Genomic DNA, 57,671 nt, shown 5'->3' on the forward strand with positions numbered 1-57,671 from the left:
CCGCTAGCCTCCGAAGAGACTCGCTCGACTTGCATGTATTAGGCACGCCGCCAGCGTTCGTCCTGAGCCAGGATCAAACTCTCCAATAAAGTTTGAAGATGAATCTGACTTCAAGTAAAACACAAGCTTATTTCACAGATTAATTCTATTCCGGTTTTCAAGGAGCATTTTATTCCATCTGTGCCTCAAGCAGAGGCGACGTTTTTTAATATAGCATAGACTAAAACCTAATGCAATAGGGAAAACTAAATAAGTTAAAAAATGACGTCAAAACAAAGGAAGTGAACGAGGGTGCGTGTAGTCAGCTACAACATTCATAGCGGCCGTGACCTCTGGTGGCGAAAACGTCTGAACGAAATGACTCTGACTTTAAAGGACTTGCAGCCAGACATCATCGGACTTCAGGAAGTCCATCAAAACGGAAAGTATGGGTATCAAGCGAGATACATCGCTGATCAATTACAGTATCACTTGGCCTTCTCCCCTTCGATCGCAATAGGAGATGGATATTATGGCAATGCACTACTATCGAAGTACGCTCTTGAAAATGTCGACGCCATCGTTTTGCCAGCCAGAAAAGAGCAACGAACCCTCCTGTATGCATCCTTCCAAGGATTCGGTCGTACGATTACGCTTTGCGTTACACACTGCAGCTTAAATCAAGTAAGCAGACTGGCCCAACTGCAGCTCATGTCCACATTGATACAGCAACACGTAAAAGCCCCATTACTCCTAATGGGGGATTTCAACGCAAGTAATGTGTCCTTTTCACCACACCTGATGGACTGTGCTCTTGTCTCAGGTCAGGAAAAAAGACCAACGCTTCCACCCTTCCGCCGTCGTCTGGACTATATTTTTGCTTCCCATCACTGGAATATTGAGCACTATGAGCTGCTACCTGTCAATTGGTCCGATCATGTCCCGGTCATTGTGGATTTGAGGCTGACGGAATCCCCAGCTCTCGAAGAATAAAACCTTTGACATCTACCAGTCTTGCTGGGAGTGGAAACATCTCCGAAGCACCTGCAATCACTAACGGAATCAGCGAATCTTGCTTATGCAGTGATCCGTGACTTCCTCCACCTAAATGCGTGGGTGCACATTCCGATAAAAATTCATAGCTCTTGGCAGCAGTAACGACTACCACGTCAACGGTCTGCGAGAACAGCGACCCGTATAGCCGAGAAAAAGCATCCGGGTATGTATCAAAAGAAAGACACTCTCCATCATATTGCACATCCAGCACGGAAACGTCCCCTTCAACGGACCAAGAAGAACCGTACGCATCTTGATACTCCCCATTGCGCCAAAAACACATTTCCTGTTGTGTTCCACCCCGACGCACCTTTACCTTCTCGCCCTCTTTCCAAGCAATCAAATCAATTCTTTCTTCCACACTAACCGCTTCTACAATAGAAAGTGAATCCGTTCCATTCACTGGGTACAAAAAAGTCATACGCTCATTATTGCAAATGACCACTTCCACTTCTGATGTCACATCCGTACCAAGCGCATGGATCGAAAAATTCGCCAGAAGATGATCCAACGGAATATTGTGGTCTTCACTTTCTCCGATGACGGTCTGTCCATGATCACTAATCAAAATACATACGTTTCTCTCCAGCATTTGCTCCCATGAAGCGAAGCTATCCAGCAAACGTGCCAATTGCTTGTCCACATCTGCCAGGTGCTGTACGGCATCCTCCGGGGAATTGTGGAGTTTATGATCATTCTCTGGCAGATAGACTAGCGTAAAATGTGGCTGCTGACCGCTACGTATCACCTCAATCATAACATCGATTGCATATGCATCATTAATTCCGTAGCCTTCCAAAGCGGATTGGGAGAAATCCCACGGGACGGTACGAAATAACGCCGGGCGCACCAGCGTCCCCATACTCATGATCGTTGGACCACTCACCTTTTCTCGCAGGGAGAAAGATGTAATTGTATCAAGCAAGGTCGGCATTTTCACCTTATGCTGCTTATGTCCGCGATGGGCGATCACATTGATGGAACCAGATACGAGATTGTTTTCTTCCAGTACCTCATGAATGGTTTTGACATCCTTGCTAAGATGACGTTCATTCAAATCAAAAAGGACATTTCCGCCACAGCTAGAAATACCTATTTTTCGGATAGAAGCGGCCCCATTAATATAATTCACCATCTTTTTCTGCTCTGCATCATACCAAACTAACCCCGGTACTTTGTGCTGATCGGGGTAAACTCCCGTAATGAGGGAGCAATCTATCGAAGCCGTCATCGTAGGGAAAACGGTCACACAATCTGGTATGTACTGGCTATGCTCCATGAAAAATCGAAGTGCCGGTGCTTTATTGGCAGCAATGCATCGCTCCAGAACATCAGGCATCATGGAGTCGATCAGGAAAAGTATGACCTTTTTCATCCGGCTGCCACCCTTCATGTCGTAGTAGTCGTAATAGTCATAGTCGCACTTGATAGTGTTCGATTTTCCATTACCGAGTATACGCCTGAAAAAGAAAAATCCCCTGCTCGCCAAAAGCGACAGGGGAACTTGCTTACGAAGTAAATGCGAGGGTGTTGACACCATTTTTCGTTTGCAGTTTTAGTGCAGGGTACTTCTTCAAATACGGAGCAAGTACCACATAATCTTTTTCGCCAATGGACGGATCACCCAGTAGATGCGAAAGTACAGCAGCTCGGATTTGCAGCCCTTGAGGCGTTTGTTTAAAGAGAGGATCCACTGTTGGGAAAGGAATTCCATTGATGACTGTATCGCCTTCTGCGTCACTCAGTTCCCATGTATTGACGTTCAAGGAATGGAGAGCTTCTACTACTTGTGCTCCATAATCCTCCACAACCATATCCGGTTGAAGTCCTACGTGATTCACCACTGTATGCTTAGGAGTAAAATATTCATTCAGTGTAAGCTTGAGTGCGTCACCTTCCGACAACGGAATAACTTGTTGGGCACTCCCTTTTCCAAATGTTTTGGTACCCACAAGTTTGGCGATGCCATGATCACGCAGCGCACCTGACAACAGCTCAGATGCAGAAGCTGTTCCGCCGTTTACCAAAATTCGCACAGGAATGCCGATATCCTGTCCATTTCGTACCCACGTCTCTACCTCTACCCCATTGCGATTCGTGGTGTACATGAGCAAGCCTTCTTCCATGAAGAGGCTCGCAATGTCCCGCGCTGTGGACAAGTACCCCCCGCCATTATCCCGCAGGTCTAACACCAATCCGGACAACGGTTTTTGCACACGAGAAAGTTCTGCGAGCTTATCCCTTACCTGGATAGCTCCTTCTGATCCGAATGTTTCAAGACTGATATAGCCAACCGCGCCTTTCGTAAACATCTGTCCTTCCGCTTCCGGCAAGGTCATGAAAGCACGCTTCAGCTTTACCTGATGCTCCCGTTTGTCGGATTGACGATAAACAGTAAGAACGGCTTCGGTCCCTTCGTTGCCCTTCAAATAAGCATACGCTTCTTCAAAAGTCTTTCCGACCAACGAGGTCTCATTGACTTTGATCAATTGATCGCCTCGTTGCAAAGAAGATGCTGCTGCTGGAGAATTCGGAACGATTTCACGGATGATAATATGATCTTTTTGAAGCCGCAGACGAAAGCCAAATCCGACGAATTGATTTTCAACGTCAGATTGGAACAGTCGCAATTCGTCTTGGGTGAAAAATACGCTGTGCGGGTCATTGAGTGTGGAGAGCATTCCATCAATCGCCCACGTGTTCATCGTCAGCGTATCAAACCCGCCTTTCTTCTGCCATTCTGCAAGCCTCAATTCCAACTCGTCCCAAGTATCATCTTCTTCAGAAACGTTGAACTGAAGCTGTTTTTTCTGTTCAGCCTGCTCACTGACCTCCTCTAGAGCCCCTTTTACCAATTGTTTGGCTGCCGGCTTGCTCAAGTGGCTCTCCATGACGTGCAAGAACACTTCTTCTGTTTCTTCGTAAGGATACTCTGCCGCTTGCACAGGAAGAACAGTTGTGAGTAGCAGGACAGTCGCTACTGCCCATTGACTAATTCGCTTCATGGTGCCACCCCTTTTCGAACATCATCAGGTATCGAGAATGCAACATTGCTTGTAAAGTCGTAATTGTCAGTACCCGAATAGGCTACATATTCGTCGCCCTCATAAATTTCTTCATAACGCCACGTATGTTTAACAATTTGGTCGCTGGCCCGATCAATATAATACTTGTTCATGAACAAGGGAACGTCTTTTACTTTTCCTTGTCCGAGCGTAACCTTCTTGGATTTCTCTACCAGCATAGAGCCAGGAATCCACTCCGTAATGACATCGTACTTCCCGTACGATTGCTTGTAGTAACGAGCATGAAGCTCCTTGGCACGATCGACTACCTTGACAGCACCAACCCACTCGTGCAAAAAGTCAACTTTGTCCGTTCTATTCTTGTCCCATGTCTGCCGATCCGTATCATACGAGTATTGCGTGTTTGTTTTCCCGTCTGTATAGGAGAGCAGCTTGTCTGATATTAGTTTTTGCGGAGATTGATAAAAGCCGGATATTCTGCTTATTTGTTTTTCCTTGTTAATATCCTGTGTGTATGAGAACGTCAATCCACTCAACACCGCTTCACCCTTCACTTGGTAGGTGTCGGCATTGTCCAACTGGCGCAAAGAGTATCCCAAATCAGAAATAATAGCTGGCTGATCTTTTAAAGACGCAAACTCTTGACGCAACATTTTGTGCAGCTGATTCATTCTGCTGTCTGACGCTTTCGGCTTCATCGCAGCAAGAATTTCTTCTGCCTCCTGCATACGTCCTTCCTGCAAATAATAATAGGAAGTATTCAACAATGCCTCCGGGCTCCTGTCGGCAAATCGCTGGTAACGTGCCAACGCTAGGTCTACCTGACCACTCCTGATTTCCAATGCCCCCACATACATGGCGAGCGATTCCCATTCTTTGGAATCTTGCTTCACTTTTTGTTCATAAGCACTGAGTCGGTCGAGCACTTTTTTGTATTGGCTTTGATCCTTGTTCCCTAGCTGTAAAGCAATATCATACACATTCGCACTCAATAGCCCAAGTGTGTCCGGGAGAATGATTTTGTCTTCGAAGTAAGCGTCGATAGCAAGAAAAGCTTCCTCCAAATTGGTTTCAATCGGTGTCTCAGGATTCCAGCTCAATAAATAGTGAACACCGACTTGATTCGGGAAAGAGGAATCCGCCAACTTGCGTAACTGTTCAAAAGTCTCCTCACTATCATTTCTACTGCGAATAGCGGCAGCCGCATCTACATAAATCTGTTCTTCTGTTGTTTTGGGATCTGTATAGGTTGCGAATAACGGCAATACCTCTTCGACGTCTGGGACCATTGGGAACTTTTTCCCATCGTAATCCAACAGAGGCATGATTCCATCCTGAAGGAAATAATTCACCATGCGATCAGCTGCGACTGCAGCATCTCCCCGCTTCACCCGATCCGTTTTTTCTCCCTCTAGCCATCCCCAGGAACGCACTTCTTCCCAAGCATTTTTACTATCTGGAGACATCGTGAACATTTGCAATATCTTCGCAGCTTCTTCGTTGCTAATCGGCTGATTCGGCTTCATCATCTCACCAGGAAAAATGTACTGAATCGCATTTGGACCGTACAGTCTATCCAAGATCGTGGAAATGCGCAGCGTTGGTTTGTACATCCACGTTAGGCGATCGACATCTTTATACGGCAAATACGGTTCCTGAAAACCTTCAGCTCTCGCCCACTCCGAATGCTCGGATAAGAAAGTAAGCGGATAGATCTGATACTGCCCACCGTAATAAAGACGATCGATCATGACGAGAAATTCCGCACGTGTCATGTCACGATTTGGGTAAAACTTCGGAACATTTGGACCAGCTTCAAACAAACCGAGCTGCACACCTTGAATGATTGCGTTTCTCGCCCAGTGCTTGTTGATGTCATTGTATGGCAATAAGCCCCCAGCCGCTGATGCGACGCCGGGGGTGAGTAAGCTTAACGTTAATAATCCACAAGAAATCGTCCGGATTAGTTTTTGCACATAAAATCCTCCTACACTTCATCTGGCAGGTAACATAAGGTTGATCCTGCTACGTCTTATACAAACTGGAACGGATCTGTGTGCATGCGCGAAGGAATAACCTCTGTTTCGTAACCATTTGCCTGTAATTGTTCAAGCAAAATGGTCGCCAGCTTTTCCTTCATGATTTTTTCGATATTGTGACCAGCATCTACGATCGACAAGCCTTCTGCTTGTGCATCGTGTGCGGTGTGATAACCAATGTCTCCGGTTAAATAAACATCCGCGCCTTTAAAAATGGCTTTGGAAACAAAAGAGCTACCGTCTCCACCTACTACGGCTACTTTTTTGACTGTCGAGTCCAAGTCACCAACTACGCGAAGGCCATGGAGGGAAAACCGTTCTTTGACGAGCAAAGCAAACTCACGCAGCGTCAGTGGTGCTGGCAAAGTACCGATTCGTCCAATTCCGTATGTAGTTCCGGACTGCTCCAAAGGAATGATGTCATAGGCGACTTCTTCGTAGGGATGGGCAGCAAGCATTGCTTTGACCACAGCCGATTGCCTAGAGGCGGGAACAATCATCTCGATGCGAACTTCCTCTGCTTTTTCCAGTTGGCCTGTCGAACCGATATGGGGATTCGTTCCTTCCCCTGGTAAAAAGGTTCCAGTGCCTTCTGTTTGAAAAGAACAGTGGCTATAGTTGCCTACATGCCCTGCACCCGCTCCAGCAAGTGCGGAAAATACTGCTTCCTTATGGGTAGCGGGTACGAATACGACGAGCTTTTTCCATGCCTCTCGTGAAAGAACATCCAGTACATCTACGTCAGTGAGTCCAACCGCTTCAGCGAGCCAATCGTTCATTCCCCCATACGCAACATCCAAATTGGTATGGGCAGTGTATACCGCAATGTCGTGCTTAATCAGCTTTTCGAACACGCGTCCTGCGGCGAGATCCGTCCGGAGGTTCTTGAGTGGTCGATAAATGACGGCATGGTGAGCCACAATCAGGTCTACTCCCTCTGCAATTGCTTCATCCACCACAGATTCCAGCACGTCTAGTGCGATCATTACTTTTTTCACTTTTTTTTGCAAGGTGCCTACATGAAGGCCAATCTTGTCGCCTTCCATCGCCAGCGATTTTGGCGCCAGACGTTCTACATACTGGATTACTGTTTGTCCGTGCGCAAGCATGCGATCACCTCATCGATCCATTTTACTTCTACTTCGATTTCTTTAATTCGTTCTGCTGCTTCCGGCTTGTCCGAACGCTTTAATTGAACGATGACCTTTTGCCATTTTTCTTGCTCATGCAGCCACTTCTCTTGTAAAACTTCTGATTTTACCTCCCAAAGAAATGGACCAATGCGCAGGAGCTCTTGCTGTGTACGATCTTTGCCCTCATAAGGCAAGGTAGGAGTGCCTCGTTCTGCGACGAGAATCTCATAAATCACGCCGTCCTCCTGCAAAATGGACTCCGCGATTAACTGCCAACCATTCTCTATCATCCACAGGCGAACCGCTTCTTCCCCTACGTTTGGTTGCAGAATCAGGCGTTGCACACCTTCCAGTTTGTCTTTTCCTGCTTCCAGAATGGAAACGATTAATTGTCCGCCCATCCCAGCAATGCAGATCACATCTGCTTCGCCAGGCTGTAATACCGCGAGCCCGTTTCCTTTACGCACCGAAGCGCGATCTTTTACCTGCAATGTATGTATTTGTTTTTGTGCCGCTTGAAAAGGCCCTTCATTCAATTCGCCTGCGATCACGAAAGAAGCAATTCCTTTTACAAGCAAATAAGAAGCCAACAACGCATGATCCGACCCGATGTCGGCGACGCGGGCTCCTTCTGGACAATAGCGGGCAATCGTTTGTAGCCGCTTGGATATTGATACTGATGTCATCTGTATATTCACCTTCCGTTGCCTCTATTCTACCCTATTTGGCAGCAATTGCGAAATGCAAATTCCCTAACAGATGATCAGCAAAGAACGACAAAATCCTCGCTGTTGTACCCAGTAGGGACAAGGCAACTAAGGGGACCCTTGGGTAGTAGTCGGGAAGCTTACAGGTGGCCATTATGTTGTATGTAATGTTCGGAAAAAGAAGCAAAGTTTTTAAATATAACGCTATTTTTTGGTATATTATGTAATTTAACTTAATTTTTACCAAATTGTGAACTTTATTTTAATAAATAAATATTTACAAATTTTTTACATATATGTATATTAACGCCATGAACATCATGAACTACACAAACTAAATATCTTTAAGGAGGAGAATAGTTTGAAAAAAAGAACCAGCAAGTGGTGGGCAATGGGATTACTCTCTTCGGCGCTAGTGATGAGTGTCTTCACAGGTGTGGGGGCAGCCAGTAATGAGTCAACCAATGAATTCAGTGGATTAGGTACAGCACGGGTATTAATTCAATCAGATTCGGATGTGAGAAACGGTTATTTTGCTGGACCTTTGGAAGTGCGCCATGATTTTGGAGAAGATGGCTTTTCCCTCGATGTAAATAGCGATCAACTTAACCAACTGAAAAGCGATCCCAACGTAAAAATTACAGTGTTGAAAAAATTAAAGATCGCTGAGTATATAGAAGAAGATCAGGCAAGTGAGCCAGAGTTCTCTCCATTGGCAGTCGTTCCGTGGGGAATTAAAGCAATCTATAAGAACCAGTCCCTCTCCGCTACGACTGGCGGTTCAGATGTTCGTGTTGCAGTCCTGGATACTGGCGTGTATACGCAGCACCCGGACCTAACCGCTAACTCAGAGCAGTGCAACGATTTCACGCAAGCTTCTTCTCCTGTCGTTACCGGTGCTTGCAATGATGCGCATGGTCATGGAACACACGTCGCTGGAACTGTTCTCGCTGATGGCGGCGGTGGCGCAGGTATTTATGGTGTAGCACCAGATGCAAAGCTATGGGCATATAAAGTATTGGATGACTCAGGCTCCGGCTATGAGGATGACATTGCCTATGCAATTCGTTACGCCGCTGACCAGTCCGCTCAATTAGGCGTGAAAACGATCATCTCTATGTCCCTTGGCTCTAGCAGTAAGAGCACCCTTATGGCAAATGCCATCACTTATGCAAACCAGAAAGGTGTATTAGTCGTCGCTGCGGCTGGTAACTCTGGACCGACGGTGAATAGCATTGGCTACCCTGGAGCATTAGTGAATACAGTAGCCGTAGCAGCGTTAGAGAATGTTCAACAAAACGGAACCTACCGTGTGGCTGACTTCTCTTCTCGTGGCAAGAGCGGGCAAGCGGGAGACTACGTGATTCAAGAACGTGATGTGGAAGTATCAGCACCAGGACGCGCTATTCAGTCTACATGGAATAACGGAGGCTATAATTCCATCAGCGGAACCTCCATGGCAACACCACACATTTCTGGTTTGGCTGCAAAAATCTGGGCATCCAATCCATCTTGGAGCTATCAAGATGTTCGCGTAGAATTGCAAAAACGCGCGACAGGAAATGACATCAAAGGTGGCTCAAACGCTGCTGTAGGGGACGATATCGCTAGTGGATTTGGATTCCCAACTGTACAATCTGGCGATCAATAAAAAGTAAAAAACAAAAAAAGAGCCATGGCTGTCAGTTTACGCTGGCAGTCATGCTCTTTCGTTGTCAAACACGGAAAGGCTAGCACCCGATTTCTCTTGCGATAACATTACGTAAAATCTCTGAAGTACCCTCACCGATCTCTAACAGCCGGGCATCGCGGAAAAATCGTTCCACCTGATACTCCCGCATATAACCATAGCCACCGTGAATCTGAATGGCCTGATGAGTAGCAGACATGGCAATCTCCGAAGCATACAATTTTGCCATTGCTGCTTCTTTCGTAAATTTGCGACCATGATCCTTCAACCAAGCTGCTTTATAGACCATTGTTCTCGCCAGCTCAATTTGCATCGCCATATCCGCCAGCTTGTGCTGAATCGCTTGAAAATGACTCAAGGAATTTCCAAAAGCCGTTCTTTGTTTGGAGTATTGCAGTGCCTTGTCGTAGGCAGCTTGTGCTATTCCTACAGCCATAGCGCCGATCCCGATTCGTCCACCATCAAGTGTAATGAGGAACTGCTTGAAGCCTTCGCCCCTCTTCCCAAGGATGTTTTCCTCTGGCACCCGGACATTTTCAAGAACGAGCTCGGTCGTATTGGAGCTGTGCAAGCCGAGCTTTTCATAGTTCGCCAGCACTTGAAAACCAGGTGCATCAGTCGGAACGATAAAAGCAGTAATACCGCGTGAGCCCTGGTCTTTGTCAGTTACAGCTGTCAGGGCGAGAAACGAAGCATAGGAGGCATTGGTAATGAAGCATTTGGAGCCATTAATCGTCCACTCTCCGTCAGCCAAGACCGCATTCGTCCTCGTACCACCTGCGTCAGACCCTGCATTCGGTTCCGTCAAGCCAAACGCACCAAAGCTTTCGCCGGAACAGATTTTGCTTAAATAGTTCAGCTTCTGCTCTTCCGTTCCAAACAAAGCCAACGGTGCGCCACCTAACGAAATATGAGCCGAATACGTGATTCCTGTAGAGCCGCATGCACGACTAAGCTCTTCTACAACGATCGCAAAACTCGTGGAATCGGCTCCCGCACCCCCATATTTCTCAGAGAAAGGAAGACCCATCAAGTTCAGTTCGCTCATCTGCTTGAATATTTCGACAGGAAATTGTTTGGATTGATCGCGTTCATCTGCTCCTGGTGCCACTACCTCATCAGCAAATTCGCGCATCATTTTTTTCAACATTTGTTGTTCTGAAGTCAAATCGAAGTTCATGATCGCTGCCCCCTTGAAAACGCTTTAGTAAAGATCCATCAAGAAACACACAATTTTGACTGAGCGTTTGTTCAGAATACTCTTACCATTATACACCACGATTTGAAATTCATGTGGTAATTTCACGAAAAAAAACACGCCTATGATCGGCGTGCTCCTAATAAAATTGCTCCCAAAAAAGATACAGAGGCTGCTATGAATCCGAGACTGTATGTATTTACACCCATAAACTTGGCTACTGTTTCTCCACCCAAAAAAATAGCCGCCAGCAAAATACCGATTAATACTTTCCACTTGTTGTTCATCTATTCACCCCGTTTGCTCTCTTCTGAAATTGTAACAGATAAGAAGGGAGAGGAAAACGAGAAGTCACGCAGAGTCCTACAGTCGCAACCACGCATACCAATATCCACGCGTGAAGAAGAACAATGTTGACGCGATGAACACCTTAATGAACAGCAGCAATTGAATCATATCCCGCTTCGCTTCTTGAATATACAGAGCCTGTATCTCAGCACCAAAGAAAAAGGCAAGTCCACATACAGCAAATACTCCCGCCCATTTCGCATTGGCCTTATTCATCAAGAAGCCCATACCTGTGAGCAAGCACGCAAGCGGTACCCAGTACAACTCCGATTTCCACCATGTATAGTCCATCCCTACCCGCTGAACGGTTGTAATGCCATATAAGATGGCCAAACCCAGTAACCCTGCATAGAGCAAATAAGCATAGCCGAAAACAATTGCGCTGATGCACAGTAACATGCAAACGAAGCCTAAATAGAACAGGACAAACGGCATACTACCATCCAGTTTTTGGATACAATAAACGCCCCCTGCGATCAAGATCAGAAAAGACAAAGCCAGGAATAAATGCGTCAATGGCGGGGCTGACCTTCGATAAACGAGTCCCAGAATATAGAAAACAAGAGCGAAACAGGCAAAGATGGTAATTTGCATTGGGGTTTGAAAACGGTTAAAATGAAAAGCAAGTAAGATCAAACCAGCAATGACAAAGGCACCAAGGAGCCATGCCACTACCATTTTCCCCGTCACTGGAGAGATAGTTCTAGGTGAATATGTATTTGTGACAGATGATGTTGAATTGACTTTTCCTGACAGCACACCCGGTGCCGTTCCCATTCGCTCATTCCCGCCTGCGGACGCCGGTGTATTTGGCCGATCCCCTTCTGTATACAGATTTAACAAGAAGATGCAGTAATGTTCAGGCAGTAAATGGTTGCGCCGCCAGTTTTCAATTTCGGCGATAATCGTGCGCTTGCGCTGGTCGTCCAACGCGGCCCCTCCTAACTACGACAAAAAGTGTTTACCTTCATGAATAAGAAAAGCCTACGTCGGCTAACGTAGGCCACATACTTCTTATATCGGTTATTCCAAGAAATCTTTTAAGCGTTTACTTCTACTCGGATGACGCAATTTGCGAAGAGCTTTTGCTTCGATCTGACGAATCCGTTCACGGGTTACGCCAAACACTTTCCCTACCTCTTCTAACGTCCGTGTACGACCGTCATCTAATCCAAAACGCAGACGCAGTACGTTTTCTTCCCGGTCTGTTAATGTATCCAATACATCTTCCAACTGTTCCTTCAAAAGTTCATAGGCAGCTGCATCAGATGGTTCCAATGCATCCTGATCCTCAATGAAATCACCTAAGTGGGAATCGTCTTCTTCCCCAATTGGGGTCTCCAGGGATACTGGCTCTTGAGCAATCTTCATGATTTCCCGAACTTTTTCCGGAGTGAGATCCATTTTTTCAGCGATTTCCTCTGGCATAGGTTCACGACCTAGCTCTTGCAGAAGCTGACGGGAAACGCGGATTAACTTATTGATCGTTTCCACCATATGAACCGGAATCCGGATCGTTCTGGCCTGATCTGCAATGGCACGGGTAATCGCTTGACGAATCCACCAGGTCGCATACGTACTGAACTTGTAGCCTTTGCGATAGTCAAACTTTTCCACCGCTTTAATCAGACCCATGTTTCCTTCTTGAATCAAGTCGAGGAATAGCATGCCGCGTCCTACATAACGCTTCGCAATCGATACAACCAATCGCAAGTTCGCCTCAGCCAGACGTCTTTTGGCTTCCTCATCACCTTGTTCAATTCGCTGTGCCAGTTTAATCTCCTCTTCTGCGGAGAGCAGAGGAACTCGACCAATTTCCTTCAGATACATCCGTACAGGGTCATTGATCTTAATTCCAGGTGGAACGGAGAGATCGTCATAGTCGAATTCTTCGTTGTCCTCGTCCTTGATGATCATTTGATCGACTTCATCGTCGTCATCTTCATTCTCATTGTTGTTAATCTCAATGCCTTGATCACCAAGATATTCAAAAAACTCATCCATTTGATCAGAATCCTGCTCGAAACCTGCCAGGCGAGCAGTAATCTCCTTATACGACAGTGCGCCGCGTTTCTTGCCTAATTCGACCAACTGTTCCTTCACTTGTTCGATGGACGTTGCTTCCATGTCGGAAGTAATATTTTGCTTGTTCATCTACTTTCCCTCCTTCCCCGGGAATGATCTGAAGCTACCCTTCTTTTAAAGCATTTTCCAATTCAAGAATCTTCATCCCTGTAACGGCTGCTTGAAGTTCAAGTTGTTTGCGCGCATCCTCGCTGTCCGCTGCGGCCGCTTGGAGGTGTAAGCTCCGCTGCTCATCGCGCAATCGTTCCAACTCGGCACGCTTCGGGTAGTTATTCACTTGTTTGATGTAGTCACCGATCTCTAATTCAGATACGTCGTTGTTGCACTCCATCATGGCCAATCCCGAGGCTAATTGCTTTAACAAATCGTCTTGCACATAATGTATAAACTTTCCAGGGTCTTCCGGGTTTCCCTCTGCATAGTAGGCGTACAGGTAGGCAGCCAGCGCATCGTGTTCATCCACTTGAAAGTGGGCGCTGCATTCTTGTTGGACGCGGGCGGCTATTTCTTCGTTCCGCATCATGTAGTAAAGCAGCATGCGCTCAGCCGTGTGATAAGCGGGTGGCAGTGTTTTCGCGAGCGTAACTTTGCCATTATTTATACTATTATTCCATGCTGGCGTCACTTTATCCCTTTGGCGCTCACTTTTTTGCTGATTATAAGCGCGTTTGGACTCCCATTTGAGATCACCGAGAGTAAGGGAGTATTCTTCTGCCAATTGCCGTTGATACATGTCCCGTTCCACCGGGCTGTTGAGCTCGTTGATGATCTCGACCGCCTTCGCGATTAAGCGAGCTTTGTCCGTCTCATCTTTTATTACGAACTGACTGCGTAAATGTTTCAGACGGAAAGCCGTAATTGGCATCGCCTGTAACAATACCTGCTGGGAAAATGCTTCAGCCCCATGCTGGCGGATGTAATCATCCGGGTCTACTCCTTGTGGAAGTGGAGCAACTCGAACGATCAAACCGGCTTGCTGCAAAACGTGAATCGCTTTGCTCGTTGCTTCTTGTCCTGCAGCATCTCCGTCATAACAAAGTACGACTGATTCTGTATTGCGACGAAGAATTCTGGCCTGCTGCTCCGTCAAGGCTGTTCCCAAAGTGGCAATGCCTTGCATAAAACCCGCCTGCCATGCCGATATGACATCGACATATCCTTCAAACAACAGCGCCTCTTTTCTCTTTCTAATAATGGGGCGCGCACGATGAAGATTAAACAGCGTAGCGCTTTTGTTGAACAAAAGGCTTTCCGGGCTATTCAGATACTTGGGTTGAGACTTTTGGTTGGAATTGGGGTTCGATCCTTGCAGTAAGCGCCCACCAAATCCGATGACGTTACCTTGGGAATCCTGGATCGGAAACATGATACGACCTCGAAAGCGATCAAAGATTTTTCCTGCTTCGCTCCTGGCCAAAAGCCCTGCTTCCACCATCAATTCCTGCGAAAATCCCCGCTTTGTCAACTGCTGCGTCACGAAATCCCAGGAATCCGGGGCGAATCCGATTTGGTATTCGGCGATTGTCGCCTCAGACATTCCGCGCTTCGCGAGATACTTCATCGCTTCTGCGCCATAAGGGGTTTTCGTAAGCACGTAGTGGTAGAGGCGTGAAACGAACGTATGCGCTTCCTGCATCGCATGTTTCATCCGTTTTTCAGGTGATTCCTCTACTTGCTGCGGCTGGGGCACAGCTATCCCGGCACGCTCCGCCAATTTGTGCAGTGCCTCTGGAAAAGTCAATTGCTCCAGTTTCATTAAAAAGGAAAAGATATCCCCACCTGCTCCACAGCCAAAGCAATGAAAAAACTGTCGCTCTGCATTTACGTTGAAGGAAGGGCTCTTTTCAGAGTGAAACGGACATAGACCGAGAAAGGCACGACCGCTTTTTCTCAGTTGAACGTACTCTCCTACAACGTCTACGATGTCGACAGCGGCACGCACTTGATTTACAAATTCATCTGAAGTGGGACCAGTCATGTCTTTCCACCTTTATAAGGAGAATCGCACGTGAGAATATTTAGTTCGTCAAAATTCGTCAATTTCCTTCTTTGCATCAAACTTCTTTTCTTCTTTTCTACTTTTCCACATTTCTAAGTGCAATAAACGCTGAGAAACTCACGTATGATAAGTACCTCGGCTAATTGATTTTCTACAAAAAACGTCAAAATCCTTCTTTCGGCCTATTTCCTTTCATTACGGAGATTGTTTTTTCTAATCATCTCCAAAATGATGTTTGCCGTTTCTTCCACTGCCTTGTTGGATACATCGATCACGGTACATCCGAGGCGCTCAATAATGCGCTTGGAATAAGCCAGTTCTTCGGCAATCCGTTCGAGATTGGCGTAATTTGCTTGTGCAGTCAATCCCAGTGCCTTCAGACGCTCTGTCCGAATGCCGTTCAGCTGCTCCGGGTTGATGGTAAGTCCAATACACCGTTCTATTGGCAGTTGGAACAATTCTTCTGGCGGCTCTACTTCCGGGACAAGCGGAACATTGGCAACCTTAAGTCGCTTGTTAGCCAAATACATGGAAAGAGGCGTCTTGGAAGTACGCGAAACGCCGATCAAAACAACATCTGCGCGCAACAGGCCGCGTGGGTCCCGACCATCGTCGTATTTGACAGCAAACTCGATGGCGTCTACTTTGCGGAAATACTCTTCATCCAGTCGGCGTACCAAGCCCGGTTTTCCTGTTGGTGGCTCTTCCAACATGCCCTGCAATGTATTCATCAGAGGTCCCATTACATCAAGTGCTGGAATTCCGTGAATAGCAGCTTGTTGTGTAATATACGCATTCAGCTCCGGAATGACCAGAGTGAACACGATCATTGCCCGCGATTCTTTTGCCGAAGCAATAATTTCGTCAATGGATTCCTTGTCTTCTATATACGGATACTTTTGTACATCAAACAAAAAACGATCAAACTGACTAGCTCCTGCGCGAACGACAAGTTCGGCCGTTTCGCCGATGGAGTCTGAGACTACATAGATGAGCTGTCCTTGCTGTTTACCTTGCATCGCTTCTCCTCCTACACTTTCGGTTCGCTACCCAATTCTACAAATGCTTTCGCGATCGTCGTCTTGGTGACGCGCCCCAACAGCTCCATTTGCTTCGGATCTTCCTCGCTCGGCCTGACAACAGGCAGAGAATCGATCTGAAAATCAATCAGCTTTTTGGCGGCTGCGTACAAGGTCTCATCAGGTGCGCATGTAATGATATTCGGCATCCTAGACATGATAATACTGACCGGCACATCCTCCAGCGTCTTATTGCCTAAAGAAGCCCGCAGGAGGTCTTTTCGTGAGATCACGCCAGCCAAATATCCTTTTTGATTGACGACGAATAACGTGCCAACATCCTCCAAAAAGAGGGTAACGATGGCGTCGTAAGCCGAGGCGGATTCGGAAACCACGATCGGTACCGCCTTGTAGTCATTGACGAGAAGCTTGTGAAGCCGTTCACTTATGACTGAGCTTGCGGGTCTGCCGGCATAAAAATACCCGACCCGAGGTCTGGCTTCTAGATATCCTGACATTGTGAGGATGGATAAATCAGGGCGTAGCGTCGCGCGAGTCAAATTCAGTCGCTCCGCGATATGCTCTCCTGTTATCGGTCCGTCATCCTTCACTATCTGTAAGATGTGCTCTTGTCGTTTGGTAAGCTCGATGACCAATCACCCCGGTTCTGTCTTTACCTCTTCCTAGTATTACTCTATTCGACGGGATATTCCTTCTTTCACGCGGAAAAAAGGTGCCCCCGCCTGATTTTCAGACGAAGGGCACCGGTTTTATTTTGTTTACGCGAATACAACTTTGGAAAAATCTGCGTAGCGATAAAGCACACGAGAAAGCTGCAAGAGAAGTCCCAGACGATTCGCACGAACAGCCTGATCTTCGGCCATAACCATTACCTTATCAAAGAATGCGTTGATCGGCTGGCGCAAGGTTGACAAGGTAGCGAGCACCTTCTCTTGATCCTTCAGACCCTCTACATCCTTTTGAACAGCTTGGAATGCCTGATACAAGGCACGTTCTACATCTTCTGCGAACAGAGCTTCGCTGACTTGGTCTGCTTCCGCTTTTTGTGCCAGATTGTTCACCCGGTTAAACTGCTCCACAATCAGCTTGAATTCCTCTGTTTGTACCGCTCTCATCAATGCTTTAGCTTTTGCCAGCACCTCTGGAACCAGTGTCAGGTCGGCAGCAAGAACGGCATCGATGACATCGTAGCGAACGCCATGATCCTGCAAGACGTTTTTCAAACGGAGTGCGAAGAAGTCTACGAGGTCTTTTTTCACGTCTTCTGCCGCTCTCTTGTTTACGCCTTGCGTTACATAGCCTTCCATCGCAGCATTCCACAGATCGGCAAGGGAAATTTGCCAGTCGCGCTCTACCAAAATCGTAACGATCCCCGCTGCCATTCGGCGCAGGCCATACGGGTCCTGTGAGCCAGTAGGCACAATACCGATCGAGAAGCAGCCTACGATCGTGTCCATCTTGTCAGCCAGACTGACGATAGCGCCTTGGGCGGAAGCAGGCATTTTGTCCCCTGCAAAACGCGGGAGGTAATGCTCGAATACGCCACTTGCGACAACGTCGGACTCTCCCGCTTTGCGCGCGTAATCTTCACCCATAATCCCTTGCAGTTCAGGGAATTCACCTACCATGTTGGTAACGAGGTCAAATTTTGCGATTTCTGCAATACGGTCTACCTGTTTGGTTTCTTCCGCGCTCACACCCAGCTTGCTTGCAATTTGCGCAGCTGTTTTGCGTACACGGCGAACTTTATCACCGATTGTTCCCAGCTCTTCATGGTAAACGATTGTCTCCAAACGTTTCAGGCAGCTCTCAATGGACAACTTTTGGTCTTCCACGTAGAAGAAACGAGCATCGGACAGGCGTGCGCGAAGGACTTTTTCATTCCCTTTCGCTACGTTTTCCAGAGCGCGGCTGTCTCCGTTACGCACTGTCACAAAATGATTCAGCAATTGGCCCTGAGCGTTTTCAACAGGGAAATAACGCTGGTGCTCACGCATGGAGGTAACCAAAACCTCACGTGGAATGGAAAGGAATTCTTGCTCAAACGTACCATAAAGAGCGGTAGGATATTCTACAAGATGGACTACCTCATCCAGAAGTCCTTCGTCCATTGGAATCGTCCAGCCATTTTCCTTCTCCAAGCGATGAATTTGTTCTACAATCGCTGCTCTGCGCTCGTCGGGATTCACCATGACATACTGCTCAGCCAGCTTGCTCACGTATTCGCTTGGGTGATTCAACGTAACCTCTGTTCCCAAGAAGCGGTGTCCACGAGTAACGCGCCCACTTTTTACGCCTGCAATCTCCAGATCGATCAATTCATCGCCGAACAAAGCAACCAGCCAACGAATCGGACGAAGGTATTTCAAATCGCGTGCGCCCCAGCGCATGTTTTTCGGGAAGCTCATACCGGTGATTACTTCAGCCAGTTGCGGCAAAAGCTCGGTAGTCGGTTTTCCCGCTTCGGATTTGCGTGCATGAACATACTCGATTCCGTTTACTTCTTTATAATACAGTTGGTCAGGCTCAACATTGTTGCTTCTTGCAAAGCCGAGTGCTGCCTTGGACCAGTTGCCCGCTTCATCTTGTGCGATTTTGCGTGCAGGGCCTTTCGCTTCATCATTGCGGTCAGGCTGCTTTTCTGCCAATCCATTGATCAACAGGGCAAAACGACGAGGTGTCTCCAATGCCGTAATTTGATCAAACGGCACACGCTCAGCAGTCAGCCACTTTTCTACTTTTTCCTTGAATTGTGCCGCTGCTTGTGCAACAAAACGAGCAGGCATTTCTTCCAAACCAACCTCTACGAGTAGATCGCGCTTACTCATTTGTATCCTCTCCCTTCACCTGATTCACTAGATCCGCAGCGTCTGCATTGCCTTTTTGCAAAAGCGGGAAACCGAGGCGCTCACGCTCTTTATAGTAGGTTTGTGCTACTTCACGAGACAGATTGCGTACACGAGCGATATAGCCCGTACGCTCCGTCACACTGATCGCTCCACGCGCATCAAGCAAGTTGAAGGTGTGAGAGCATTTCAATACGTAGTCATAAGCCGGGTAAACCAGTCGCTCCGCCATCAGTCTTTTTGCTTCTGCCTCATACGTATTGTAGAGAGAGAACAGCATGTCGACATCAGACAGCTCGAATGTGTATTTGGAATGCTCGTATTCTGGTTGCAAGAATACATCTCCGTACGTATACCCGTTGCACCATTCCAGATCGAACACATTTTCTTTCTCCTGAATATAGGAAGCCAAACGCTCCAGTCCGTAAGTCAGCTCGACTGCCACTGGTTTACATTCCAGACCGCCCACTTGCTGGAAGTACGTGAACTGAGTGATCTCCATTCCGTCTAGCCAAACTTCCCAGCCTAAGCCCCATGCTCCGAGACCAGGGTGCTCCCAGTTGTCCTCTACAAATCGGATATCATGCTCTAGTGGATCGATTCCGAGTTCGCGCAAGCTCTCCAGGTACAGCTCCTGAATATTGTCCGGCGATGGCTTCATGATTACTTGGAACTGGTGATGCTGGTACAAACGGTTCGGGTTTTCCCCATAGCGTCCGTCAGCCGGGCGACGGGAAGGCTCTACATATGCCACATTCCACGGCTCAGGCCCAATGGAACGAAGGAAGGTCATTGGGTTTAGCGTACCTGCCCCTTTTTCAACGTCATATGGCTGGACAATGAGACAGTTTTGCTTTGCCCAAAAGTTTTGCAGCGTCAAAATGATGTCTTGAAATGTCATTTTCATGCTTTATCCTCCTCTAAACTTATTAGAACTTGACTTTAAGTCGAAACTAAAAAAACCTCCCGCCTCTACACTGCCTGAAGCGACAGTGTAGGGACGAGAGGATTCTCGCGGTTCCACCCTACTTGGCGAATGACTTCTTCGCCCACCTTACAATTAAATTGCTCCAGAACGCCCTTCATCAGCATGGTGACCGGGCTCCCACTATCCCCGATTCGCTATTCACAGCCAGTGGCCGACTACTCTTTTCCTTCATGGCAACATTCGGTATACAAGTTTGGTTCTTATCATAACGAAAACAAATTCGTATGTCAATTAGTCCTGATCTGATTGCGTCATTCTTTCCATACGCTCCAGTTGTTCCAGAAATGCTCGACTTTTCAGCCTGATATCCAGATACTCGTCCATGAAACTCCGTAGCACATGCTTGAGCTGGTTACGAGTAGCTGGTTTTACTTCAATGTCACCAAGCCGCTCCAAATCAAATACCTGGAACAGCCGTAACAGCTTCCAGGTAGAGGGTGTAACCGCCATGGCATACGGATCGGAAGGCTGGCAAACTGGGCACAACAGGCCACCCTGTCCCACACTGATTGCATAGGGCTCGCGCTGTTCGCCACAGTTTACACACGCCGTGAGCTGCGGGGAGATCCCCGCTACAATTAGCATTTTGGTCTCAAAAATACGACACAGGATCTCAGCATCTCGTCCTTCATCCAAATAGCGGAACGTATGAAGGAGTAGCTGAAACAAGTAGGGATTCGGCTCCTTTTCCTGCGTCAGTCGATCCAACAGTTCTGCTATGTATGCGGCATAAGCCGTAGCAGTCAGGCTTTGCCGCATATCCCGGAACGAATCCAGCATATCTCCCTGAGAAAGATCGGGCATTCCTGTACCGGGTCCTGCCTTGCATAGATAATAACTATGCGAAAACAACTGGGAGACGGCGGCAAGACGACTTTTGGTCTTTTTGGCACCACGGGCCATCACGCCTAATTTGCCGTTCTCCCGGGTAAACAATGTCACCACTTTACTGGACTCACCATAGTCCACACTGCGAATGACAATCCCTTCCCACTTTACAAGCATGCCTGCGTGTCACCCAATTCTTCCTGGGCGAGATCAAACGAGGCTTCCTCGCTGGAAACATCCGTTTGATGGTGATCACGGTAGAGAAGGTAAGCATGGATGTCACCGGTTGAAGCGAAAACTCTCCAAGAAAAGTCACGAAGCATGGAGCATCATCCTTTCCTATATCGGGTCTATCCACTTCCTTCTTAGAATCACCTTTGCCCGTTATTCTATGCCTTGGAAAAATTAACACATCGTGATGGGAATATTATTGCTCGTCGTAGAAACCGAAGTTACGCAGCATCCGCTCTTGGTTGCGCCAATCCTTTTTCACTTTGATCCAGAGCTCCAAAAATACTTGGTCCCCCATCAAGCGCTCGATATCCTTGCGCGCACGTTGACCGATTTCTTTGAGCATCTGACCTTTTTGCCCGATCAAAATACCGCGCTGGGAATCCCGCTCTACGTAAATGGCTGCGTAAATGTAAAGCGTTTTACCATTTTCGCCTCGCTTCATTTCTTCAATTACGACAGCGATGGAGTGAGGTACCTCTTCTCTCGTCAAATGCAGAACTTTTTCCCGAATCAATTCGGCTGCTACAAAGCGTTCCGGATGGTCTGTCACCTGATCTGCAGGGTAATACATCGGGCCTTCTTCCATTTCACCCAAAATAGCCTGCTGCAATGAACCTGTATTGTTACCTTCCAATGCAGAGATTGGAACAATTTGCTTGAAATCATACAATTTGCGGTAATCGTCAATAATTGGCAACAATGCTTCCGGGTGCACCTTGTCAATTTTGTTGATGACCAAAAATACTGGCGTTTTGACCTGCTTCAACCGTTCGATGATGTAGTCGTCCCCGGCTCCGCGTTTTTCTGTTGCATCGACAACAAACAAAACGAGGTCAACTTCGTTCAATGTATTTTCGGCAACCGAAACCATGTAGTTTCCGAGCTTGGATTGAGGCTTGTGAATCCCCGGTGTATCCAAGAAAATAATTTGACCCTCTTCTGTCGTATGCACCGCCGTAATTTTGTTGCGTGTCGTTTGCGGCTTATTCGACATGATGGCGATTTTATGTCCCACAATATGATTCAACAGTGTTGATTTTCCAACATTTGGCCGTCCCACAATGGAGACAAAGCCAGATTTAAACGATTGCTTGGTCTTGCGATTATCCACGTAAATCCTCCTTGGTGAATGCGCCTGGAAGCAGGGCAGATACTGTCGTTTCCCAAATGTCGCCTTTGAGATTCGTCAAAAATACAGGCATGTCCGGCGGGCACAGCTCCGCTATGACTTGTCGGCAAGCCCCACATGGTGATACAGCTTGCGGTGTATCGGCAGCGACGGCTAACGCTTTGTAAGTCCGATCGCCTTCTGAGTACGCTTTAAAAAGAGCCGTACGCTCAGCACAGTTGCACAGCGAGTACGCTGCATTTTCAATATTGCCTCCCAAATAAACCTTGCCACTCTCAGCTAAAAGAGCTGCTCCTACCTGAAACTTGGAGTACGGTACATAAGCGAGCTCTCTGGCTTCGATTGCTTGTGCTAATAATGATTGTTTATCCATTCTCATCATTCCTCATATGATTGATCTTTAACATCATTCCACAACAGAATGTGTCCAATGAGACACGAAGAAACCAGACTGAAAGGTCAACTACAATGACCCGTCCGGTACCTCATTTTGGCTTATGAAAAAATTTCTTCTTCTCTACTAGTAAAAACTATCCCCATACTTTTTGCAACAGTGGCTGTCCAAATACGAGAACTCCGATGATAAGGGACAGGATCGCGGCCACAAGCACAGCTCCTGCTCCCACATCTTTGGCAATCTTCGCCTTGGCGTGCCATTCCGGGGAAGCTAAATCAACGACTGCTTCAATCGCGGTATTTACCAGCTCAAGGGAGAAGACCAGACCGATAGAAAAAAGGACCAGCAAAACATCGCTGCGGGGTATCTGCAGCCACCACGCTGCCGCTAACACCACAATGGCAGCGGCTACGTGGATTTGCATGTTTCGCTGTGTCCGTACGGTATAGGAAATCCCTTGCAGAGCGTAGGTGAAGCTGCGAGTCAATCGTCGCCATTCCTTCAACGTAATCTCCTACCTCGTCAAGCCGATTTCTTCCAGCACCTTTTCTTGACGTGAAAACATTTCCTTCTCTTCTTCTGGCGTCCCATGATCATAGCCCAGAAGGTGAAGAAAACCATGAACCGTGAGAAATCCGAGTTCGCGTTCGAATGAATGGCCATAGTCTTCAGCCTGCTCATGTGCTTTTGGCACCGAGATGATAATATCTCCAAGCATATTTGGAAACTCGTTTGCTTCATCCTCATCAATGAAGATTTCCATTTCCCCTTCACCCGGCTCGTTCATCGCAAAGGACAGAACATCCGTAGGCCGATCAACGCCACGATAGTCGCGATTCAGCTCGTGGATGCGCTCGTTGTTCACCAGCGTGACAACTACTTCTCCTTGTACGTCTTCCAGCTTTGCCGCTGCTTCCAGGCAACGGACAAGCAGGTTTTGCAAATTCTCATCGATCGGTTCGATTTCTTCATGAAGGATTTCTACAGATAACACAGGTAAACGATCTCCTTTTTGTGACGCCATTTATTAATAGCCGTGATCTACTTCTTCCTTGGCATAGGCAGCGATGATTTTTTGTACCAGACTGTGACGAACGACGTCTCCTTCTTGGAAATGGATAAAGGCTACATCGGAAATCGGATTTAAGATGCGCTGTGCTTCGCGCAGTCCGGATTTCTTGCCTTTTGGCAAATCCACCTGGGTTACATCACCCGTAATGACCATTTTGGAACCAAAGCCAAGCCTGGTCAAAAACATTTTCATTTGCTCGGGAGTTGTGTTCTGGGCTTCATCCAAAATGACAAAGGAATCTTCGAGCGTACGACCACGCATGTACGCCAAAGGTGCAACCTCAATGAGTCCACGTTCCATCATTTTGGCGACTTGTTCATTGCCCAGCATGTCGTACAAGGCATCATAGAGCGGACGCAGGTAAGGGTCTACTTTTTCCTGCAAATCTCCTGGCAAAAATCCAAGGCTCTCCCCCGCTTCTACGGCCGGTCTGGTAAGAACGATCCGTTTGACACGCCCATTTTTCAACGCATTTACTGCTGTGACAACAGCCAAATACGTTTTTCCGGTACCAGCTGGTCCAATTCCAAACACAATGTCATGCTTCTTGATCGCAGACAAGTAATGACGCTGTCCCAAAGTCTTTGCCCTGATTACTTTGCCACGTTGGGTACGAGCGACTTCTTCATCATACACATCGAGCAGTTGGGCACCTTCTCCCCGTTCAATCAACGACATCGCATAAGAGATGTCTCGTTCGGACAGGGCAATCCCTCTGCGAATCAACTGTAGCAGAATTTCAATCAACTCTGTCAGTTTGTCCACTTCCGGCTTATCCCCGCTAATAACCAGTTCGCCTTCTCGGGTCATGATTTTGGCGGAACTTCTTTGCTCGATCAGTGTTAGGTACGCGTCATGTGGTCCGAACAACAGCAAGGCCTCAGATGCGTCTGAAAACGGGATTCTTACCTCATCTTGTACGTGCAACAGGCTTCCATCTCCTTGCAACGGTAATCAGCAATGCGTCATTTGCTTGCCATCCCTCACTGCCCAACGAAAGGCTGTTCAATGGCAATATCTTCAATGACGGAAAAATGAATGCTTACGTAAACTTTACCATTCTCTGTTGTGACGTGCAAAACTTTTTCGTCCTGAATGAACGCATCTTTTCCAGCTTTTTTCAAGATATCCTCCCTGGCGAATTTTTTAGCCAGTTCCGTCGCTTCCTCCACGCTCATTTCTGTTTGAACGGGTGCTGTTTGCGCGTACGTTACTGTCTTCCAGCCAAGTGGTGAGGTATATCCCGCATACGAGGGCAAAAACCGTTGTTCTGCCATTTCGGCTTGTGCAAAGGACTGTTTTTCAAATGGCCATACGTATATCGCATAAGGGCCTACAAGCAGGTATTGATGCTCCAGCTTTTCTCCTGTCAAACGTTGCATCGTTTGTTTTAGCGGGACCGATGTGTTGCTCATATACCACACTTCCCCTTGCACCTTGCCTCGTGCCGATACGGCTTGTTGACGGGCGTCATTGCCAATGATCCCGGAAATGAGTACTTGGCCTTTTTCCACCAATTGATTGCTCACAACCTGACTGCGACCAACCTCTGGGAGAATTTTATGGACGACAGCCCTCTTTTTTGCAACAAGATGACGGGGACCTGTTGCAAGCGGTTTTACGGGAGCCTCTTTTTCAACCACTTGAAGCATGACCTTGGTTCCTTGAATCTCGATTCCAACCCAGGACGCTTCAGGCAGCAGACTCAACAGCTCTTTTTGCAAAACCAACGGTTCTTTTAGTTTGACCTTCCATGCCCCTTCTTTAATCCCCACTTGTTCGGCGGCTTGAATCACTCGTCGTGGATCAACCATTTTTGTCCCACTCACTTCTACACTCCAAACAAAAGAGGAGAGCATGTACAATCCGATGAAAAAAAGAGCAGCCCCAATTGCCAATCCAGATCGTCTGCGTAACCGCAGCAGCCAGAAAGGCAGCCCGTCTCTTGCCTCGACGTGACTACGACAGCCTGTCTCTTTTAAAAGCGGCCGTAAACGAAAATAATCACGAATCAAAATATCGCAGCGAGTCACCTCTTCTCCTACCCTGCGAATATTCCAGATTCGAATCCCATCCCGTACGGCCATATTCAGCATCCGCTCAAACCGTTTTCCCCGAACGGTAATAGTTACATGTCCATCCACCCACTCCTTGATTCCATTCCGCATACGTGCCGCCCCCTCCCTCTACCAAAGATTACGAGCTCTGTGGTCCCGTCTCCAAAAATTTCACGCCACCGATTCTGCCTTCTAACAAAACCTCCTCAGGCAAAATCGCTCGGATGACAAGCTGTTCACCTGAAACAATCATTTGACCGTTCGTCAACAGTAAGCGAAGCTCTTTTTCGCTAAAATGCAAGACTCCTCGATGATTCTCTATATACATTTGCAAATGACCGATCATCGTGATGCGCGGGACTTCCAGGACTACATCTTGCGGCAGATCCAACACCCCTCCGGCCAGCTGGCGCAGACGGCGGCTCCAACGCTTCATGGATTAGCCCCCCTTCTCGTTCTATATATTGGCGAATATGACGATCTCATCTGTTTGCAGGTGCAAAACCATTCTTATCTATGCGTATGCACGAGCATAAAGAGGCATTCATCAAAAACAGCCACAAAAAAGAGCCCTCGTCGCTCGCGATTTCGCAAGCAGTTGAGAACTCCGTCTTTGAAATACTTCCAACAAAACCCATCGATTATTTGCTTTCTTTTGCAGTAGAAACAAGCTCTTTTTCTTTTGTAAGCGCCTTCCATTTTTTCATGACTCGTTTTACTTTCTCAGCTGAACAACCGCACGCGATCGCCGTTTCATATATCGATTTGTTTTCGAAGATGGCAAGCCGAATCACTTTTTGACGAAACCGCCCCATTTGTTCAAAAATTTGTTGATTCATCGCTTGACCTCTACCCCTTCTTCTATTGGGAGAATTTTCTTTACATTCAGGATAGTCAACAAGGATACGAGAAACAAGACAAGTTATTCGATATATTTCGACATAAGACATTGCTTATCAATAAAAAAAACAGGCGAACCGAAGTTCACCTGTTTGACTAGCTACTATTATAAAATTTTTCTTTGTCGAACCTGCTGGGCGTACGGTGCTTTTGAGCGCGGCTCTCCAAAAATGAGCGCCCATTTCATCCCATCACGTGGATTACCGTGTTTCGATGTGAGTGTTCCCACTCGTTCCGAATCAGCGACCTTCATCGGTTCCGCTTGCTTCACGGTGATGGTTGGACCCGTTGAAGCACGAGCTGTACTGGAGAATGCCCATTCCTGCTCGACTCCAATCCCTTCCATCGATTCTCGCTGAAGTGGCTCGTATTTGGAGGATGCCCGCACCGTCTCTCTGCCGTAATCCTCCGTTTCCATAGGGATATCCGACGTTGTGGCCGGGGTAAGCGGAGGCATTTTTTTGCCTTGAGACATCTTCTTCTTTCCGGCTTTGCCAAGAGCTTTATATCCCAAGTAGCCAAGGATGACAAACCAGAACTTGCCGATGAGCGGGATGACCCACTCGACTAAATCCAGTAAATCTACGACGAGATCCATGAGATCTTCCATGGCAATCGCCCTTATTCTTTCTCGTCTGGCAAAGCAGGATCTTGTTTGTCACCTGCATGCCCGAAGGATTGACGCATTTGTGTATCAGCAGCAATGTTTTGCATGTTGTAATAATCCATTACGCCCATTTTGCCACTTTTCAATGCTTCGGACAAAGCAAGTGGTACTTGTGCTTCTGCTTCTACTACTTTTGCCTTCATTTCTTGTACACGCGCAATCATTTCCTGCTCTTGGGCTACCGCCATGGCACGACGCTCTTCCGCTTTCGCTTGAGCAATACGTTTATCTGCTTCGGCTTGGTCGGTTTGCAATTGTGCCCCGATGTTCTTTCCTACATCCACGTCCGCAATATCAATCGAGAGAATTTCAAAAGCAGTTCCGGCATCCAAGCCTTTATTCAATACCGTTTTAGAGATCAGATCCGGATTTTCCAATACGTCCTTATGTCCTTTTGACGAACCAATGGTCGATACGATCCCCTCACCTACGCGAGCGATAATCGTTTCTTCACCAGCACCACCGACCAATCGATCGATGTTGGCACGAACTGTTACTTTTGCACGAGTGCGCAGCTCGATACCGTCCTTTGCCATTGCTGCTACCACAGGTGTTTCAATCACTTTCGGGTTAACGCTCATTTGTACCGCTTCCAATACATCACGACCAGCCAGATCAATTGCTGCTGCTCGTTCGAAGCCAAGTGGAATATCTGCGCGTTGTGCTGCTACGAGCGCATCTACTACACGGTCTACGTTACCGCCTGCGAGATAATGGCTCTCCAATTGATTTGTATCCAGCTGCAAGCCAGCTTTACGCGCTTTAATCAACGGATTTACGATACGAGATGGTACGACGCGACGCAAGCGCATTGCGACGAGGGTAATAATCCCAATATTCACACCGGAAGCCAGTGCAGAAATCCAGAGCATAACTGGTACGAACGAGAAGAAAACTGAAAGTACGACGATGGCTACTGCCACCATAAAAATAAGGGGAATCAAACCGCCTTCAAACATGAAGAGCTCACTCCTTTTGTTCTAGTTCGGCAACGACGATACGCGTGCCTTCTACTTGCACCACGGTGATGGTGGTACCCGCTTCAATGAAACCACCAACCGATACTGCATCCACTCGTTTTCCTTCCACCTTGACGACCCCTGCTGGGCGCAATGGAGTTAGGGCGATGCCTGATTTTCCTTCCAGCTCACGCTGATCGCGCGGAGCTACGTATCCTTCTTCATTGCGCTGCGTGTCACCCAAGACAAACTTGTTGAATAGACCTTTGACCCCGTACTTCTTCACTAGCATGAACGCTACAATTGCCGTGATCAGAGCAGCTACACCCAGTGACGCAAGCCCTTGCTGCGTGTCATAGGCTGCCATTACGAGACCTGTCACAATACTCACGAAGCCAATCGCACCGACAATGCCGCCCGGAAGAAAAATTTCCAGAAGCATCAGTAAGATTCCGATGACAAACAGTCCGATGTGCAACCAGTTGGCAAATCCCGCTACATAATGTCCAAAGAAGTATAGACTGAACGCGACGAGCGAAATCGTCCCTGCGACACCAAAGCCAGGGGCAAACAGTTCTACTACAATTCCGCCCAATCCAATGATGAGCAGAAGACTCATCACAATGGGACTCGTCACCAATCTAGCGACTAGCTCTCCACCTGTTGGCTCAATCGCCTGAAGGGAATCTGGCTGAATACCGAGCTTTTTGAGCAGCTCTTCCTTATTGGACACCACATCATCCGCATAACCTAACCGCTTCGCTTGTTGGGCATCGAGAGAAAGCACCGTGCCTTTTGGCTTTAATCCTGGGAATTCTGTATCGATTTCCACCATCGCGCGAGCAACGTCAGGATTGCGATTGTTCAATTCAGCTGCCGCTCTCATTTTATTGCTCCAACCGGAAATGAACTTGATATCTGCTGCATTCCCTGCCAGGTCAATCGGTGCGGCTGCTCCCATGCTACTGCCTGGAGTCATAATAATTTCATTTGCATTCAAGGCGATGTAAGTTCCCGCTGAAAAAGCCTGGTTATCAATATAGGCTATCACATGCATGGGAGCCTGACGGATTAACTGTCCAATCTGGTCGGCAGCGTTCACTTCGCCACCTGGCGTATTGATATGCAAGATAACAAGGTCTGCCTGCTGCTCCTGTGCGTCAGCAAATGCTCTGTGCAAAAAGCTCTCCAACCCTCGCTCGATCGTGCTATCTACTGGAATCCATACAGCTTTTTGATAGGTCTGGGCTGTAGTGGATGCGGGAGCAAGAAGCATCGTCATTCCCATGATCAGGCAAAGAAGTGAAAAAAGCAATCGCACGCGGCTTTTTACTAGCCTTGCTGCACTCATTGCATGTACCTCCTTTCCTTCTATCAGCTTCAACGTATGTGCAATAAGGTATACGAAAGAGGGGGCCAATTGTTTCATATTTATTTCACATCTTGGAAAAAAAGAAAAACCCAACCTTTACAGGTTGAGTTTTTCTGTTCGTATCTATATGAGGTGTTACTCTCGTCTACGATGGTAGTTCCTCAGATACAATCTTTTGCACGAGGTTTCCGTCTGCTCTGCCTTTCACTTTCGGCATGATCGCACCCATCACTTTGCCCATCTCCTTTTTGGAGGAGGCATTGGTAGCTGCGATACCTTCCCGAACGATATCACGAATTTCGTCTTCGCTAAGCTGAGCGGGTAAGTAAGCGGAGAGCACGTCGATCTCTTCGCGCGTTTTCGAGGCAAGTTCCACGCGGCCTGCCTTCTCAAATTCGTGGAGGGATTCACGGCGTTGTTTTAACTCACGAGTCAAGATGGTCAGCACTTCGTCTTCAGACAAAAGTCTGCCCTTGTTAATCTCTTCGTTCTTTAATGCGGCTTTCACCATGCGAATAACAGAGAGTTTTAGAGCAGCTCTGTCCTTCATTGCTTGCTTCATATCTTGATCGAGTCGCTCCATTACACTCATGATGAGCCCTCCGTCAATTAAAACTTGCGTTTGCGAGCTGCTTCGGATTTCTTCTTGCGCTTAATGCTAGGCTTCTCAAAGTGGCGACGTTTACGCAGTTCCGCCATCACCCCGGATTTTGCGCTTTCACGCTTGAAGCGGCGAAGTGCGCTATCCAAAGACTCGTTTTTCTTGACTCGAATTTCTGCCATTTGTCTTCCCTCCCTCCGCTAAAACCGTGGGACGCCTGAGTCGAACGTACGAACAGACTGTCACACTTCATTATAGGATAGATGACTAAAGAAGGTCAACCTTTAGTTCAATTTTATTCGTAAAAACCGGACAAAAGGTGATAATGGATATGGAAAACCTCTTGTCCACCCTCTTTACCACAGTTGTTAATCAGGCGAAAACCTGGCAGTTCCAGCTTTTTCGCCAAGAGTTGTGCTACATGGTGGATATGCCCAATCAGCGGCAGGTCCTCGGCGCTTACATCCATTAGCGTAGGAATTGGCTTACGCGGGATAATCAACAAGTGAACGCGTGCTTTTGGTGCAATATCGTGGATGACAATGACGTGCTCGTCCTCATACTCGATACGAGCAGGAATTTCACCGTCCATGATTTTGGTAAAAATACTTTTTTCCATGGGAGACTCCTTTCTTCCTCAGTATGTGGATAGTTATGTATGTAAGAATTGATCGTATCACATTCCCTCACTTTTGTCTTGCGGCGCTACCTAACGCATGGTAGCATGACTTCGAGGTTGAAACTGGATTACAAAAGGAGTTCGTGCAGATGAAACCAATTGCACTGGATCAGGCAGCAATCAACGCAGAAGGGATTTTGCTCGCTGGTTCCCCAGAGCTTGCCTTGTCATCCGTTCACTTTGATACCCGCGAGCTAACTGCGGGATCTTTGTTTGTAGCGCTGACAGGCGGCGCACGGGATGGGCATGATTTTTTGTTACAAGCAGCTGAACAAGGAGCTGTAGCTGCACTCGTTTCGAATCAGGAGAAGATTCCTGCGAACTTGCCAAACGATTTTGGGTTAATTCTCGTCAATGATACACTGCGTGGCTTTCAAAAGCTGGCTGCCGCTTATCGGAAAAGCTTTTCGTTCCCTCGCATCGCCATTACCGGAAGTATCGGAAAAACAACCGTGAAGGACATCGTGGCCCATGTACTTGGGAGCCGTTCGCCCGTATACAAGACGTATAAAAACTTCAACAACCACCTCGGTGTACCTTTGTCGTTGTTGCAGATGGAAGAAAAACATCAAGCTGCTGTACTAGAGCTCGGGATGAACCACGCCGGGGAAATCGATCTGCTTGCTTCGCTCGTGCAGCCAGATATTAGCGTGATTACATTTATCGGAGAGTCTCATATTGAGCATTTTGGCACGCGTGAAAAAATTGCTCTCGCAAAGGCGGAGCTGCTTCCTCATACTGCTCTTGACGGGCTTGTGCTGCTCAACAAAGATTCCGAATATCTGCGATTGATAGCCCATCTGTATCCGGGTGAGATCATGTTCTACTCTGTTAATGAGAAGGCTGATATTTGGGCGGAACAAATCGAAACGGTTGAGGGTGGGACCCGCTTCAACGTGTGCTTTGCTTCCGGGGAGCATTTCGAGGCATTCCTGCCGTTACATGGCCGCCACAGTGTCCTGAATGCACTGCCTGCTGTCGCAATTGCCAAGAGGCTCGGAATGGATACAGAGCAAATCGCTTACGCCTTGTCCACCGTCCAGCTCTCCGCCATGCGGTTTGAGCAAATTCACTCCAAGCACGGTACTGTGTATATCAGTGATGCCTACAATGCCAGCCCTGTCTCCATGGAGACTGCCGTACGGACTTTTGCTGAGCTGTACCCTGAGCGCGCAAGAGTCGTCGTGTTAGGTGACATGTATGAGCTCGGTCCAGAAAGTGCCGCTATGCACGCTGGCGTCGGAGCCTCAATTCAGGACATCGCTGAGCGCTTTGAGCTGCTCGTGACAGTCGGTGAGAATACACGCCATCTCCATGATGCTTACAAGGGGAACAAGCTGCACTTCGCCACAAAAGCAGAGGCACTGCGTGCATTACTGCCGCTACGCGATGACAAGCACGCTTTTCTGTTTAAAGCCTCCAAAGGTATGTCATTATGGACGCTTATCACTGAATTGGAAGGTCACGAATAATAGAAAAGAACAGCCGTCTCTCGTTAACGGGAGACGGCTTCTTTTATGTTAGCGGAGTTCAACGACATTGTTGGAAGGACCCAACTTTTCAGGCGAAAAATCGCTATAGTGGATCGATGCGAGATCAGCTACGTAGTACGACTTCCCGTCCTTTGCCCAGCCGATGATGCGATGATTGTCACTTAAATTGTAGTAGCCAGGCATTCCCTTGTCAGGAGAACCAAATGGATAGCTGCATTTTGTGACTTGTTTGCACGATTGAATGTACATATACGAATCTTGAGAATTGGAAGTACGAGAGTGCTGTTCTACTGCCATCTGATGTCCTGATGGCGACCAAACAATCTTGTCCAAGTGTCTCTCAGTGAACACGGGATCTTTCAAATTGACCTTTTTCCCCGTCTGCAAATCCAGCATGTATTCTTCTGTCATTGTTCGGATATAACGGTACTTCATATCATTGGAGTAAGAAGGAAATGTGGTCATATTGTGATCGTATTTCAGGCCAGTCGGTAAGTCTAACTCCTTGTATGCTGTTTGTGTTCTGTAAAACAGCTTTTTCGAATTCGGTACCCAGTAATACATTTCTTCGTCTGTTCCACTCCGCCATTCATACTGGTCATTCTTTTTCATTTTAAGCGTAGGCAGATGTTGCAAGTAAAGGTGACCGCTTACTTTGGTATTGGAAGAGAGCATGTCCATCCGGGTAAACGCCATGTACTGTTCATCCGGTGAAACGGAAAAATCAACGACGGGATACTGAGCTGCTGTCGGGACGAGTACCGTTTTTTTGCCGTCTGGCAGACTGAGCTTCACGATACTGCCATTTTCAAGAACGTAGAGCGCGTCCTGCTTCGGCGACCATTTTCCATCGCCGGATAGTTGCGTCAGTTTTTTTGTCTGCATGTCGTACAGGTACGGTATGGTTCGGTCCGCCTTCCCGTAATCGATTCGCTCCCCGTATACAAATCTGCTCGATGGCGACATACTCGCCCGGTGCATCAAGGGCATGTTTGTAACAGTTTTGGTGGTTTTTCCATCTAGGGCTACTTTGTAGATGATGACTGGTTCTGGCTTGCGTGGGTCTGCCTTTGCTGGAGCAGAGGCATTGATTTGTCCAGGGATAAGGGTACCTAGCAAGGTAATCAGCAAGCATGAGAGCAACAAGCATTTTTTCATCAAGGGACCTCCCGAATAGGTAATCAATACATAGACGCTCGCTGGAAGCACTTGGTTTCTTGTTGCACGAAAAAAAGATCGGAAGCACCCCTGCGCCTCCGACCTTTTTTCACTTACGCACGAACCATCATTGCCTTCCGCAACCACTCTACTTCTTCAGCTAAAACACGCTGCGGACTCTGACCAAACCATTCAATAGATGCAAAATAATCCGTATCCGCAATCTTTTCTAAAATAGGCCCATAATCTACAACACCCTCACCGAGCAGTACCATTCCCTCACGATCGCCGTTCGGGGCATATACATTATGCGGAGCGAATACCGGCAGATGATTCGGCGAGGAAATATTTTTCAAATGATAATGAGCTACCCACGGTCTCAATTGCTCGTACGCGTCGATTGGATCAGCACCTGATTCCCAGACATGAAGAAAATCAAGATTCACTTTTAGTGCAGGATGATTGACTTCCTGCAACAAAGCAAGTGTAGAACTCATAGAATCTGTGAGCGTGTTCGGATGCGTTTCGACCAAGAGCTGAATCCCGTGCTCATGACACATCTTACATAAGATTTGCAGATGATGCACATAGCGTGCACGCTCTTCTGGCCCAACTTCATTACTCGCCTTCTGTCCAGCGAACGTCCTGATTTGCTTTACATGTAGCCATTTTGCCAGTGAAATGAGTCTTTTTGCTTTTTCCAGTGTACGCTGAAATCCAGATGAAGTAGCAATATCCAGATAATCGCTAAGCATGGAGATACTCATGCCTTGATCCCTGACCAACCTTACCTGCTCCTCCATCTCTAATCGATCATGATCGTACAGATGTTGAGCGTGGGTTCCCCATAATTCGATCCCATCAAAATGATGACGATGAGCAAACCGAACAATCTGTGCAAACGAAATTAGCTGGTGGCGAAAAGTGATTGTGCACAATGAGAGTTTCATTTGACCTTTACCTCCACCCTTTTTCGTCTACAGTGACGAGACTTTTATCCATTTGGGTCCACAGAACAAACTGACGTTCCAGTTCTTTTTTCACTTCAAGTTCAATCAGATCAATCTCTTCTAACGCCTCGATAATCGGAGGTAACAACGCCATATTCTTGGTCATCGCCATTTTGACAGACAAGTACTGAGCTGTCGTATACCCTTGGTAGATGTCCTCCACTTTATATGCAATGCGCAAAAACTCATCACGATGGTATTCCAGGTAATCTTGCAGATATAGGAATGCATACTCGTAGCTGTATTTACGGATCGCAATCACTTTAACTTGGGTCACTGCTGGGAGTAGCATGTCCAAGTTGTATCCATTGCGCCCTTCTGCCATGTCTGTAATCAATTGCTTCAACTCAAGGGTAAACGGATTATGATCACGTTTGAGTGCGTCGTAGAAATAGTCGTGGATCATTTCATAGGTTGGTTCCTTAATTTCACTCGCATCCACCATAAAGCCGCCACCAACCGGATTTTCTAAGAAGGCTTTGATCACCGTCTCCTTCTTCACATTGCCCTCCCAACGAAAATCCGGGTCAAACATAAACCACTCATCTTCGTTCTCCGTCTTTGAAATCATCAAAAAATGCGGGAATGGCTTCAACGCAAATTTATTATCTCGCTCTGGAACCAGCGACATGTCTATCTGAACAAGGACAAACTGATCCTCGGTACGCTTATCAATTAGCTCTAAGAATGTGTCCAAATTGGAGGCTTTATCTTGGGAATGATCATACCATTCTGTTACTTTCGCTCGGAAAAGTCGTTCATAACCCTTGATAATCTCCTCATGGTTATCAATGTAATACGTGACTACACCTTGATCCGTAATGGAATACTCGGCATCCCATATACCAAAATAATAGGGACGATAATCAATCTTTGTGCGGCGCTTAATCACTTCGCATAGGCATGAAATAATGCAATGAACCTTAACCATTCTGTATCCCCCACTCGACGTTTGGATAGACGCTAATTCGATACATGCTGCGGTTCCAACTGTTCAACAAAAGTAAGGAGTGATCCAACAGTTTGGAAGATTCGTGGATCTAACTCATGAGCAGGAACTACCAAGTGCAAATCTTCCTCGATATAAACAATCAGTTGCAATAGCATAATCGAATCAATATGTAGATCCTCATTCAATCGCATGGACTCCTCTAGCGTGAGGATATGCGATAATTTTAATTTTTCGGTCATGATCGTATGGATTTGCTCGATTCTTTCTGTTCGTGTCATTTGCTGATCGTCTCCATTTCTAATAATCGACGGCTGATTTTTCCTGTGGCTGTCTTAGGAATGCTCGTCACACATTGGATTTCGAATGGGACTTTATAGCCTGGCAAACGATCTTGGCACCATTCCCTGATTTGTTCAGGAGTAGTCCCTCCCTCTGTAATAACCTGCGCCTTCACAATCTCTCCCATGACCGGATGACTTCCACGATACACGACCACTTCTTTTGTCCCACTCATTTTCAAAATGACGTCCTCAACCTCTAAAGGAAATACCTTTAAACCAGAGACGTTTATCACATCATCCATCCTTGATACAAATTGAATATGTCCTTCTCCTGTCCAGAAACCTAAATCCTGCGTCGCTATTTCGTTCTGTCCAATCCGAATGACTATTTCCGCAGGTTGTTCTTCATTTTCACCCGTCGTCATTGTTACATGGGAAAGGGGAACCCCCAGATCTGTATGCGTCCGCATCTGTTTACTCATACTGACGCACCCCGCCTCGGAGCATCCATATTGTTGCATCAAGATGTCGCTCATGCCTTGCAGCTTTAGAAACAAGCCTTCTGGCATAGGAGCTCCAGATGTCATTAACCGGTGAAAACGTACCTGCTCTCGCGTAAAGCTTGATAAGATGTGATAAAACACTGGCAGACCATAAACAATATGCCGGGGAGTATCTTGAATCACTTGCAAAGCAAACTTGGGATTTTTGTGCGTCACAATCGAAGGCTTACTTCCCCGTTCCAGTGCTGCCAAAACTCCACAAATCAATCCATACGAATGTGTCACCGATGCCAGCACGATCGGGGTTAACGCTTCCTCTCCCCGAAACAACTCGTTGTAGGCTTGTATTTCTGTTTGGATATCCTCCCAACTTCTCCCGATTAGCTTCGCGTCCCCCGTAGTACCTGAGCTATATTGATAGAGCGATGGTTTCTCGCTCTGTTGTTTATCCGTGATGGACAAGAAGTGCTTCGTCTCCTGATAAACAAGCCCATAACATCTTGCCTTCACTGCCATCTGATAGGCTGTTTCCATTGGGGTTTCCCCATGAATTAACAACACCGAAGCGTTATGCTCACGTAAATATTGAACGAGACTAATCACGTCAAGTGGATCAGCTATGCAGACTGCGTACCTCTTTCCTTCCGGCTGTTGAAAATGATCCATGCTTTTGAATCCTTGCTTATGTCTCTCCATTTCATGCACAGAAATCTCATTTTGATTCACTATGAACATGCTAGTAACCTCCCACAGCCATGGAATGAAGCCTTTTCCTTGCCTCGAACAAAGAATTGGGGACTTCATGTAAATGATAGTTCTCGTTCGTTGTATATAGCTTTTTCTTGGTCAATTTTTCTACCTGCACGGTTGGAACAAACAGATCAAATCGCGTAAATCGCTCCGCCAATTCCGGGAATCGTTGCTGGTGACTCTCTAATACCTTAACGACCATCTCCCAGAATTGCTCTTCGGCATATCCGTAATGCTCCTCTAACAGCCGTGCGAGTTGCCCCAGATTGATTAGAAATAAAGTCTCCAATGTCAAATCTCTGACTGTTGATGTTTCATTCATGTGAAACATCACATCATCGGGCTTCGTTGCGTAATATTCATGCACTTCCGCGAAGTTCGGGCATTTGTCTGGCTCACTCAAGAACGGTTGGCAAAAAATCAAATCTTCATGGAAATCCTTCAATGCTACCCGAGAAGGGACACCATCCCGATGCACCAGGATCATATTCTGCGCGTGGGTTTCCATTGCAATTCCGTGTTTCACAAGAATATGAACGACTGGCAATACACTGCTTTCTAATAATCGCGCAAGCCAATTCTCTAGCCCTTGCTCACGAATCCAACGGTCAATGAATGGCACCCCATCCACCTCTACTGCCGCTAATACGTTATAAGGAACCGCATCTTCTCCCGCTTCGAGATGAGGGATGAGACTTTCTCTCCACATGCACCCAATTACCCCGAATGTAACCATTTCCACCAGTTCAGAAGCAGGTGGAGGATCGTATGCCACTGCAGCAAACTCTTGGAGCATGATCACCCTTTGCACGTCTCGTAAATACGAATCTGCGTCCGTAATCCCCTTGAGCCACCTCGAAACAATGGGGGCACTTGCCAGTGAGTGCGGCGTGAGATGACGTGGCGCTGAAGTATTCACTACGTTCATCGAGAGTTTAAGATAAGGTTTATGCGGATTACTTTTGTTAGCAAAGGTGCGGATGGATTGTTGTGGACGATGACCATCAGAGCCTACTCCTAGCACAATGATCTCTTTGCGATGGATATCGTCCAGGAATCCAGGCACGATATGATTACGCCACTGCCAAGGATGGACAGGCACGAAGGCATACTGATCGGGATCGCATCCATGATTGACGATGATTTGTTGAAAAGCTTCTTTTTGTTCCTGGCCTATTTCATCCAAAAGAAGGCCATCGAAATTTCTACCTTGATCAATGGACACTTGAGAATATTGTTTATGTATCGCTACCCAAAGAAAATGAACTTCCTGCTTAAATTCAGGACCATAGGCAAAATGATCTACGTAGGTAAATCCAACACGTGATTTATAGCTAGGATGGTAAGGGTGTCCGTCCATCAGATCACCTTCCAGCTCATCGTACGATTTGCCCTGCATCCGAATATCATTTTGTACCCGATAGTATTGGGCCAATGTATCCTTTAACAACGTTTGTTCCAAATCATTGGCAAATAGCTTCAGTCTTTGTTCATCTACCGTATTCATTCGGAAGATTTCCACTAAAAAACGAGTGAGGGATATCGCTTCAGATTCTTGCTGTGCGACTCCGCTTTGATCGTAAACAACACGAGTAACGGGGGCCTTCCCTAAACGAACAAGCCCAAAACTCGCACTTCTCCGCCCTTGGCAACGATAGCGAACAGGCAGATCCCCCTCATCAAGCCCATGTAGGGTGTAAATCGTCTCTTCACCCTCTTGGATGGTCTCAGGAATTAAAATTCCCTCATATAACAAAGACTCGATGCATTGTCGAAAGACCCTTCTTCTCACCTGCACGTACTGTGTCGAGTGAAGTGCCTCTTCAACCGAGAAATCTTGTATTGTTAACTCCATACCTTATATCCTCCAAATCTCTTCAAGCTAGATGCTAGCAAGCTATCCAAAAGCATGAAGCCCAGCCTTTTCGGTCTGCTTTACTTTTGCTAAAGGATTATCTATGTAAACAAAAACAGATGATCTCTCTTCCGGTTGGGTTAATTCATCCAGATCATAGAAGCGCGTGAGCAGATTCGCCTTACACGGAAGCTGTTCGCGAGTCAATAGATTCTCTAGAAACTTCGACGCCTCTCGATTCATAGGTAAAAACTCCGTCAAAACCTCATGCATCTCTGCCAATAAGATTTGTTCATCAATTAATCCTTCTGTTCCAAATCCATTAATGAGTCCAAACATATGGTTAAAAATCATATAATAGGTGATACGCTCATCTACAAGATGGTCTTTGTAAATGTTCCTACTCGCCTTGCCAACCCCAGGCAATTCTGTCTCTAATACTTCTTGCATCGATTCTGAGAAATAGTAGCCTTGATTATCACGATAAAAGAACTGATCGGGGTATCCGTCTTTAAGAGTGACAACACTATTCTGTTGATGGGCTTCCAAGCCAATTCCGTACCTTAGATAGAGCCATACCATTGGCTTCAATGAAATATCTACATACCGTTTAAACCATTCCAAACTAACTACTTCCAGTCCCTTACCTTCCTTTTGTGCCAGATGGTGAATGATCGTTGCCAGCCTACTCTTGTAACCAGGAAGTGGATCTTGCACGAGCGCAGCGATTTGCGTGACTTGCTCTGCATTACTCCCCATAAAGGGATTATCACGCAGGATCACTTCAAATCCCGTTTCTTCCGCCTGATCCAACGTAATCGTGATGTACGCCGGATCAGAGATAAAGCCAAAGCCTGGATACTTGCGACTCACCTCACCGATCCCTGTTTCAAAAAGTTGCTTCGCCTCTAAACCAATCTCCATCTCACTTAACTTATTGATCCGTAAAGAATTCGTAACTTTGATTGGGACGGACAGCTTGAGCATATATTTCTTTTCAGGATGATAAACCGTTCGGAGAGAAGATGTTGCCATATACTCCTCACCCGCTGGTCCCAGGTAAAGAAGCAACCCTTTCTCTATCAAGGATTGTATGGCTACCTTTTCAAGCAACCATTCTGCTTGAAGTGGATGAATCGGGACGATTGAAAATGATGGATCGACATCAGATATCGAAGGAAACTCACCCTTCAGTAATTGCGTAGCGGATTCTTTTAACCCAGATTTTTCGTGAACAATCGACGGATGGGCAGCAAACAAGTGGAGTTGAAACTTCCCGCAACACTCCGGTGCATACAACGCTTGCTTGGCCTCAGGAATTCCTTGCTGACTCTTCGGTGTTGGATGGAACAAGTGACCGAACAAAAGTGCCTGCTCTGCTTCGATGAAGCTTTGTTCCACTCCATATAAAATCTCCGCATTACTTTGGCGAGCCCTAACAAATTTCTCAATGCTTTGGCAGCTTTGAATCATACGCAAGACTAACTCATCTGGAACTGCATTTTCCCCATGCTGAAGCGTTAGTTCTTTAATCAAAAGAACCGCTAATGTCAAATAGTCCGCCTGAACGAAACGAGTACAGTCACCACTTCGGTAGCAAGCTGGATAATGAAACAAATGCCTGCCAGTCACCGAATGATATTTGACACCGACATAGAGGGAAATCCCCTGATGCGGGAGTTCGCAATGAAGGTATGTACCTGTTGCACTCGGCTGTATGATCTTCGTTAGCTGCTTAGTAATCTCGTCTTTTCGATTGATCCACTCGCCCCTACCTGTTTCTCGGAGATAACAATTGAGAAAGCTCTGCATCGTTGCATGCTCTGCGATATGCTTGACTACGAACATGTTACCTCTCCTCTTGCTTGATCCAATTTTTTATTCAAGCATTGTGACTGACATAACTGGTAAAACGTCCCATAAATAATGTAAACGATTATCATTCTCATTTCAAGTGATAATATTCACCTTGTACAGTTAGGTGAGATAGTCTGACAGAAATTAGTTCCTCCCTCCTACACAAAAAGAAAAAAGATGCCGATTCATCAGCATCTTTTTTCTCATGATTAGTCCAACTCTTCCGCATCTACGACGTTGCGACCTTTATCCGCATGTCGCTCGATACCGAGTTGCACCAGACGATCGATCAGCTCGCTGTAGCTCACACCCGCAGCTTGGAAAAGCATTGGATACATGCTAAACGGCGTAAAGCCTGGCATCGTATTCACTTCGTTGATATAGAGCTTGTCGTTTTTCTCATCCCAGAAAAAGTCTACACGGGAAAGGCCAGAGCCATCGAGTGCTTGGAATGCCTGCTTGGCAATTTCCGCGATTTGTTCGGATACATGCTCGGGAACGATGGCAGGAATGGAGAGCTCTGTTCCTGCCCCCTTGTACTTGGCTTCATAATCGTAAAATTCTTTAGCGGCAATGACTTCCCCAACGACAGATGTCATCAGTTCTTCATTCCCCAAAACGCCAATTTCCAACTCACGTGCTTGAACGAACGCTTCCACAATCAATCTACGGTCGAATTTGGCAGCTACCTCTAATGCGTGTTTGAGCTCTTCACGATTTTTCGCTTTGTTAATCCCTACGCTAGAACCCATATTCGCCGGTTTGACGAAACACGGATAGCCGAGTTCACGCTCGATCCGATCCATGACATCGTCCTGGCCTTTTTCCCATTGCGAGCGCAGAAAGCCTACATATTTCACTTGCGGAAGTCCAGCTTGTGCAAAGACGGTCTTCATCATCCATTTATCCATTCCGATAGCGGAAGCCATTACTCCGGTTCCCACGTACGGGATATTCGCCAATTCCAACAATCCCTGGATCGTCCCATCTTCGCCAAATGGTCCGTGAACCACAGGGAAAACAACATCCATTTGCTCATTCATGGCAAACAGCGATCCTTTCTTGTTTGCGATTGCCAGCTCTTGCCCTGTCTCTGTTGTCTCGGTAATGGCTGGCGTCTTTGCCGATAAGCGCAACGCTTCGATCTTATCCGGCAGTTGACCTGCCAGTGTCTCTCCAGTCACCCAAGAGCCATCCAATTGAACGTACACAGGTGTTACCTCATATTTATTTGCATCCACGGCCTGCATAATGGACATGGCCGTACGCAATGAAACTTCATGCTCTGAGGATTTTCCTCCATAAATAATGCCCAGTCGGATCTTTTGATTTCCCATCTGTGTCATGCTCCTTTCCTCTCCGTACGAAACCGGAGAGTCTACCCAGTTTCTACTCTCTCCTATGCTATGCAAAAGCCCAACATCTGCTCTATTTACCGGGCCGAGCCCGTCATTTAGCATACACAAACCAAACGCCAAAAACAAGATAAGCAAGTATCACCTGCTCACGTTTTTTCTCATACCCTATAAATAAAATTCCTGTCATGGAGCTATTTTTTGGAGGGATTTCCATGAGAGATTATTTGTTGTTCTGCACATATTGCTCTTCTTACACTTTATTGCACAGCTATGATAAGGAAAGCGGGTCTTTCTTGGGGGAATACTCCCTGCTGCATAACAACTACACCCGAGACCCAATCGTCTTGAACAAATTTCTCCTCGCCCATCTCGGTCACACCATCCGTACCATTCCCTCTAAGACGGATGACTACCGTCAAATCATCTGCAATGCCTCACATTTTTTGGAGGATGATATTGACAAGTACGTGGAGGAAAGTCAGCAGCGGGCAAAATTCAAGGAGCGTGATCGGAAAAGCGAACGGGAAATCGGTCAGGTACAGCTATATCTGGTCGAGCATCTCTTGTCCCACGAGCTTCAGAACTTAAGCCAGGCCCGTGCTTCTACTCCCGCCGAAGGACAAGTCTTTTTAGGCAAGGAGCTGGGGTTCAAGCAGGCTCTCGATCTCGTCAGGCGTGTAAAAAATGACAAGCAATTGTCATGAGCACTTATTTCTTTATTCGAAATGATTCACATTCTTTTGCAACTCTTTCCGCTCGTCGCGCGTATAAAAAGAAAGACGATACAAGCGGGGGGAAAGAACATGTTTGAATACAAATTCGTCCGAGTTGAGCTGTCCTCTTTTCGACGCCAACCAAAAGAAGATTATCAGACCGTTGTCCACGAGCACGCCAAGGAAGGCTGGCGTTTGGTGCAAATCTTTGCTCCAAGCATCGGGGGCGACGGTATGGCCAAATACTTCGAATTGATTTTTGAAAAACCAAAGTCTTAAATCAAACTGAAGCCGAAAAGAAAAACAGCGCCGTATTAACGCGGACGCTGTTTTTCTTTTTCTCTATCGACGATCTCTTACTTCAAAGATGGCAAATTTCAAGTAATGAGCCTCATCAGCCCCACTGATTTGCGGATGATCCTTGCCCGCGCCTCGCCATTCAATCAGGCGCAGAATCTTTTTCGCATCGACCGCTGCCTCTTGAATCGTTTGCAGGAACAACTCAGGTGACATATGGTACGAGCAAGACGCGGTAACGAGAAATCCGCCTGGACGAACGAGCTTCATCCCGTTTAAGTTAATGTCTTTGTAACCGCGGCAAGCGCCTTTCACTGCTCCACGCGATTTCGCGAACGCTGGTGGGTCAAGAATGACCACATCCCAGTTCTTTCCTGCCTCTACATTTTCACGCAAGTAATCAAACGCATTGGCCACCACAAAATCAACGCGATGCAAGAAGCCATTGAGTGTAATGTTTCGCTTCGCTGTTTCGATGGCATGGTCGGAAATATCGAGGGCTGTCACTTTTTTCGCACCGTGCTTGCAAGCATTTAGGGTAAAGGAACCAGTGTGTGTAAAGCATTCCAATACCTCAGCGCCATCCCAAAACGGATTTTTGACCACTTTACCACGCTTGTCTACAGTCACCTGCTTTGTCTCGCCGTCTACTTCCATGCTCGTCAGGGTAATGCCGTGCTTTTCGCCCCAGCCTTTCATCAAAGGCGCGATGGACGCACGATTTTCCCGCTGATCATAGAAAAAGCCGGTCTTTTGCCCCTCTACGATATCCACATAGTATTTCAATCCGTTTTCTTCGATCAATACCTCACGCGGACACTCTCCGTACAGGACTTCTTTGCCTTGTGTCAGCCCTTCCAGTTCACGGACATGTACATCATTGCGCAAATAAATACCGGTCGGTGCAAATACCTCTACCAGTGCATCTCGAATCCAATCGATTCGCTTCTCTATCCCCAATGAGAGGACTTGGACAACCAATGTGTCTTCGTAGCGGTCAACGATCAGTCCTGGCAAAAAGTCGGCTTCCCCGTAAATGACGCGGCAAGCTCGTGGGTTTTCCACAAATCTCGTCCGGAATTCTGCCGCCTGCTTGATTTTGCGCAAGAAAAAGTCGTAGTTGATCTCTTCCTTTTGGTCGTAGCTCAAAATGCGCACGATCATTTGTGAAGCTGGGTTGATGTAGCCCTTTGCCAAAAAATGCCCTTTGTGATTGGTGACCTCGACGATTTCACCTGGTTCTACATCCCCTTGAATTTCTAATACCTCTGATTGAAAAATCCACGGATGTCCTACTTCTAGCCGCTTTTTCCGATGTTGATTCAATAGCACACGTGCCATGCAGCTATTCCTCCTCTTTGTCATGCTTGCCCTTGTACAGGCATAGCGTTATAGTAACTTGCTAAAAATGGACAGGGAGGAACGTATCTTGTGATAGTCTCCATCCTCGCCCCTTTTACCTTTGGGCTCACTTTTTTTCTTTTCGGTATGTACGCCATGCGCTCCGGCTTTCAAAACCTCGCCGGCAAAAAAATGGAAGAATGGATGGGGCGCTTTACACGTACCCCGCTCCATAGCTTCTGGATTGGTCTCTTCGCTACTTTTGTCTTGCAAAGCTCCAGTGCGGTAACCGTCCTGACGATTGGGCTGACGAACGCAGGCATCATCCAGTTCACACAAACCGTCGGCATCATATTGGGAACCAATCTGGGCACGACAGTGACAACGGAGCTGGTTGCGCTCAAGCTCGAGTCCTTTGCCATCCCCATGCTTCTCATCGGAGTCGCTCTATGGCTGATGCCGCGCCGAAACATTCGTTGCATTGGTCTTGTCGTCGCCGGCTTCGGACTGATCTTCCTCGGTATCGATACATTGAAAGTCATGGCGAAGCCTTTGGAGCAGTCTGAGACGTTTCGTTCGCTTTTTCTGGAGAGCAGCCATTCCATCTGGATCGGTTTGATTACCGGGATCATTTTCACCGCTCTCATTCATAGCGGTTCCGCTACGACCGTGATCACGATGGGCCTGCTCAGTCATCAAATTCTTTCGATGGAAACGGCACTCGCCATCGTATTGGGCGCGAACGTCGGGACTTGCTTTACCGCTGTCATTGCTGCTATTGGCACGAATACGGCATCCAAACAGGTCGCATGGTGCCATACACTCTTCAACGTCGCAGGAGCGATTGTTTTTTTACCGTTTCTTTCCCAGCTTGCCCTCGTCAGTGCATTTTTAACGGATAGTCCTTCTATGCAGATCGCCCATTCACAGACTATCTTCAATCTCATCTGCTCGTTGGTCGCGCTGCCATTCGTCCCGCAGATAGCCCGGTTTATTCAATGGCTGATCCCTGATAAGCGTCGTCCTACTGACCTCACCTTTAGAAAGAAAATGGTATCAAGTAGATGGAAGTAATGACGCCTGCCACGATCATTGCGACACTGGACGCTGCCGTTTGAACAGGAGAAACACGGTTCAAGCTAGCCGTACCAATGGCGTGTGCACTCGTACCGATGGCGATCCCGATTGCCCAATCATCCGTAATCTTACCCCATTTGAGAACAGGACGGGCAATCATGACACCGACCATCCCCGTCAACGCGGTAAAAAAGGCTGCAAGTGCAGGTTCCCCACCTATGGAACGACTCAGCTCCAATGCAATCGGAGTGGTCACGGATTTGCTAAGCATGCTTTTGTATACGAGCTCATCTGAACCCAGAAACCAATGAACCCCGATAACGACGAAAATCGCAACGGCACAGCCTGCACATACACCAAGCAAAACACCGCGCCAAATATGAGCAAACTCCTTGATCTGTTTAGCCAGCGGAATAGCGAGTGCAACCGTTGCAGGGCCAAGCCAAAAGGAAATCCACTGGCCACCAGCAGTAAATGCCTCCCAATCGCCGCTAAACGCCCACCACATGGTCCAGACCAAGACCACAGCCACCAGAAGAGGCTGCAATCGTTGAAATCGAGCGTTGATCATTGTTGCACCTTTGTACCCTGCTACCGATACCAAAATGGCGAAAAATTGACTAAGCATCCAGAGTCCTCCCCTCTTGCTGCAAGGACGATTCTGATTTTTGTTTATGATGCTTCAAATACCATTGTACAACCACACCAGTCACAAGCATGACTAGCAATGGACCGAGAACCATCGATAGTATGATTGGCAATGGATTTTGCGTGAATACGTTTAAATAGGAAGCAACTCCGACAATGATCGGTACGAAAAAGAGCAACATATGTCGAATCAAAAAAGTACCGGCTTGTTCCACCCAATCCATTCGTATCCATCCCATACACAGTCCAAGTGTTAACAGCAGCATTCCCACCAGGTTACCGGGCAGGGGAATATGCAGCCAGTTACTCGCAGCTACGCCTACCCCATAAAAAGCCAACAGGATGACGATTCCTTTAACAAATTTCATTTTGCTAATCTCCTCCCCGCTCCCTATCCTCTCTCTATAGGAACATCAGCATGCAGGACGGAAAAAGCCCGGCCTTTCCTCGGCCAGGCTTTTCTTTCGTATTAGTATCCGCTGCCTGTTGTTTTTGCTCCAGTTACAATGGAAACACCTGAGCTCGTACCGACACGGCTCGCGCCTGCTTCGATCATCGCAACCGCTGCTTCGCCGTCACGAACACCACCAGACGCTTTTACGCCTACATTTGGTCCTACGGTTTTACGCATCAGGGCGATATCTTCAACCGTTGCTCCACCTGTTGAAAATCCTGTGGAGGTTTTTACGTAATCAGCACCAGCCTCTACGGAGAGCTTGCACGCGACTACTTTTTCTTCTTCGGTCAAAAGGCAAGTTTCCAGAATCACCTTCAAGAGAATATCGCCAGCAGCTTGCTTCACAGCAGCGATGTCTTTTTTGACAGTTTCCAGATCGCCGGATTTCAGGGCACCTACGTTCAGTACCATATCTACCTCAGTCGCTCCCTTTGCAATCACATCGCGGGTTTCGGCTGCTTTTGACTCGATAGTGCTCGCTCCCAGAGGGAATCCGATAACCGTGCACACTTTCACATCAGAGCCTGCCAGGAGTTCAGCAGAGCGTTTTACCCAATAAGGGTTTACGCATACAGACATGAAGTCGTGCTCTCTTGCTTCTTGGCACAGCTTGTCAATCATCTCTTGTGTAGCATCAGGCTTCAACAGTGTGTGGTCGATATATTTGTTCATGTTCATAGAACTACACCTCTATCCCTAATTGTTCGAATGCAAGACGAAAAATGCTGTCATTGTTACGGTATCCTCGTTGCAGTTGCAAATCCCAAGCTTCCTTTGCTGGATGCCAATGAACATCATTGATTTCTTCTAGCTGTACGGTGATCTCTGTGTTGTAAGCTTCCACCAAATAATAATGGACTTCTTTGTCGATGGATTCGCCCGACACTGGATGCGTATACACGTAGGTGATCATGTCGAGCTTGGACCCCAATCGTCCTGCTACGCCTGTTTCTTCCAAAACTTCGCGCAGAGCCGTTTCTTCGATGGTCTCGCCCATCTCCTGCTTCCCTTTTGCGAGAGTTACTTTGCCATAGCGGTCTTCAATCAATAGGAGCATGTACTCTGTGTCTTGCTTCTGGTATACAACGCCTCCTGCCGATATCTCCCTCATATAGCTCGCTCCTTCAGGTAAGGCAGCGCCTCTGTTTCTACTACGCGAACAAAAGTCCCTTTGCAGTATTCCGAGCCTGGTTCAACCAGTCTGACCTTGCAAATCTTGCCGATCATGCTCTCATCGCCAGGGAAGACGACGTTCAGGTAGTTGTCCGAATAGCCCATCAGAAGACCGCTATCAGGTGCTTCTTTATATGGACGCTCCGGAATGACTTCCAGTACATCCCCTACGAATTTCGTGGAGTATGCCAAGGTCAATTCCTGATTGAGCTCCAGAAGCTTCGCTACGCGCTCGTTCTTTTCCTCATCAGGAATTTGATCCGTCATACGCGCTGCTGGTGTACCTGTACGCATGGAGTACGGGAATACGTGCATCTCGGCAAAACCGATTTTCTTCATAAACTCGTATCCGTTCCAGAATTGCTCTTCGGTCTCACCCGGGAAGCCTACGATGACGTCTGTTGTAATCGCTGCTCCTGGCAATGCTTCGCGTACTTTGACCATTCTTTCGTAAAACTCAGCAGTCGTATACTTGCGGCGCATGCGTTTCAACACTTCGTCATCGCCCGCTTGCAGCGGTACATGCAGATGGCGCACGACACGATCGGAGTTATTGATGACCTCGATCACTTCATCGGTGATTTGGCTCGCTTCGATCGAACTGATGCGGATGCGCTTGAGGCCTTCCACTTGATGAAGGTCAATCAACAGTTTGGCCAAATTGTAGTCTTCCAAATCCTCGCCGTATCCACCCGTATGAATCCCAGTCAAAACGATTTCCAGATAGCCTGCTTCCACCAGCTTTTGAGCCTGTTCGACGACGCTTTCCGGTTTGCGGGAACGCATCAGACCGCGCGCCCAAGGAATAATACAAAACGTACAAAAGTTGTTGCAGCCCTCTTGAATCTTGAGGGAAGCACGTGTGCGATCCGTAAAGTTAGGAACATCCAGCTCTTCGAATTCGCGAGCTTTCATAATGTTGCCTACTGCGTTGATCGGCGTGCGTTCTGTACGAATTTGATCCACGTACTCGATCAGCTTTTCGCGCCCTTGTGTACCAACTACGATATCTACACCGGGAATTTGCGCAATCTCACTTGGAGAGGTTTGCGCATAGCAGCCAGTTACTGCAACAATCGCCTCAGGATTGCGGCGAATCGCACGACGAATCACTTGGCGGCTCTTCTTATCTCCCGTGTTCGTAACCGTACAAGTATTAATGACGTAAACATCTGCTTCATCTTGTTCAAAGTCAACTCTCTCGTAGCCGTCTGCCTTGAACAATTGCCAGATGGCCTCTGTTTCATAGCTGTTTACTTTACAGCCCAATGTATGAAAAGCAACGGTAGACATTGCCATTCCTCCTTTTCCGTGAAAAACGTCTCGACGTTTTTCATAAAAGTGGATGTGACCGCTTGCGGTCAACGAAACGGTCATGACCGTTTCGTTCCTGCTCATCCTTTGCGAAGTGATGAAGCCTCTCGTTCAAACTGATAGGAAGCGCAGGCCAAAACGTACTGGCTTGCCGTTTCCGTGCGCAAAATGCGCGGGCCGAGGGAAACCGTCAGGAACCCTTTGCTCTCTGCTTGGGCCACTTCCTCAGGGGAGAAGCCTCCCTCCGGTCCAACGAGGACGAGAAGTGAATCGCCCGCAGTCATCTCTTCTAGCACTTGATGAATCGTTGTACTGCCTTCTTTTTCATAGGCAATTGCGCAATGAGTATACGACTGGCCAGCTTGAAGTATCTCACGAAATGAAACAGGAGATAAAAGCTCTGGCAAAACAGCACGATGAGACTGTTCAGCAGCCTCCTTGACAATTTTGCGCCAACGCTCCAGTTTTTTCGCTTCTTTTTTGGCGTCCAGCTTTACAATGGTTCGCTCAGAAGAAAACGGGAAAAAAGAGTACGCCCCAAGTTCCGTCCCCTTTTGCAAAATCCACTCCAGCTTCTCACCTTTTGGAAGCCCCTGACCAATTGTGACTCGGATCGGCAGTTCTCGTTCTTCTTGAAGCATTTCCATTACTTCTGCCCGTACTTCCTTGGCAGAAAGATAGACAAGCTTGGCTCGTGCCGACTTGCCCGCTCCATCAGAAACGATGATTTCTTCGCCTTCCCGAGCACGCATTACATTTACGATATGATGTACATCGTCTCCGACAATCGTTAGCTCATTCTCAGTAAAGGAATGTGGCTCGACAAAATATCGTTGCATCTCGCCAACCCCACTATTCTATCGTTTTTTTGCTACAATTGCTACCCAGTCATCGATGAAAATGGTTTCCACGACCTCAAGACCTGAAGCCGCCAACGCCGCTTTCACATCCGCTTCACGTGCAGCAATAATACCTGACGAGATAAAGGTGCCACCTGGCTTCAACACGCGGAATACATCGTCGGTGAAACGCACGATGACTTCTGCCAAAATGTTAGCCACGACCACTTCCACCTGCTCTTCGATGCCGTCTAGCAAGTTGTTTTGTCTCACGTTGATATGCTCATGCACACCATTCAATTCGGTATTGGCCTGTGCAGAGCGTACGGCTACTTCATCCAAGTCCATCGCTAGCACATCTTTTGCTCCGAGCTTTATAGCAGCAATACTCAAAATAGCTGTGCCTGTCCCAACATCATACACTTGGTCGCCTTTTGCCATATACTTCTCGAGTGCACGCAGACAAAGGATGGTCGTCGGATGTGTACCTGTTCCAAACGCCATGCCTGGGTCCATCTCGATAATGATCTCATCTGGGTGCTTCGGCTCGTACTCTTCCCAGACTGGCTTAATGGTCATGCGATCAGACACATGAACCGGTTTGTAGTATTTTTTCCAGGCGTGGGCCCATTCATCTTCGTGGACATCGTTTACAGCAATGGATGCCTTACCGATATCCAGACCGTACTCGATCAACTGCGCCAATTGCTCTTTCAGCTCTTCTACAACGTCAAGCAACTCGCTGCTGTCAACCGGCAGGTATGCTTTAACGAATACGCCCTCGGCCGGAAAATCATCAGGAGAAAGCTGGTAGATTTCGCCAAAGGGGGTATCCCACTCACGATAAAGCACCTCCGGGTCTTCAATTACGACACCATTGGCACCCAACTCATACAAGAGGCTTGACACCGCCTCCGTAGCCTCCGCTGTAGTATGGATACTGATTTCTGACCATTTCACGAATCTACCACTCCCCACATAAGCTCCCAATCGGGCTTTTCATTTAATCGACTTCGCTACATGAAACTTTAGGCAAAAAGCGGACAAAAACCGCGACGGATTACTCGCCGCGGAATGCCCGTTTCATTTTTTCGAAAAAGCTTTCGTCTTCTCCCCCATGCTGTCCTGGCTTTTCTCCAGACAGTTCGGCGAGCTCACGCAACAATTCCTTTTGTTTATCGCTCAGCTTGGTCGGCGTAATGACGCGCACTTTCACATGCTGATCACCACGGCCGTTTCCACGCAAATGCGGAACACCTTTTCCACGCAAGCGGAAGAATGTTTCTGTTTGGGTACCCGCCGGGATCTTCAACTTCACGCGACCATCGACAGTCGGCACTTCGATCTCATCTCCAAGTGCTGCCTGTGCGTAAGTAAGCGGAACCTCACAGTAAATATCATTTCCTTCACGCTCAAAAAACTCATGACTCTTCACACGTAATACGACGTACAAATCTCCAGAAGGTCCACCGTTTGCGCCCGGTTCTCCCTCGCCTGTTACGCGCAATTGTGCTCCATCGTCCACACCCGCTGGGATGTTGAGATGAATTTTGCGGCGTATTTTGACACGTCCACTGCCTCGGCAAGTTGAACATTTTTCTTTGACGACTTTCCCTTTGCCTTCGCAAGTCGAGCAAACACGGCGATTGACGATTCGGCCGAATGGTGTGTTCGCCACCACTTCTTGTTGTCCTGTACCACTACAAGTCTTACATGTATCGACACCGGAACCAGGCTTCGCGCCAGAACCAAGGCATGTATCGCATTCTGCTTCTTTTGGAATTTCCACGTCGGTTTCTTTTCCAAAAATCGCGTCGATAAAGTCAATGCTGAGGCCAAATTGCAGATCGGATCCTTTGCGCGGTGCATTTGGATTCGAACGTCTGCCGCCACCACCGAAGAACATATCAAAGATATCTCCGAAGCCGCCCATGCCTGATCCATCAAAACCTCCGCCACCGAAGCCCTGATTCGGGTCTTGGTGACCGAAACGGTCATATTGCGCACGCTTTTGTGGCTCGGACAGGATGTCGTACGCATCCTTTACTTCTTTGAACTTTTCTTCCGCGTCAGCCTCTTTATTTACATCGGGATGGTACTGACGTGCCAGCTTGCGATACGCTTTTTTGATTTCATCAGCGTCCGCTTCCTTTGCTACGCCAAGAACCTCGTATAAATCACGTTTCATCTCCTACATCACTCCCATGACAGTCAACTGTTATCATAGCATGTGACAGACTTGAAAAAAAGTCAAAGTCAGCATTCCGTGACTTTGACTTTCATGGGTCACATCGTGGGAAGTGAGGGAAGAAATCTCTCCCCTCACAGTTCCAGCGTGTTACTTTTTATCGTCTACCACTTCGTAGTCAGCATCAACGACATTGTCTTTCTTCGGCTCTTGACCTTCAGCGCCGCCTTGAGCTGCTTGTGCTTGAGCAGCCTGCTCATAGAGCTTCACCGAAATTTGTTGGATGATCTCGGACAGTTCATCTTTCGCTGTCTTGATCTCTTCGATGTTGCCGCCTTCCAGAGCAGCTTTCACTTTATCTTTCGCAGTGTTAGCGCGATCGATTTCAGCTTGGTCGATCTTGCCTTCTACTTCTTTCAGTGTTTTCTCAGTCGTGAATACGAGTTGGTCAGCTTCGTTGCGAACTTCTACTTGCTCTTTGCGTTGTTTGTCCGCTTCTGCATTCAACTCAGCATCTTTTACCATGCGATCGATATCATCGTCGGACAGACCCGAGTTAGAAGTGATCGTGATACGTTGCTCTTTACCTGTACCTAGGTCTTTTGCACGTACGTTTACGATACCGTTCGCGTCAATATCGAAGGAAACTTCGATTTGCGGGATGCCGCGTGGCGCTGGCGGGATATCGGACAGGTTGAAGCGACCGAGAGATTTATTGTCGTTCGCCATTTGACGCTCACCTTGGAGAACGTGGATTTCTACAGATGTTTGATTGTCAGCAGCTGTAGAGAACACTTGGGATTTGCTTGTTGGGATCGTCGTGTTACGATCGAGCAGCTTGGTGAATACACCACCCAATGTTTCGATACCGAGGGACAGTGGAGTTACGTCGAGAAGAACGACGTCTTTCACGTCACCAGTCAGTACGCCTGCTTGAACAGCCGCTCCCAGTGCTACTACTTCGTCTGGGTTTACACCTTTATGTGGTTCTTTCCCTGTAAACTTCTTGATTGCTTCTTGTACCGCTGGGATACGAGTAGAACCACCAACCAGGATAACGCGATCCAGTTCGCTCGGAGTCAGACCAGCGTCTTTCAGCGCTTGACGAGTTGGGCCCATCGTACGCTCAACCAAATCAGCGGAGATCTCTTCGAATTTTGCGCGAGTCAGGTTCATCTCCAAGTGTTTTGGACCTGTTGCATCTGCTGTAATGAACGGCAGAGAAATGGTCGTAGTCAGAACACCGGACAGGTCTTTCTTCGCTTTTTCCGCAGCGTCTTTCAAACGTTGTTGTGCCATACGATCCTTGGATAGATCGATGCCATGTTCTTTTTTAAATTCACTCACCAGGTAGTTCATAACAACATCGTCAAAGTCGTCTCCACCCAGCTTGTTATCACCGGAAGTCGCTTTTACTTCGAAGAAGCCGTCGGACAATTCGAGAATAGATACGTCAAAGGTACCGCCGCCCAAGTCGAATACGAGAACGGTTTGATCTTCTGTTTTCTCCATACCGTATGCAAGAGCAGCTGCCGTTGGTTCGTTCACGATACGCAGTACTTCCAGACCAGCGATTTTACCAGCGTCTTTTGTCGCTTGGCGTTGGCTGTCATTGAAGTATGCTGGAACCGTAATCACTGCCTGCGTCACAGGTTGACCAAGGTAGCTTTCCGCGTCTGCTTTCAACTTTTGCAGAATCATAGCAGAAATCTGCTCAGGTGAGTATGCATTACCTTCAAGCGTTTCTTTATGAGCAGTACCCATGTGACGCTTGATGGAGATTACGGTATTGTCTGGATTGGTGATCGCTTGGCGTTTTGCCGCTTCCCCAACGATGCGCTCGCCGTTTTTAAATGCTACTACAGATGGTGTAGTGCGGTTACCTTCCGCATTGGCAATAACGACTGGCTCTCCGCCTTCCATTACTGCTACACAAGAGTTGGTTGTTCCCAAGTCAATTCCGATTACGCGACTCATACAAAATGTCCTCCTAACACTATACGTCTAGTGAATTTACTTTTTTTGAGATTACTCGTTCACTTGAACCATCGCCGGACGAACGACGCGGTCTTTGAACATATATCCTTTTTGCAGCTCGGCTACCACAAAGCCTGAGTCAAACTCAGGGTCTTGTGTTTGCATAACCGCCTGGTGGATGTGAGGGTCAAATGGTTTTCCTTTTGCCTCGATTGCAGCCAAGCCTTCTTTATCGAAAACTTGGACCATCTGACGGTATACCATGCTTACACCCTCCAAGAGGGAGTCTACTGTCATGGATTCCTTGTCAGCGGCAAGTGCTCGCTCGAAGTTATCGAGAACTGGCAGAAGCTCTTCCACGATTTTAAGAGAAGCGTATTTAGCCAGATCTTCCTGCTCTTTGCGAACACGGCGGCGGAGGTTATCCATATCGGCCATAGCACGCAGCATGCGGTTTTGGTGATCCTCAGCCTGAGCCTGCCAGTGAGCAGCCTCTTGCTCCCAGTTCATCTCGGATGTTTCTGTTTGGTCTGCATCCTTTGCTACTTGTTCTTCCTCGAGAGTCGGGTCTTGCGTTACTTTTTCCTCGCTCAACGTCACTACCTCCTGGCGGCTTTCCCCAGTCAAAAGACTGTTTAGCCATTCACTCCATTTATTTCTCAAACTGCGAAGTCAGCATGCGCGATAGGCCTTCCGCCAAATGGTTGAGCACAGTAATGACCTTGCCGTATTCCATTCGTGTCGGCCCAAGTATCCCCACCATTCCTACTGGCTTGCCTCCAAGCGAATAAGAAGTGGTAATAATACTGCATTGCTTAATCGCGTCTAGCTGGTTTTCCTGTCCGATGCGTACCGTGAGACCATCACCCTGCATGCCGATCACATTCATCAGTTGATCGTGCTGCTCTAATAGCTCGAGAATATCCTTGACTTTATCTACGTCTCGGAATTCCGGCTGGTTCATGATCTTGGTCGCACCGCGTAAGTATACTCGTTCTTCTTCTTGTGTCAGCGAGTTGTTGAGGAGCTGAAGAATTTCTTCATACTGCTCCGTATGACGCTGCATTTCACCGGAAATCTCTTGATAAAGACGTTGCCGAAGTTGCCATAGTGGCACGTCGGACAGCTTTGCATTCAACAGATTGACGAGTCTCTCGATTTCCCCAGCACCAATCCCTTCTGGAAGATCGATCAGCTTGTTCTCCACTCGTCCGGTATGCGTCACCACAATCGCGACAGCCTGTGCAGCATTGAGAGGAACGATTTGAATATGTTTTAACCGATGCTCAAAAATCTCTGGACCCAAGACAATCGCCGTGTAGTTTGTCAGCTGAGAGAGAATTTGGGCAGTGTACTCTACCACTTGTTCTGCGTGGAGAATACGTTCGGCAAACAACTGTTTTAGTTTACCCAACTCAGCATCCTCCAAAAGATGAGGCTGAATCAAGTTATCAACGTAGAAGCGATATCCTTTTGTAGAAGGAACACGTCCCGCTGATGTGTGGGGCTGTTCTAAGTACCCCAGCTCTTCCAAGTCAGACATCTCGTTGCGTATCGTTGCTGAAGAGAATCCGATGTCCTCCCGTTTGGAAATGGTTCGGGAGCCAACAGGTTCGGCAGAATGAATGTAATTATCGACAATCGCGTTTAAAATCATTTGTTGACGGTCTGATAACATGGATGTCGCTCGCCTCCTGTTGGATTGTTAGCACTCATGCTTATCGAGTGCTAAATCTATATACTAAGGTATCAATAGTAGAAGGATTTGTCAACGAACTTGAGCTAGTTCCAGAGACAAAAAATCTCATTTTTCGCGAGTTTCGCTTTGTACTTAACGGAGAAAGCGCGCAAATACCTCATTTCCGAGCGGAAGCCCCTGTTTCGTCAGCTTCAAAAACCCGTCCTTTTCTTCCAGCATTCCTTTGGCTACCTCTTCTTCTATTATTGTCCCAAAAACATCATGAACCGTTGCGCCAAAACGGGAGGCAAACGCCGAAAGGTCAACTCCTTCTCTCAACCTCAGCCCCAAAATCATCTGTTCCTCCATAGCATCCTCGCGCGGTACCTCGAATTGTTCTACACGTGGCAACCCTTCCTTGCACTTCTGCATGTAAATCGCAAGCGGGCCAGCATTCACGTGTCGATGGCCGCACACATAGCCATGGGCACCTGCACCCAACCCATAGTATTCACGATTGAGCCAATAGGTTTTATTATGTTTGCTCTCGAAGCCTGGTTTTGCAAAATTGCTGATTTCATACTGCTTGTACCCGTGACGCTCCATCTCTTCTATTAATACCATGTACATCTCAAGCTCTGTCTCTTCAGATGGCAGTGGTAGCTGATCCTTCTGGTAGAGCGTGTGGAACAACGTGTTTTCCTCCACCTTGAGACTGTACGCGGAGAAATGGGTGGTACCTAGCCCAAACGCCTTGTCCAACGTCTGGCGGAAAATGTCCAGTGTCTGATCCGGCAATCCAAACATCAGGTCGATGCTGAAGTTGTCGAAGCCGACTTTTTTCGCATTATCGATACTGCGGTACACAGCTTCCTGGTCGTGGATTCGTCCTAGTCGTTTTAAGAGCGCGTCGTCAAAGGACTGTACACCAAAGCTCAGACGATTGACACCCAGCTCACGCATGATCCGCAGCTTTTCCACGTCTGTTGTTCCCGGATTGGCTTCCATCGAGAACTCGATATCATCCGCCCAGTACTTGCCCAATTGCTTTTGTACGATTTCCAAAAACGCGCGCATTTGGGCATGATCGAGAAACGTAGGCGTCCCTCCGCCGACAAAAATCGTTTTTACCTGCTCGATCGGCTGTTGGCTGAAGGTGATCTCCATTTCGCTTTTCAATGCGTCTAAGTAATCCCAAATGAGCTGTGGATTGTTCGTCACAAATGAGTTGAAGTCACAGTAGTAACATTTATTCGTACAAAAGGGAATGTGAATGTAAACCGATTGTGGCATCATGTCCCTTTCCCTCCTTTTAAAATTGGGTTGTTCAAAAGACAACTTCTTGACAACCTCTTTAATGGAAAAAACCTGACACAAGGTCAGGTCTACTTTATATCATCCATGCGCAAAACAGCCCTATACGCCTTTGATCGACCTCGTTATTTTATTGTAACACAGTAAATGAGAGAATCGACTGCAAACATTGATACAGCAAGCATTTGTAATAGCTTGATTATCATAGTGTATTTTTCTATATCGAGTCAAACATGACTTTTATGCACCAAAAAGCAGTAGTTATTCAGTGGAGAGATTGAATGAAACGTTTTATTTCGAATAGACATGTTAGAGTTAAAAGTTGTTTTTGAGGAGGATTATCAAATGACAGATCTTTATTCCCGTATTTCTCAAAATGATGCTGCTGTTCTTCTGATTGATCATCAAA

At 47.3% G+C, this 57,671-nt stretch carries 58 protein-coding genes and 1 rRNA gene (1 of these 59 running past the window's edge); 7 read left to right on the forward strand and 52 right to left on the reverse strand.

Annotation, left to right across the window (positions count from 1 at the left end):
• Positions 1-89, reverse strand: a 16S ribosomal RNA gene (locus tag ACFVS2_RS27445); the annotation flags it as partial.
• A gap of 202 nt (positions 90-291) precedes the next feature.
• On the opposite strand from ACFVS2_RS27445, the gene ACFVS2_RS27450 reads away from it, so the two are divergent.
• The gene (locus ACFVS2_RS27450) at positions 292-972 is read left to right on the forward strand and encodes an endonuclease/exonuclease/phosphatase family protein (protein ID WP_390239554.1); all 681 of its coding nucleotides are present in this window, start codon (positions 292-294) and stop codon (positions 970-972) included.
• Here ACFVS2_RS27450 and ACFVS2_RS27455 read toward each other — a convergent pair.
• The 5 genes from ACFVS2_RS27455 to ACFVS2_RS27475 all read right to left on the reverse strand — a co-directional run bounded on the left by ACFVS2_RS27455 (position 926) and on the right by ACFVS2_RS27475 (position 7,919).
• Positions 926-2,410, reverse strand: coding sequence for an alkaline phosphatase family protein (locus tag ACFVS2_RS27455; RefSeq protein WP_390239555.1), 1,485 nt, complete (start codon positions 2,408-2,410; stop codon positions 926-928). The two genes, ACFVS2_RS27450 and ACFVS2_RS27455, sit on opposite strands and share 47 nt — an antisense overlap.
• 133 nt (positions 2,411-2,543) lie before the next feature.
• Positions 2,544-4,040 (reverse strand): S41 family peptidase, encoded by a 1,497-nt coding sequence (locus ACFVS2_RS27460; RefSeq protein ID WP_390239556.1) that lies wholly within the window; start codon positions 4,038-4,040, stop codon positions 2,544-2,546.
• On the reverse strand, positions 4,037-6,037 hold the full coding sequence (locus ACFVS2_RS27465; protein ID WP_390239557.1) for an S-layer homology domain-containing protein: 2,001 nt from the start codon (positions 6,035-6,037) through the stop codon (positions 4,037-4,039). The genes ACFVS2_RS27460 and ACFVS2_RS27465 overlap by 4 nt, the downstream gene beginning before the upstream one ends.
• Before the next feature lie 56 nt (positions 6,038-6,093).
• Positions 6,094-7,209, reverse strand: coding sequence for a Nif3-like dinuclear metal center hexameric protein (locus ACFVS2_RS27470; protein ID WP_390239558.1), 1,116 nt, complete (start codon positions 7,207-7,209; stop codon positions 6,094-6,096).
• Positions 7,185-7,919, reverse strand: a complete 735-nt coding sequence (locus tag ACFVS2_RS27475) for a tRNA (adenine(22)-N(1))-methyltransferase (RefSeq protein WP_390239559.1) — start codon at positions 7,917-7,919, stop codon at positions 7,185-7,187. The genes ACFVS2_RS27470 and ACFVS2_RS27475 overlap by 25 nt, the downstream gene beginning before the upstream one ends.
• Positions 7,920-8,301: 382 nt before the next feature.
• Between ACFVS2_RS27475 and ACFVS2_RS27480 the strand changes: the two genes are divergently transcribed.
• A complete protein-coding gene (locus tag ACFVS2_RS27480; protein ID WP_390239560.1) occupies positions 8,302-9,591 on the forward strand; it encodes a S8 family peptidase in 1,290 nt (429 codons plus the stop codon).
• A gap of 79 nt (positions 9,592-9,670) precedes the next feature.
• On the opposite strand, the gene ACFVS2_RS27485 is transcribed toward ACFVS2_RS27480, so the two are convergent.
• From ACFVS2_RS27485 to ACFVS2_RS27605, 25 genes are all read right to left on the reverse strand, one after another.
• On the reverse strand, positions 9,671-10,810 hold the full coding sequence (locus ACFVS2_RS27485) for an acyl-CoA dehydrogenase (protein ID WP_173620710.1): 1,140 nt from the start codon (positions 10,808-10,810) through the stop codon (positions 9,671-9,673).
• A gap of 140 nt (positions 10,811-10,950) precedes the next feature.
• The gene (locus tag ACFVS2_RS27490; RefSeq protein WP_017247756.1) at positions 10,951-11,115 is read right to left on the reverse strand and encodes a hypothetical protein; all 165 of its coding nucleotides are present in this window, start codon (positions 11,113-11,115) and stop codon (positions 10,951-10,953) included.
• 76 nt (positions 11,116-11,191) lie between these two features.
• Positions 11,192-12,106 carry a hypothetical protein gene (locus ACFVS2_RS27495; RefSeq protein ID WP_390239561.1) on the reverse strand — a complete coding sequence of 305 codons (915 nt, stop codon included), beginning with the start codon at positions 12,104-12,106 and terminating at the stop codon, positions 11,192-11,194.
• A gap of 93 nt (positions 12,107-12,199) precedes the next feature.
• Complete coding sequence (gene rpoD / locus ACFVS2_RS27500) at positions 12,200-13,330, reverse strand: RNA polymerase sigma factor RpoD (protein WP_007727582.1); 1,131 nt, start codon at positions 13,328-13,330, stop codon at positions 12,200-12,202.
• A gap of 34 nt (positions 13,331-13,364) precedes the next feature.
• Positions 13,365-15,239, reverse strand: coding sequence for a DNA primase (gene dnaG / locus ACFVS2_RS27505; protein WP_173620708.1), 1,875 nt, complete (start codon positions 15,237-15,239; stop codon positions 13,365-13,367).
• A 203-nt stretch (positions 15,240-15,442) separates the two neighbouring features.
• Positions 15,443-16,279, reverse strand: a complete 837-nt coding sequence (locus ACFVS2_RS27510; protein ID WP_173620707.1) for a pyruvate, water dikinase regulatory protein — start codon at positions 16,277-16,279, stop codon at positions 15,443-15,445.
• A gap of 11 nt (positions 16,280-16,290) precedes the next feature.
• The gene (gene ccpN, locus ACFVS2_RS27515) at positions 16,291-16,935 is read right to left on the reverse strand and encodes a transcriptional regulator CcpN (protein ID WP_012685777.1); all 645 of its coding nucleotides are present in this window, start codon (positions 16,933-16,935) and stop codon (positions 16,291-16,293) included.
• Between the two features lie 123 nt (positions 16,936-17,058).
• Complete coding sequence (gene glyS / locus ACFVS2_RS27520; protein WP_390239562.1) at positions 17,059-19,128, reverse strand: glycine--tRNA ligase subunit beta; 2,070 nt, start codon at positions 19,126-19,128, stop codon at positions 17,059-17,061.
• Positions 19,121-20,047 carry a glycine--tRNA ligase subunit alpha gene (gene glyQ / locus ACFVS2_RS27525; protein WP_370642748.1) on the reverse strand — a complete coding sequence of 309 codons (927 nt, stop codon included), beginning with the start codon at positions 20,045-20,047 and terminating at the stop codon, positions 19,121-19,123. The genes glyS and glyQ overlap by 8 nt, the downstream gene beginning before the upstream one ends.
• A gap of 318 nt (positions 20,048-20,365) precedes the next feature.
• A complete protein-coding gene (gene recO / locus ACFVS2_RS27530) occupies positions 20,366-21,139 on the reverse strand; it encodes a DNA repair protein RecO (protein WP_173620704.1) in 774 nt (257 codons plus the stop codon).
• Positions 21,130-21,285 carry a YqzL family protein gene (locus ACFVS2_RS27535; RefSeq protein ID WP_007727602.1) on the reverse strand — a complete coding sequence of 52 codons (156 nt, stop codon included), beginning with the start codon at positions 21,283-21,285 and terminating at the stop codon, positions 21,130-21,132. Before ACFVS2_RS27535 ends, recO begins: the two co-directional genes overlap by 10 nt.
• Positions 21,286-21,389: 104 nt before the next feature.
• A complete protein-coding gene (gene era, locus ACFVS2_RS27540) occupies positions 21,390-22,307 on the reverse strand; it encodes a GTPase Era (protein ID WP_047072508.1) in 918 nt (305 codons plus the stop codon).
• The gene (locus ACFVS2_RS27545) at positions 22,300-22,698 is read right to left on the reverse strand and encodes a cytidine deaminase (RefSeq protein WP_007727606.1); all 399 of its coding nucleotides are present in this window, start codon (positions 22,696-22,698) and stop codon (positions 22,300-22,302) included. Before ACFVS2_RS27545 ends, era begins: the two co-directional genes overlap by 8 nt.
• Positions 22,699-22,855: 157 nt before the next feature.
• On the reverse strand, positions 22,856-23,227 hold the full coding sequence (locus tag ACFVS2_RS27550; RefSeq protein WP_390239563.1) for a diacylglycerol kinase family protein: 372 nt from the start codon (positions 23,225-23,227) through the stop codon (positions 22,856-22,858).
• 9 nt (positions 23,228-23,236) lie between these two features.
• The gene (gene ybeY / locus ACFVS2_RS27555) at positions 23,237-23,716 is read right to left on the reverse strand and encodes an rRNA maturation RNase YbeY (protein WP_173620702.1); all 480 of its coding nucleotides are present in this window, start codon (positions 23,714-23,716) and stop codon (positions 23,237-23,239) included.
• A gap of 33 nt (positions 23,717-23,749) precedes the next feature.
• Positions 23,750-24,721, reverse strand: a complete 972-nt coding sequence (locus ACFVS2_RS27560) for a PhoH family protein (RefSeq protein WP_173620701.1) — start codon at positions 24,719-24,721, stop codon at positions 23,750-23,752.
• Between the two features lie 56 nt (positions 24,722-24,777).
• Positions 24,778-25,962: a sporulation protein YqfD gene (gene yqfD / locus ACFVS2_RS27565; protein WP_173620700.1), complete on the reverse strand. Its 1,185-nt coding sequence runs from the start codon at positions 25,960-25,962 to the stop codon at positions 24,778-24,780.
• 28 nt (positions 25,963-25,990) lie between these two features.
• Positions 25,991-26,287 carry a sporulation protein YqfC gene (yqfC, locus tag ACFVS2_RS27570; RefSeq protein WP_007727617.1) on the reverse strand — a complete coding sequence of 99 codons (297 nt, stop codon included), beginning with the start codon at positions 26,285-26,287 and terminating at the stop codon, positions 25,991-25,993.
• Positions 26,288-26,492: 205 nt separating this feature from the next.
• Positions 26,493-26,690, reverse strand: coding sequence for a sigma-70 family RNA polymerase sigma factor (locus tag ACFVS2_RS27575; RefSeq protein WP_390239564.1), 198 nt, complete (start codon positions 26,688-26,690; stop codon positions 26,493-26,495).
• 167 nt (positions 26,691-26,857) lie between these two features.
• Positions 26,858-27,361, reverse strand: a complete 504-nt coding sequence (locus tag ACFVS2_RS27580; protein WP_390239565.1) for a hypothetical protein — start codon at positions 27,359-27,361, stop codon at positions 26,858-26,860.
• 11 nt (positions 27,362-27,372) lie between these two features.
• Complete coding sequence (gene floA / locus ACFVS2_RS27585; RefSeq protein ID WP_012685765.1) at positions 27,373-28,377, reverse strand: flotillin-like protein FloA; 1,005 nt, start codon at positions 28,375-28,377, stop codon at positions 27,373-27,375.
• Between the two features lie 7 nt (positions 28,378-28,384).
• Positions 28,385-29,728 carry an NfeD family protein gene (locus tag ACFVS2_RS27590; RefSeq protein WP_390239566.1) on the reverse strand — a complete coding sequence of 448 codons (1,344 nt, stop codon included), beginning with the start codon at positions 29,726-29,728 and terminating at the stop codon, positions 28,385-28,387.
• Positions 29,729-29,894: 166 nt separating this feature from the next.
• Positions 29,895-30,341: a GatB/YqeY domain-containing protein gene (locus ACFVS2_RS27595; protein ID WP_007727628.1), complete on the reverse strand. Its 447-nt coding sequence runs from the start codon at positions 30,339-30,341 to the stop codon at positions 29,895-29,897.
• Between the two features lie 17 nt (positions 30,342-30,358).
• Positions 30,359-30,532 carry a 30S ribosomal protein S21 gene (rpsU, locus tag ACFVS2_RS27600; RefSeq protein ID WP_007727630.1) on the reverse strand — a complete coding sequence of 58 codons (174 nt, stop codon included), beginning with the start codon at positions 30,530-30,532 and terminating at the stop codon, positions 30,359-30,361.
• Between the two features lie 113 nt (positions 30,533-30,645).
• A complete protein-coding gene (locus tag ACFVS2_RS27605; protein WP_012685763.1) occupies positions 30,646-30,969 on the reverse strand; it encodes a histidine triad nucleotide-binding protein in 324 nt (107 codons plus the stop codon).
• Positions 30,970-31,118: 149 nt separating this feature from the next.
• Between ACFVS2_RS27605 and ACFVS2_RS27610 the strand changes: the two genes are divergently transcribed.
• Positions 31,119-32,501: a UDP-N-acetylmuramoyl-tripeptide--D-alanyl-D-alanine ligase gene (locus ACFVS2_RS27610; RefSeq protein WP_390239567.1), complete on the forward strand. Its 1,383-nt coding sequence runs from the start codon at positions 31,119-31,121 to the stop codon at positions 32,499-32,501.
• Between the two features lie 48 nt (positions 32,502-32,549).
• Here the strand turns inward: ACFVS2_RS27610 and ACFVS2_RS27615 are convergent, their stop codons facing one another.
• The 8 genes from ACFVS2_RS27615 to ACFVS2_RS27650 form a co-directional block, all read right to left on the reverse strand.
• A complete protein-coding gene (locus ACFVS2_RS27615; RefSeq protein WP_390239568.1) occupies positions 32,550-33,680 on the reverse strand; it encodes a TolB-like translocation protein in 1,131 nt (376 codons plus the stop codon).
• A 113-nt stretch (positions 33,681-33,793) separates the two neighbouring features.
• Positions 33,794-34,630, reverse strand: a complete 837-nt coding sequence (locus tag ACFVS2_RS27620; RefSeq protein ID WP_173620694.1) for a sugar phosphate isomerase/epimerase family protein — start codon at positions 34,628-34,630, stop codon at positions 33,794-33,796.
• 7 nt (positions 34,631-34,637) lie between these two features.
• Positions 34,638-35,621 (reverse strand): DUF6005 family protein, encoded by a 984-nt coding sequence (locus tag ACFVS2_RS27625; protein ID WP_390239569.1) that lies wholly within the window; start codon positions 35,619-35,621, stop codon positions 34,638-34,640.
• A gap of 32 nt (positions 35,622-35,653) precedes the next feature.
• Positions 35,654-35,920 carry a petrobactin biosynthesis protein AsbD gene (asbD, locus tag ACFVS2_RS27630; RefSeq protein ID WP_007727640.1) on the reverse strand — a complete coding sequence of 89 codons (267 nt, stop codon included), beginning with the start codon at positions 35,918-35,920 and terminating at the stop codon, positions 35,654-35,656.
• A complete protein-coding gene (locus ACFVS2_RS27635; protein ID WP_390239570.1) occupies positions 35,917-37,161 on the reverse strand; it encodes an AMP-binding protein in 1,245 nt (414 codons plus the stop codon). The genes asbD and ACFVS2_RS27635 overlap by 4 nt, the downstream gene beginning before the upstream one ends.
• A gap of 1 nt (position 37,162) precedes the next feature.
• Positions 37,163-39,031, reverse strand: a complete 1,869-nt coding sequence (locus tag ACFVS2_RS27640) for an IucA/IucC family protein (protein WP_390239571.1) — start codon at positions 39,029-39,031, stop codon at positions 37,163-37,165.
• A gap of 42 nt (positions 39,032-39,073) precedes the next feature.
• The gene (locus ACFVS2_RS27645) at positions 39,074-40,879 is read right to left on the reverse strand and encodes an IucA/IucC family protein (protein WP_390239572.1); all 1,806 of its coding nucleotides are present in this window, start codon (positions 40,877-40,879) and stop codon (positions 39,074-39,076) included.
• A 218-nt stretch (positions 40,880-41,097) separates the two neighbouring features.
• Positions 41,098-42,225 (reverse strand): D-alanine--D-alanine ligase, encoded by a 1,128-nt coding sequence (locus ACFVS2_RS27650; protein ID WP_390239573.1) that lies wholly within the window; start codon positions 42,223-42,225, stop codon positions 41,098-41,100.
• A 233-nt stretch (positions 42,226-42,458) separates the two neighbouring features.
• On the opposite strand from ACFVS2_RS27650, the gene ACFVS2_RS27655 reads away from it, so the two are divergent.
• Together ACFVS2_RS27655 and ACFVS2_RS27660 are read left to right on the forward strand one after the other, a co-directional pair.
• The gene (locus ACFVS2_RS27655; RefSeq protein ID WP_390239574.1) at positions 42,459-42,950 is read left to right on the forward strand and encodes a hypothetical protein; all 492 of its coding nucleotides are present in this window, start codon (positions 42,459-42,461) and stop codon (positions 42,948-42,950) included.
• A gap of 99 nt (positions 42,951-43,049) precedes the next feature.
• On the forward strand, positions 43,050-43,238 hold the full coding sequence (locus tag ACFVS2_RS27660) for a DUF4177 domain-containing protein (RefSeq protein ID WP_007727654.1): 189 nt from the start codon (positions 43,050-43,052) through the stop codon (positions 43,236-43,238).
• Positions 43,239-43,301: 63 nt separating this feature from the next.
• Here the strand turns inward: ACFVS2_RS27660 and ACFVS2_RS27665 are convergent, their stop codons facing one another.
• The gene (locus ACFVS2_RS27665) at positions 43,302-44,597 is read right to left on the reverse strand and encodes a class I SAM-dependent rRNA methyltransferase (RefSeq protein WP_390239575.1); all 1,296 of its coding nucleotides are present in this window, start codon (positions 44,595-44,597) and stop codon (positions 43,302-43,304) included.
• 90 nt (positions 44,598-44,687) lie between these two features.
• On the opposite strand from ACFVS2_RS27665, the gene ACFVS2_RS27670 reads away from it, so the two are divergent.
• Positions 44,688-45,671, forward strand: coding sequence for a Na/Pi cotransporter family protein (locus tag ACFVS2_RS27670; protein WP_219661043.1), 984 nt, complete (start codon positions 44,688-44,690; stop codon positions 45,669-45,671).
• Here the strand turns inward: ACFVS2_RS27670 and ACFVS2_RS27675 are convergent.
• From ACFVS2_RS27675 to hemW, 12 genes are all read right to left on the reverse strand, one after another.
• On the reverse strand, positions 45,637-46,302 hold the full coding sequence (locus tag ACFVS2_RS27675) for an LrgB family protein (protein WP_173620684.1): 666 nt from the start codon (positions 46,300-46,302) through the stop codon (positions 45,637-45,639). The two genes, ACFVS2_RS27670 and ACFVS2_RS27675, sit on opposite strands and share 35 nt — an antisense overlap.
• Positions 46,295-46,690, reverse strand: a complete 396-nt coding sequence (locus ACFVS2_RS27680) for a CidA/LrgA family protein (protein ID WP_390239576.1) — start codon at positions 46,688-46,690, stop codon at positions 46,295-46,297. Before ACFVS2_RS27680 ends, ACFVS2_RS27675 begins: the two co-directional genes overlap by 8 nt.
• Before the next feature lie 101 nt (positions 46,691-46,791).
• On the reverse strand, positions 46,792-47,457 hold the full coding sequence (gene deoC, locus ACFVS2_RS27685) for a deoxyribose-phosphate aldolase (protein WP_390239577.1): 666 nt from the start codon (positions 47,455-47,457) through the stop codon (positions 46,792-46,794).
• 4 nt (positions 47,458-47,461) lie between these two features.
• On the reverse strand, positions 47,462-47,890 hold the full coding sequence (locus ACFVS2_RS27690) for an NUDIX hydrolase (RefSeq protein WP_007727666.1): 429 nt from the start codon (positions 47,888-47,890) through the stop codon (positions 47,462-47,464).
• A complete protein-coding gene (gene mtaB / locus ACFVS2_RS27695) occupies positions 47,887-49,245 on the reverse strand; it encodes a tRNA (N(6)-L-threonylcarbamoyladenosine(37)-C(2))-methylthiotransferase MtaB (RefSeq protein ID WP_390239578.1) in 1,359 nt (452 codons plus the stop codon). Before mtaB ends, ACFVS2_RS27690 begins: the two co-directional genes overlap by 4 nt.
• A 101-nt stretch (positions 49,246-49,346) precedes the next feature.
• Positions 49,347-50,105: a 16S rRNA (uracil(1498)-N(3))-methyltransferase gene (locus ACFVS2_RS27700; RefSeq protein ID WP_390239579.1), complete on the reverse strand. Its 759-nt coding sequence runs from the start codon at positions 50,103-50,105 to the stop codon at positions 49,347-49,349.
• An 18-nt stretch (positions 50,106-50,123) separates the two neighbouring features.
• Complete coding sequence (gene prmA / locus ACFVS2_RS27705) at positions 50,124-51,065, reverse strand: 50S ribosomal protein L11 methyltransferase (protein WP_007727669.1); 942 nt, start codon at positions 51,063-51,065, stop codon at positions 50,124-50,126.
• A gap of 100 nt (positions 51,066-51,165) precedes the next feature.
• Positions 51,166-52,293: a molecular chaperone DnaJ gene (gene dnaJ, locus ACFVS2_RS27710; protein ID WP_007727671.1), complete on the reverse strand. Its 1,128-nt coding sequence runs from the start codon at positions 52,291-52,293 to the stop codon at positions 51,166-51,168.
• A gap of 150 nt (positions 52,294-52,443) precedes the next feature.
• Positions 52,444-54,270, reverse strand: coding sequence for a molecular chaperone DnaK (gene dnaK / locus ACFVS2_RS27715; RefSeq protein ID WP_390239580.1), 1,827 nt, complete (start codon positions 54,268-54,270; stop codon positions 52,444-52,446).
• 51 nt (positions 54,271-54,321) lie between these two features.
• Positions 54,322-54,864 (reverse strand): nucleotide exchange factor GrpE, encoded by a 543-nt coding sequence (gene grpE, locus ACFVS2_RS27720; RefSeq protein ID WP_390239581.1) that lies wholly within the window; start codon positions 54,862-54,864, stop codon positions 54,322-54,324.
• 58 nt (positions 54,865-54,922) lie between these two features.
• Positions 54,923-55,948 carry a heat-inducible transcriptional repressor HrcA gene (gene hrcA / locus ACFVS2_RS27725; protein ID WP_173620677.1) on the reverse strand — a complete coding sequence of 342 codons (1,026 nt, stop codon included), beginning with the start codon at positions 55,946-55,948 and terminating at the stop codon, positions 54,923-54,925.
• A gap of 153 nt (positions 55,949-56,101) precedes the next feature.
• Positions 56,102-57,244 (reverse strand): radical SAM family heme chaperone HemW, encoded by a 1,143-nt coding sequence (gene hemW, locus ACFVS2_RS27730; RefSeq protein ID WP_390239582.1) that lies wholly within the window; start codon positions 57,242-57,244, stop codon positions 56,102-56,104.
• Positions 57,245-57,607: 363 nt separating this feature from the next.
• On the opposite strand from hemW, the gene ycaC reads away from it, so the two are divergent.
• On the forward strand, positions 57,608-57,671 hold the start of the coding sequence (gene ycaC / locus ACFVS2_RS27735; RefSeq protein ID WP_390239583.1) for an isochorismate family cysteine hydrolase YcaC. Its footprint extends 569 nt past the window's final position; 64 of the gene's 633 nt are visible here — the first part of the coding sequence; the start codon lies at positions 57,608-57,610; the stop codon falls past the right edge of the window.

The sequence above is a fragment of the Brevibacillus sp. NPDC058079 genome (assembly GCF_042885155.1).
In the GTDB taxonomy this organism is placed as follows: Bacteria; Bacillota; Bacilli; order Brevibacillales; family Brevibacillaceae; genus Brevibacillus.

Coding starts and splice junctions, on each gene's coding strand:
- ACFVS2_RS27700 (WP_390239579.1), bottom strand. CDS start 50,105: ATGCAACGATATTTTGTCGAGCCACATTCCTTTACTGAGAATGAGCTA.
- ACFVS2_RS27675 (WP_173620684.1), bottom strand. CDS start 46,302: ATGCTTAGTCAATTTTTCGCCATTTTGGTATCGGTAGCAGGGTACAAA.
- glyS (WP_390239562.1), bottom strand. CDS start 19,128: ATGAGTAAGCGCGATCTACTCGTAGAGGTTGGTTTGGAAGAAATGCCT.
- yqfC (WP_007727617.1), bottom strand. CDS start 26,287: ATGAAGCGTTGGAGCCGCCGTCTGCGCCAGCTGGCCGGAGGGGTGTTG.
- dnaJ (WP_007727671.1), bottom strand. CDS start 52,293: ATGAAACGTGATTTATACGAGGTTCTTGGCGTAGCAAAGGAAGCGGAC.
- ACFVS2_RS27650 (WP_390239573.1), bottom strand. CDS start 42,225: ATGGGAAATCAAAAGATCCGACTGGGCATTATTTATGGAGGAAAATCC.
- ACFVS2_RS27470 (WP_390239558.1), bottom strand. CDS start 7,209: ATGCTTGCGCACGGACAAACAGTAATCCAGTATGTAGAACGTCTGGCG.
- rpoD (WP_007727582.1), bottom strand. CDS start 13,330: ATGAACAAGCAAAATATTACTTCCGACATGGAAGCAACGTCCATCGAA.
- ACFVS2_RS27595 (WP_007727628.1), bottom strand. CDS start 30,341: ATGAGTGTAATGGAGCGACTCGATCAAGATATGAAGCAAGCAATGAAG.
- dnaG (WP_173620708.1), bottom strand. CDS start 15,239: ATGACTGGTCCCACTTCAGATGAATTTGTAAATCAAGTGCGTGCCGCT.
- ACFVS2_RS27590 (WP_390239566.1), bottom strand. CDS start 29,728: ATGAGTGCAGCAAGGCTAGTAAAAAGCCGCGTGCGATTGCTTTTTTCA.
- ACFVS2_RS27635 (WP_390239570.1), bottom strand. CDS start 37,161: ATGTTCATAGTGAATCAAAATGAGATTTCTGTGCATGAAATGGAGAGA.
- ACFVS2_RS27620 (WP_173620694.1), bottom strand. CDS start 34,630: ATGAAACTCTCATTGTGCACAATCACTTTTCGCCACCAGCTAATTTCG.
- ACFVS2_RS27605 (WP_012685763.1), bottom strand. CDS start 30,969: ATGGAAAAAAGTATTTTTACCAAAATCATGGACGGTGAAATTCCTGCT.
- mtaB (WP_390239578.1), bottom strand. CDS start 49,245: ATGTCTACCGTTGCTTTTCATACATTGGGCTGTAAAGTAAACAGCTAT.
- floA (WP_012685765.1), bottom strand. CDS start 28,377: ATGTTTGAAGGCGGTTTGATTCCCCTTATTTTTATGGTGGCAGTAGCC.
- ACFVS2_RS27535 (WP_007727602.1), bottom strand. CDS start 21,285: ATGCTTCGTGACTTTTCTTGGAGAGTTTTCGCTTCAACCGGTGACATC.
- glyQ (WP_370642748.1), bottom strand. CDS start 20,047: ATGACATTTCAAGACATCATTTTGACGCTGCAAAACTTTTGGGCAAAG.
- ACFVS2_RS27580 (WP_390239565.1), bottom strand. CDS start 27,361: ATGGAAGATCTCATGGATCTCGTCGTAGATTTACTGGATTTAGTCGAG.
- ACFVS2_RS27690 (WP_007727666.1), bottom strand. CDS start 47,890: ATGAGGGAGATATCGGCAGGAGGCGTTGTATACCAGAAGCAAGACACA.
- ACFVS2_RS27640 (WP_390239571.1), bottom strand. CDS start 39,031: ATGGAGTTAACAATACAAGATTTCTCGGTTGAAGAGGCACTTCACTCG.
- ACFVS2_RS27455 (WP_390239555.1), bottom strand. CDS start 2,410: ATGAAAAAGGTCATACTTTTCCTGATCGACTCCATGATGCCTGATGTT.
- dnaK (WP_390239580.1), bottom strand. CDS start 54,270: ATGAGTCGCGTAATCGGAATTGACTTGGGAACAACCAACTCTTGTGTA.
- ACFVS2_RS27615 (WP_390239568.1), bottom strand. CDS start 33,680: ATGAAAAAATGCTTGTTGCTCTCATGCTTGCTGATTACCTTGCTAGGT.
- yqfD (WP_173620700.1), bottom strand. CDS start 25,962: ATGCGGAATGGAATCAAGGAGTGGGTGGATGGACATGTAACTATTACC.
- ACFVS2_RS27490 (WP_017247756.1), bottom strand. CDS start 11,115: ATGAACAACAAGTGGAAAGTATTAATCGGTATTTTGCTGGCGGCTATT.
- ACFVS2_RS27660 (WP_007727654.1), top strand. CDS start 43,050: ATGTTTGAATACAAATTCGTCCGAGTTGAGCTGTCCTCTTTTCGACGC.
- ACFVS2_RS27625 (WP_390239569.1), bottom strand. CDS start 35,621: ATGGTTAAGGTTCATTGCATTATTTCATGCCTATGCGAAGTGATTAAG.
- ACFVS2_RS27575 (WP_390239564.1), bottom strand. CDS start 26,690: ATGAATCAACAAATTTTTGAACAAATGGGGCGGTTTCGTCAAAAAGTG.
- ACFVS2_RS27655 (WP_390239574.1), top strand. CDS start 42,459: ATGAGAGATTATTTGTTGTTCTGCACATATTGCTCTTCTTACACTTTA.
- ACFVS2_RS27475 (WP_390239559.1), bottom strand. CDS start 7,919: ATGACATCAGTATCAATATCCAAGCGGCTACAAACGATTGCCCGCTAT.
- ACFVS2_RS27645 (WP_390239572.1), bottom strand. CDS start 40,879: ATGTTCGTAGTCAAGCATATCGCAGAGCATGCAACGATGCAGAGCTTT.
- hemW (WP_390239582.1), bottom strand. CDS start 57,244: ATGATGCCACAATCGGTTTACATTCACATTCCCTTTTGTACGAATAAA.
- rpsU (WP_007727630.1), bottom strand. CDS start 30,532: ATGGCAGAAATTCGAGTCAAGAAAAACGAGTCTTTGGATAGCGCACTT.
- deoC (WP_390239577.1), bottom strand. CDS start 47,457: ATGAACATGAACAAATATATCGACCACACACTGTTGAAGCCTGATGCT.
- ACFVS2_RS27510 (WP_173620707.1), bottom strand. CDS start 16,279: ATGCAAGGTAAACAGCAAGGACAGCTCATCTATGTAGTCTCAGACTCC.
- recO (WP_173620704.1), bottom strand. CDS start 21,139: ATGCTTGTAAAGTGGGAAGGGATTGTCATTCGCAGTGTGGACTATGGT.
- hrcA (WP_173620677.1), bottom strand. CDS start 55,948: ATGTTATCAGACCGTCAACAAATGATTTTAAACGCGATTGTCGATAAT.
- ACFVS2_RS27485 (WP_173620710.1), bottom strand. CDS start 10,810: ATGAACTTCGATTTGACTTCAGAACAACAAATGTTGAAAAAAATGATG.
- ACFVS2_RS27460 (WP_390239556.1), bottom strand. CDS start 4,040: ATGAAGCGAATTAGTCAATGGGCAGTAGCGACTGTCCTGCTACTCACA.
- ACFVS2_RS27545 (WP_007727606.1), bottom strand. CDS start 22,698: ATGGATAAACAATCATTATTAGCACAAGCAATCGAAGCCAGAGAGCTC.
- ACFVS2_RS27665 (WP_390239575.1), bottom strand. CDS start 44,597: ATGGCACGTGTGCTATTGAATCAACATCGGAAAAAGCGGCTAGAAGTA.
- asbD (WP_007727640.1), bottom strand. CDS start 35,920: ATGACACGAACAGAAAGAATCGAGCAAATCCATACGATCATGACCGAA.
- ACFVS2_RS27680 (WP_390239576.1), bottom strand. CDS start 46,690: ATGAAATTTGTTAAAGGAATCGTCATCCTGTTGGCTTTTTATGGGGTA.
- ACFVS2_RS27610 (WP_390239567.1), top strand. CDS start 31,119: ATGAAACCAATTGCACTGGATCAGGCAGCAATCAACGCAGAAGGGATT.